The 57,671-nt window shown below is 61.8% G+C and carries 47 protein-coding genes; 27 read left to right on the top strand and 20 right to left on the bottom strand.

The features are described from left to right. The 17 genes from uppS to pdxY all read left to right on the top strand — a co-directional run bounded on the left by uppS (position 1) and on the right by pdxY (position 23,275). Entirely contained in the window at positions 1–777 is a 777-nt protein-coding gene (gene uppS, locus PG899_RS15135; RefSeq protein ID WP_011705097.1) for a polyprenyl diphosphate synthase, read from the top strand. Between the two features lie 26 nt (positions 778–803). Next, positions 804–1,661, top strand: coding sequence for a phosphatidate cytidylyltransferase (locus PG899_RS15130; RefSeq protein WP_005303453.1), 858 nt, complete (start codon positions 804–806; stop codon positions 1,659–1,661). A gap of 63 nt (positions 1,662–1,724) precedes the next feature. Beyond that, positions 1,725–2,918 (top strand): 1-deoxy-D-xylulose-5-phosphate reductoisomerase, encoded by a 1,194-nt coding sequence (gene ispC / locus PG899_RS15125; RefSeq protein ID WP_077096816.1) that lies wholly within the window; start codon positions 1,725–1,727, stop codon positions 2,916–2,918. Between the two features lie 82 nt (positions 2,919–3,000). Next, on the top strand, positions 3,001–4,353 hold the full coding sequence (gene rseP / locus PG899_RS15120) for a sigma E protease regulator RseP (RefSeq protein ID WP_016349871.1): 1,353 nt from the start codon (positions 3,001–3,003) through the stop codon (positions 4,351–4,353). Between the two features lie 34 nt (positions 4,354–4,387). Then, entirely contained in the window at positions 4,388–6,811 is a 2,424-nt protein-coding gene (gene bamA / locus PG899_RS15115; protein WP_270697462.1) for an outer membrane protein assembly factor BamA, read from the top strand. Positions 6,812–6,959: 148 nt separating this feature from the next. Next, positions 6,960–7,472 carry an OmpH family outer membrane protein gene (locus PG899_RS15110; protein WP_011705101.1) on the top strand — a complete coding sequence of 171 codons (513 nt, stop codon included), beginning with the start codon at positions 6,960–6,962 and terminating at the stop codon, positions 7,470–7,472. Between the two features lie 3 nt (positions 7,473–7,475). After that, the gene (gene lpxD, locus PG899_RS15105) at positions 7,476–8,495 is read left to right on the top strand and encodes a UDP-3-O-(3-hydroxymyristoyl)glucosamine N-acyltransferase (protein WP_011705102.1); all 1,020 of its coding nucleotides are present in this window, start codon (positions 7,476–7,478) and stop codon (positions 8,493–8,495) included. 24 nt (positions 8,496–8,519) lie between these two features. After that, positions 8,520–8,981: a 3-hydroxyacyl-ACP dehydratase FabZ gene (gene fabZ, locus PG899_RS15100; protein WP_010634777.1), complete on the top strand. Its 462-nt coding sequence runs from the start codon at positions 8,520–8,522 to the stop codon at positions 8,979–8,981. 5 nt (positions 8,982–8,986) lie between these two features. Further along, positions 8,987–9,778, top strand: a complete 792-nt coding sequence (gene lpxA / locus PG899_RS15095) for an acyl-ACP--UDP-N-acetylglucosamine O-acyltransferase (protein WP_011705103.1) — start codon at positions 8,987–8,989, stop codon at positions 9,776–9,778. Then, the gene (lpxB, locus tag PG899_RS15090; protein ID WP_011705104.1) at positions 9,771–10,910 is read left to right on the top strand and encodes a lipid-A-disaccharide synthase; all 1,140 of its coding nucleotides are present in this window, start codon (positions 9,771–9,773) and stop codon (positions 10,908–10,910) included. Before lpxA ends, lpxB begins: the two co-directional genes overlap by 8 nt. A gap of 75 nt (positions 10,911–10,985) precedes the next feature. Then, complete coding sequence (rnhB, locus tag PG899_RS15085) at positions 10,986–11,576, top strand: ribonuclease HII (RefSeq protein WP_039212964.1); 591 nt, start codon at positions 10,986–10,988, stop codon at positions 11,574–11,576. A gap of 38 nt (positions 11,577–11,614) precedes the next feature. Continuing rightward, on the top strand, positions 11,615–15,094 hold the full coding sequence (dnaE, locus tag PG899_RS15080; protein WP_077096823.1) for a DNA polymerase III subunit alpha: 3,480 nt from the start codon (positions 11,615–11,617) through the stop codon (positions 15,092–15,094). 16 nt (positions 15,095–15,110) lie between these two features. Next, positions 15,111–16,061 (top strand): acetyl-CoA carboxylase carboxyl transferase subunit alpha, encoded by a 951-nt coding sequence (accA, locus tag PG899_RS15075; protein WP_016349878.1) that lies wholly within the window; start codon positions 15,111–15,113, stop codon positions 16,059–16,061. Positions 16,062–16,465: 404 nt separating this feature from the next. Continuing rightward, entirely contained in the window at positions 16,466–17,986 is a 1,521-nt protein-coding gene (gene cadC, locus PG899_RS15070) for a lysine decarboxylation/transport transcriptional activator CadC (protein ID WP_077096812.1), read from the top strand. 805 nt (positions 17,987–18,791) lie between these two features. Next, on the top strand, positions 18,792–20,126 hold the full coding sequence (gene cadB, locus PG899_RS15065) for a cadaverine/lysine antiporter (protein WP_076361117.1): 1,335 nt from the start codon (positions 18,792–18,794) through the stop codon (positions 20,124–20,126). Between the two features lie 76 nt (positions 20,127–20,202). After that, positions 20,203–22,335 carry a lysine decarboxylase CadA gene (locus tag PG899_RS15060; protein ID WP_017408594.1) on the top strand — a complete coding sequence of 711 codons (2,133 nt, stop codon included), beginning with the start codon at positions 20,203–20,205 and terminating at the stop codon, positions 22,333–22,335. 73 nt (positions 22,336–22,408) lie between these two features. Continuing rightward, on the top strand, positions 22,409–23,275 hold the full coding sequence (pdxY, locus tag PG899_RS15055) for a pyridoxal kinase PdxY (protein ID WP_024946037.1): 867 nt from the start codon (positions 22,409–22,411) through the stop codon (positions 23,273–23,275). A 9-nt stretch (positions 23,276–23,284) separates the two neighbouring features. Here pdxY and PG899_RS15050 read toward each other — a convergent pair whose 3' ends face one another. Next, positions 23,285–24,706 (bottom strand): MATE family efflux transporter, encoded by a 1,422-nt coding sequence (locus tag PG899_RS15050; RefSeq protein ID WP_077096810.1) that lies wholly within the window; start codon positions 24,704–24,706, stop codon positions 23,285–23,287. Positions 24,707–24,812: 106 nt separating this feature from the next. Then, positions 24,813–25,721, bottom strand: a complete 909-nt coding sequence (locus PG899_RS15045) for a LysR substrate-binding domain-containing protein (RefSeq protein ID WP_077096808.1) — start codon at positions 25,719–25,721, stop codon at positions 24,813–24,815. A gap of 504 nt (positions 25,722–26,225) precedes the next feature. On the opposite strand from PG899_RS15045, the gene PG899_RS15040 reads away from it, so the two are divergent. Then, on the top strand, positions 26,226–27,521 hold the full coding sequence (locus tag PG899_RS15040) for an HAAAP family serine/threonine permease (RefSeq protein WP_179101462.1): 1,296 nt from the start codon (positions 26,226–26,228) through the stop codon (positions 27,519–27,521). A 67-nt stretch (positions 27,522–27,588) separates the two neighbouring features. Here PG899_RS15040 and PG899_RS15035 read toward each other — a convergent pair whose 3' ends face one another. After that, a complete protein-coding gene (locus tag PG899_RS15035; protein ID WP_077096806.1) occupies positions 27,589–28,629 on the bottom strand; it encodes an MBL fold metallo-hydrolase in 1,041 nt (346 codons plus the stop codon). A gap of 156 nt (positions 28,630–28,785) precedes the next feature. Here PG899_RS15035 and PG899_RS15030 point away from each other — a divergent pair, with 156 nt between their 5' ends. Both PG899_RS15030 and yjeH read left to right on the top strand, forming a co-directional pair. Further along, positions 28,786–29,676, top strand: a complete 891-nt coding sequence (locus PG899_RS15030) for a LysR family transcriptional regulator (RefSeq protein WP_077096804.1) — start codon at positions 28,786–28,788, stop codon at positions 29,674–29,676. Positions 29,677–29,812: 136 nt separating this feature from the next. Further along, a complete protein-coding gene (gene yjeH, locus PG899_RS15025; RefSeq protein WP_190283707.1) occupies positions 29,813–31,093 on the top strand; it encodes an L-methionine/branched-chain amino acid transporter in 1,281 nt (426 codons plus the stop codon). Positions 31,094–31,134: 41 nt separating this feature from the next. On the opposite strand, the gene PG899_RS15020 is transcribed toward yjeH, so the two are convergent. The 4 genes from PG899_RS15020 to PG899_RS15005 all read right to left on the bottom strand — a co-directional run bounded on the left by PG899_RS15020 (position 31,135) and on the right by PG899_RS15005 (position 36,435). Next, positions 31,135–31,674 carry a GNAT family N-acetyltransferase gene (locus PG899_RS15020; RefSeq protein ID WP_077096234.1) on the bottom strand — a complete coding sequence of 180 codons (540 nt, stop codon included), beginning with the start codon at positions 31,672–31,674 and terminating at the stop codon, positions 31,135–31,137. Positions 31,675–31,757: 83 nt separating this feature from the next. Next, positions 31,758–33,497 carry an ABC-F family ATP-binding cassette domain-containing protein gene (locus PG899_RS15015; protein ID WP_077096233.1) on the bottom strand — a complete coding sequence of 580 codons (1,740 nt, stop codon included), beginning with the start codon at positions 33,495–33,497 and terminating at the stop codon, positions 31,758–31,760. Between the two features lie 358 nt (positions 33,498–33,855). Next, positions 33,856–34,293, bottom strand: a complete 438-nt coding sequence (locus PG899_RS15010; protein WP_077096232.1) for a PliI family lysozyme inhibitor of I-type lysozyme — start codon at positions 34,291–34,293, stop codon at positions 33,856–33,858. 111 nt (positions 34,294–34,404) lie between these two features. Continuing rightward, positions 34,405–36,435 (bottom strand): M13 family metallopeptidase, encoded by a 2,031-nt coding sequence (locus tag PG899_RS15005; protein WP_179101409.1) that lies wholly within the window; start codon positions 36,433–36,435, stop codon positions 34,405–34,407. A 128-nt stretch (positions 36,436–36,563) separates the two neighbouring features. On the opposite strand from PG899_RS15005, the gene tilS reads away from it, so the two are divergent. Beyond that, positions 36,564–37,904 carry a tRNA lysidine(34) synthetase TilS gene (gene tilS / locus PG899_RS15000; RefSeq protein ID WP_190283705.1) on the top strand — a complete coding sequence of 447 codons (1,341 nt, stop codon included), beginning with the start codon at positions 36,564–36,566 and terminating at the stop codon, positions 37,902–37,904. Between the two features lie 75 nt (positions 37,905–37,979). Here the strand turns inward: tilS and PG899_RS14995 are convergent, their stop codons facing one another. Continuing rightward, positions 37,980–38,900 (bottom strand): GGDEF domain-containing protein, encoded by a 921-nt coding sequence (locus PG899_RS14995; RefSeq protein WP_029301567.1) that lies wholly within the window; start codon positions 38,898–38,900, stop codon positions 37,980–37,982. A 100-nt stretch (positions 38,901–39,000) separates the two neighbouring features. Here PG899_RS14995 and PG899_RS14990 point away from each other — a divergent pair, with 100 nt between their 5' ends. Further along, positions 39,001–40,953 carry a monovalent cation:proton antiporter family protein gene (locus PG899_RS14990; RefSeq protein WP_179101408.1) on the top strand — a complete coding sequence of 651 codons (1,953 nt, stop codon included), beginning with the start codon at positions 39,001–39,003 and terminating at the stop codon, positions 40,951–40,953. Positions 40,954–41,038: 85 nt separating this feature from the next. Here the strand turns inward: PG899_RS14990 and PG899_RS14985 are convergent, their stop codons facing one another. From PG899_RS14985 to PG899_RS14970, 4 genes are all read right to left on the bottom strand, one after another. Further along, positions 41,039–42,184, bottom strand: coding sequence for a patatin-like phospholipase family protein (locus tag PG899_RS14985; RefSeq protein ID WP_024946021.1), 1,146 nt, complete (start codon positions 42,182–42,184; stop codon positions 41,039–41,041). Positions 42,185–42,305: 121 nt separating this feature from the next. Next, positions 42,306–43,175, bottom strand: coding sequence for an alpha/beta hydrolase (locus tag PG899_RS14980; protein WP_179101407.1), 870 nt, complete (start codon positions 43,173–43,175; stop codon positions 42,306–42,308). A 71-nt stretch (positions 43,176–43,246) separates the two neighbouring features. After that, entirely contained in the window at positions 43,247–43,828 is a 582-nt protein-coding gene (locus tag PG899_RS14975; protein WP_077096230.1) for a TetR/AcrR family transcriptional regulator, read from the bottom strand. Between the two features lie 91 nt (positions 43,829–43,919). Then, positions 43,920–44,564: a response regulator transcription factor gene (locus PG899_RS14970; RefSeq protein ID WP_077096229.1), complete on the bottom strand. Its 645-nt coding sequence runs from the start codon at positions 44,562–44,564 to the stop codon at positions 43,920–43,922. A gap of 158 nt (positions 44,565–44,722) precedes the next feature. Between PG899_RS14970 and PG899_RS14965 the strand changes: the two genes are divergently transcribed. Further along, on the top strand, positions 44,723–45,349 hold the full coding sequence (locus tag PG899_RS14965; protein WP_060388782.1) for a glutathione S-transferase: 627 nt from the start codon (positions 44,723–44,725) through the stop codon (positions 45,347–45,349). Between the two features lie 93 nt (positions 45,350–45,442). On the opposite strand, the gene PG899_RS14960 is transcribed toward PG899_RS14965, so the two are convergent. The 5 genes from PG899_RS14960 to PG899_RS14940 form a co-directional block, all read right to left on the bottom strand. Further along, entirely contained in the window at positions 45,443–47,551 is a 2,109-nt protein-coding gene (locus PG899_RS14960) for an alpha-amylase (RefSeq protein WP_077096228.1), read from the bottom strand. Positions 47,552–47,758: 207 nt separating this feature from the next. Next, the gene (locus PG899_RS14955; protein WP_011705134.1) at positions 47,759–48,922 is read right to left on the bottom strand and encodes a membrane protein; all 1,164 of its coding nucleotides are present in this window, start codon (positions 48,920–48,922) and stop codon (positions 47,759–47,761) included. Next, positions 48,922–49,293 (bottom strand): GtrA family protein, encoded by a 372-nt coding sequence (locus PG899_RS14950; RefSeq protein ID WP_077096227.1) that lies wholly within the window; start codon positions 49,291–49,293, stop codon positions 48,922–48,924. Before PG899_RS14950 ends, PG899_RS14955 begins: the two co-directional genes overlap by 1 nt. Further along, positions 49,290–50,351 (bottom strand): glycosyltransferase family 2 protein, encoded by a 1,062-nt coding sequence (locus PG899_RS14945; RefSeq protein ID WP_029301561.1) that lies wholly within the window; start codon positions 50,349–50,351, stop codon positions 49,290–49,292. Before PG899_RS14945 ends, PG899_RS14950 begins: the two co-directional genes overlap by 4 nt. Positions 50,352–50,407: 56 nt before the next feature. Next, on the bottom strand, positions 50,408–50,953 hold the full coding sequence (locus tag PG899_RS14940) for a hypothetical protein (RefSeq protein WP_016349902.1): 546 nt from the start codon (positions 50,951–50,953) through the stop codon (positions 50,408–50,410). Between the two features lie 326 nt (positions 50,954–51,279). Here PG899_RS14940 and PG899_RS14935 point away from each other — a divergent pair, with 326 nt between their 5' ends. The 4 genes from PG899_RS14935 to PG899_RS14920 all read left to right on the top strand — a co-directional run bounded on the left by PG899_RS14935 (position 51,280) and on the right by PG899_RS14920 (position 54,656). Next, the gene (locus PG899_RS14935; protein ID WP_143238989.1) at positions 51,280–52,050 is read left to right on the top strand and encodes a substrate-binding periplasmic protein; all 771 of its coding nucleotides are present in this window, start codon (positions 51,280–51,282) and stop codon (positions 52,048–52,050) included. Between the two features lie 81 nt (positions 52,051–52,131). Next, positions 52,132–53,616: a L,D-transpeptidase family protein gene (locus PG899_RS14930; RefSeq protein ID WP_049048373.1), complete on the top strand. Its 1,485-nt coding sequence runs from the start codon at positions 52,132–52,134 to the stop codon at positions 53,614–53,616. 150 nt (positions 53,617–53,766) lie between these two features. Continuing rightward, entirely contained in the window at positions 53,767–54,312 is a 546-nt protein-coding gene (locus tag PG899_RS14925) for a DUF882 domain-containing protein (protein WP_029301559.1), read from the top strand. Between the two features lie 92 nt (positions 54,313–54,404). Continuing rightward, entirely contained in the window at positions 54,405–54,656 is a 252-nt protein-coding gene (locus tag PG899_RS14920; protein ID WP_005303367.1) for a hypothetical protein, read from the top strand. A 251-nt stretch (positions 54,657–54,907) separates the two neighbouring features. Here the strand turns inward: PG899_RS14920 and PG899_RS14915 are convergent, their stop codons facing one another. The 3 genes from PG899_RS14915 to PG899_RS14905 form a co-directional block, all read right to left on the bottom strand. After that, on the bottom strand, positions 54,908–55,234 hold the full coding sequence (locus PG899_RS14915) for a hypothetical protein (RefSeq protein WP_270697461.1): 327 nt from the start codon (positions 55,232–55,234) through the stop codon (positions 54,908–54,910). 239 nt (positions 55,235–55,473) lie between these two features. Continuing rightward, positions 55,474–56,163: a DUF2971 domain-containing protein gene (locus PG899_RS14910; RefSeq protein ID WP_270697460.1), complete on the bottom strand. Its 690-nt coding sequence runs from the start codon at positions 56,161–56,163 to the stop codon at positions 55,474–55,476. A gap of 11 nt (positions 56,164–56,174) precedes the next feature. Continuing rightward, entirely contained in the window at positions 56,175–57,590 is a 1,416-nt protein-coding gene (locus PG899_RS14905) for a 3'-5' exonuclease (RefSeq protein WP_270697459.1), read from the bottom strand. Positions 57,591–57,671 lie beyond the last annotated feature (81 nt).

Below are 57,671 nucleotides of genomic sequence, written 5' to 3'. Positions count from 1 at the left end.
ATGTCGCTTTTGGCAGCCGTAGGTGATTGCGCCAATTCGTCCTTGCCTCGTCACGTCGCCATCATCATGGACGGTAACGGACGCTGGGCCCAGAACCGTGGCAAGATGCGGGTCTATGGCCACAAGGCAGGTGTGAAGTCTGTTCGTGAAGCAGTAACCTTTGCTGCGCGAGCCAAAATAGAAGCGCTGACCCTGTTTGCGTTTTCCAGCGAGAACTGGCGTCGCCCGGAAGGGGAGGTCAGTGCCCTGATGGAGCTGTTCATGACGGTGCTGGGTCGTGAGGTCAAGAAACTGCACAGCAACGGTATCCGGCTCAAGGTGATCGGCGATACCGCCCGTTTCAGCGAGCGTCTGCAGGCCAAGATTGCCAAGGCAGAGGCGCTGACCGCCAACAATCAGGGGCTGACCCTCAATATCGCCGCCAATTATGGTGGCCAGTGGGACATCGCCCAGGCGGCCCGCAAGCTGGCCCGTGCCGTGGCGAGCGGGGAACTGGCTGCCGACCAGATAGATGAAGCCATGCTTGGCCGCGAGGTATGCATGGCCGACCTGCCGCCGGTGGATCTGCTGATCCGCACCGGGGGCGATCATCGCATCAGCAATTTTGTGTTATGGCAGCTCGCCTATGCCGAGCTCTATTTTACTCCGGTGCTGTGGCCTGATTTCAACGAGGCCGAGTTCAGCGAGGCCGTTGCCTCCTTTGTGGCCCGTGAGCGTCGTTTCGGCTGCACGGGTGAACAGATCCGGGAATTGATCGCCGAGCAACAGACCGGCTAACCCCCCTCCCAAGAGAGAGGCTTCTTTTGCTAAAACAACGAATTATTACCGCATTGCTACTGGTTCCCCTGGTGTTGGGGGCGCTGTTTTTTCTGCCGTTGAAATTCTTTGCCCTGTTGGCATCCCTGGTATTTCTGTTGGCCAGCCGCGAGTGGAGCGGCTTCGTCTCTGCCAAGCCGCAGCAGTGGCTGCCGCTGGTGTACTGCCTGCTGCTCGGGGCCAGCCTGTTCTGGCTGCCGGTGGAGCAGCTGTGGACTCCTCATCTGCATCCGCTGGTGATGGGCGTGCTCTGGACCGCCGTCAGCTGGTGGCTGCTGGGGCTGCTGCTGGTGTTGCGCTATCCCCAGAGCGCCAAGCTGTGGAAGGAGTCCATCTGGCTCAAGTCCCTGTTTGGCCTGGTGACCCTGGTCCCCTTCTTCTGGTCCCTGGTGGCCATCCGTGGTTACAACTTCTATCACGACCCCATGATGGGGGCCTGGATCCTGCTGTTCGTGATGGGACTGGTCTGGGCGGCAGATTCTGGCGCGTATTTTTTCGGCAAGGCGTTCGGCAAGCACAAGCTGGCGCCGGCCGTGAGCCCCGGCAAAACCATCGAAGGCATGTGTGGCGGCCTGTTTACCGCCAGCCTGCTGGCGGTCGGGGTGACCTGGTTCATGGGCTTTGTGCCCGCCAAGATGGCCATCGTGCTGTTCTGCTCCTTGCTGGCGGTGCTGGCATCGGTGCTGGGCGATCTCACCGAGAGCATGTTCAAGCGCGAAGCCGGCATCAAGGATTCAGGCACCCTGTTGCCCGGCCACGGTGGCATCCTCGATCGGATCGACAGCCTGACCGCCGCGCTGCCGGTGTTCCTGCTCAGCTATCTGCTGCTCAGCCAGGAGTTTTGATGCTCAGCCTGATGCGTTTGCCTGCGGCGGGCGCCATCCATTCGTCATACAGCGGGAGTTTTGATGCATAACCTGGTGATTCTGGGAGCCTCCGGCTCCATCGGTCAGAGTACGCTCAAGGTACTGCGGCACAATCCGGGGCGCTGGCAGGTGCTGGCGCTGACCGCGGCCCGCAGCGTGGAGGCCATGCTGCGCGACTGTCTCGAATTCTCTCCCCGCTTCGCCGTCATGGTGGACGAGGCCGCCGCCAGCGAGCTGGCCGCTCAACTCAAGACCCACGGCAGCGCGACTCGCGTCATGGCTGGCCAGGCCGCCCTGTGCGAAGTGGCCGCTCACCCCGATGCCCACAGCGTGATGGCAGCCATCGTCGGCGCCGCCGGGCTTGCGCCCACCATGGCTGCGGTGCGTGCCGGCAAGCGCATCCTGCTGGCCAACAAGGAGGCCCTGGTGATGTCCGGCGCTTTCTTCATGGAGGCGGTGCGCGAGCACGGGGCCGAGCTGCTGCCCATCGACAGCGAACACAACGCCATTTTCCAGTGCCTGCCCGAGGCCATCCAGCGCCAGCCGGGCTTTTGCGACCTGGCGGGAGCGGGCATCAGCAAGATCCTGCTGACCGGCTCCGGCGGCCCGTTCCGTTATACCGACATCGCTGAACTGGCCCGCGTCACCCCGGCTCAGGCCATCGCCCATCCCAACTGGTCCATGGGCGCCAAGATCTCGGTCGACTCCGCCACCATGATCAACAAGGGGCTGGAGTATATCGAGGCGCGCTGGCTGTTCAACGCGGCGCCCGAGCAGATCCAGGTGGTGATCCATCCCCAGTCGGTGATTCACTCCATGGTGCAGTACAAGGACGGCTCCGTGCTGGCCCAGCTCGGCAATCCGGACATGTGCACCCCCATCGCCCACGCGCTGGCCTATCCGGCTCGAATCGAGTCCGGTGTGGAACCTTTGGATTTCTTCAGTGTCGGAGAGTTCAGCTTTATCCGTCCCGACTATGAGCGCTATCCCTGCCTGCAGCTTGCCATGCATGCCTGTCAGCAGGGACAGGCCGCAACCACGGCCCTCAATGCCGCCAACGAGGAGGCCGTGGCGGCTTTCCTTGCAGAGCGGATCGGTTTTATGGATATTGCCAGAGTCAATGAGGCCACCATGCTCGCTCTGGGCGGCACGGCGGCCGGTTCGCTGGACGATTTGATTGCGCTGGATGGGGCGGCCCGTGCCCGTGCTCACAATTTGATTGAGGAGCTTAGCTGATGAGAGCTGTTTCGTGGCATTGTGCTGCCTTCACCCTGAATGTCGGAGACAGGACCATGCATGAAAGCGAGGTGATGGGCTGATGGGCGGTGTGTTGTGGAACATCGGTGCCTTTATCGTCGCCCTCGGGCTGCTGGTTGCGGTACATGAATTCGGCCACTTCTGGGTGGCCCGTCGCTGCGGCGTCAAGGTCGAACGTTTCTCCATCGGTTTCGGCAAGGCTATCTGGCGTCGGCTCGGCAAGGATGGCACCGAGTACGTGCTGGCCCTGATCCCCCTCGGCGGTTACGTCAAGATGCTGGACGGCCGGGTGGACGAGCTCAAACCCGGTGACGAGCAGTACGCTTTCAATCACAAGAGTGTCTGGGCGCGGATGGCCATCGTGGCAGCCGGCCCCATGGCCAACTTCGTGTTTGCCCTGTTCGCCCTCTGGCTGATGTTCATGATCGGCGTACCCGCCGTCAAACCCGTGGTGGGCGAGGTGCGTCCAGCCTCCATCGTGGCGGCGGCCGGGGTGGAACCCGGCATGGAGATCGTCGGCGTCGGCGGCGAGGAGACCGGTGACTGGGAGAGCGTGACCTATGCCCTCATCAGCCACCTTGGCGATGACTCCGTCCAGCTCAAGCTCAAGGCGGCCAACACCAGCTATGCGGTGGACAAGACCCTGCAGCTGGCCGGCTGGAAGTTTGACCCCGACAAGGAGTCTCCCATCGGCAGCCTGGGCATAGTGCCGCTCGGTGGCAAGGTGCTGCCGGTGGTCGATGCGGTGGTGGCCGCGAGCGCCAGCGAGAAGGCCGGCGTTCAGGCGGGTGATCGCATCAAGCGGGTAGGGGAGCAGGAGATCACCGAGTGGGCCCAGTTTGTCCACCAGGTGCAGCAGTCGCCCCAGCAGCCGCTTGAGGTGACCGTGGAGCGGGCGGGCAGCGAGCTGACCCTGACCCTGACGCCGGATGCCAAGAAGGTGCGGGGCCAGCTGGTCGGTTTTGTCGGCCTGTCGCCGCAACTGGTTCCATTACCGGATGAGTATCGGATTCTGTTACAGTATGGGCCTTTGCAAGCCCTGTGGCAGGGTGCCCAGAAGACCTGGAGCCTGACCACCCTGACCTTCGACATGATCGGCAAGCTGATCGGTGGCATCGTCTCGCTGGACAACCTGAGCGGCCCCATCTCCATTGCCAAGGGCGCGGGCAGCAGTGCCGACTACGGTCTGGTCTACTTTCTCGGCTTTCTGGCGCTGATCAGCGTCAACCTGGGGATCATCAACCTGTTCCCCCTGCCGGTGCTGGACGGTGGCCATCTGGTCTACTTCCTCATCGAGGCAGTCACCGGCAAGCCGGTATCAGAAAAAATTCAGGAAGTGGGTTTCCGGATTGGCGCCGCCATTCTGATGTTACTGATGGGTATTGCGCTGTTTAATGATTTCGCTCGCCTCTGAGGCCAGAGCATCAACAAGGACACATAAGAACAAAATGGCTGTTAAAAAAGCATTGGTGTTGAGTTGCCTGCTGGGTGCCAGTTTCCTGGCCCAGGCGGCCCCTGCCTCTTTTGTGGTGCAAGATATTCAGGTTGAAGGTCTGCAGCGGGTGACCCTGGGTGCCGCCCTGCTGAACCTGCCGATCCGGGTGGGCGATTCCGTCGATTCCGTGACGCTGGCCAACGCCATCAAGAAGCTCTATGCCTCCGGCAACTTCGAGGACGTCAAGGTCTACCGCGACGGCCAGGTGCTGCAAGTGGCGGTCAAAGAGCGGCCGACCATCTCCAGCATCGAGTTCTCCGGCAACAAGGATATCAAGGAAGAGCAGCTGACCCAGAGCCTGGAGTCCTCCGGCATCCGGGTGGGTGATCCGCTGGATCGCACCGTGCTGAGCTCCCTCGAGAAGGGGCTGGAAGATTTCTACTACGGCGTGGGCAAGTACTCCGCCAAGGTCAAGGCCATCGTCACCCCGCTGCCGCGCAACCGGGTCGACCTCAAGTTCACCTTTGTGGAAGGGGAAGCGGCCAAGATCCAGCAGATCAACATCGTCGGCAACAACGTGTTCCCGGAAGAGAAACTGCTGGCCCAGCTCTCCCTCAAGGACGACGTGCCCTGGTGGAACTTCACCGGTGACCAGCGCTACCAGAAGCAGAAGCTGGCCGGCGACATCGAAACCCTGCGCTCCTACTACATGGACCGCGGCTACATCCGCTTTACCCAGAAGTCGACCCAGGTCTCCATGACCCCGGACAAGAAAGGGGTCTACGTCACCCTCAACGTCAAGGAAGGGGATCAATACAAGGTGTCCGGCATCCAGCTCAAGGGCGATCTGATTGATCGCGGCGGCGAGATGAAGGGGCTCATCCCCATCGAGACCGGCAGCATCTACTCCGCCAGCCAGGTGACCCACACCGAAGAGGTGCTCTCCAAGTTCCTCGGTCGCTACGGCTACGCCTACCCGAAAGTGGTCACCTTCCCGCAGGTCAACGACCAGACCAAGGAAGTGGAGCTCATCGTCAACATCGAGCCGGGCCCCCGCGTCTATGTGCGCAACATCAACTTCACCGGCAACGTCACCACCAAGGACGAAGTGCTGCGCCGCGAGATGCGTCAGATGGAGGGCACCTGGCTCTCTTCCGACAGCGTCGAGCAGTCCAAGACCCGTCTCAACCGCCTCGGCTTCTTCGAAACCGCCGAAGTGGACACCAAGCGGGTGCCGGGCAGCGATGACCAGGTCGATCTGGACTTCAAGGTCAAGGAGCAGCCGGCCGGTTCCATCAACGCCGGTGTCGGCTACGGTACCGAATCTGGCCTGAGTCTGCAGGCGGGCCTGCAGCAGGACAACTTCATGGGGACCGGCAAGAAGATCGGCATCTCCGCCAGTACCAACAAGTACTCCAAGAGCGTCGACCTCAGCTACAACGATCCCTACTTCACCGTGGACGGGGTTAGCCTGGGCGGTCGTCTCTACTACAACCAGTTCAGTGCGGCTGACGCCAACATCGTGGACTACGAGAACACCACCATCGGCTTCCGCCTCTCCAGTGGTTTCCCGGTCAACGAGAACAACCGTCTCGACTTCAGCCTCGGGGTCGAAAACAACAAACTGTCCCAGCCCAACCCCTATCTGCAGGTGGATGAGTTCTGGAAGGTGTACAGCGAGAACAAGGATGGCGACAACCGCATGGTGTTCAACACCGTCGACGTCACCGCCGGCTGGACCCGTTCCACCCTCAACAAGGGCCAGTTCCCGACCGCCGGCGACCGTCAGCGGGTCAACGCCAAGGTGACCGTGCCGGGCATGGATCTGCAGTACTTCAAGCTCAACGCCGAAGACGCGCACTACTTCCCGTTCGATGCGGATCACAAGTGGGTGCTGATGGCCAAGGCGCGTGCCTCCTACGGCAACGGCTACGGCAGCAACGGCAGCTATGACCACGTATTGCCGTTCTTCGAGAACTACTTCGCCGGTGGTTTCGACACCCTGCGTGGCTTCAAGAGCAATACTGTGGGTCCGAAGGCGCTCTACTACTACAACCTGAGCGGCAACGACGTCATCCAGGGCACCGATAGCTCGGTGGGCGGCAACGCCCTGGCGGTCGCCTCCCTCGAGATGATAGTGCCGACGCCGTTTGCGTCCGAGACCTATCAGCCGCAACTGCGGACCAGCTTCTTCATCGATGCCGGTTCCGTGTGGGATACCACCTTCGACTATGACCAGTACCGCAACCGTTGCTTCAGCGGCTGCAACTATCTGGCCGACTATTCGGATCCGACCAACTACCGCGCCTCGGCCGGTCTGTCGCTGCAGTGGCTCTCCCCGATGGGCCCGCTGGTGTTCGCGATTGCCCGTCCGCTCAAGCAGTACGAGGGCGACCGGACCGAGTTCTTCTCATTCAACATCGGCCGTACCTTCTAAGGACGGACTCTGCCCCCACCCAGCGGTGGGGGTATTCAATGATGGGACGCGCAGCTTGCGTGCCTCACCAGGTAACAAGTCGGTCCGGGTACCACTTGCATAATCAGGTAAATCAGGTAGCCCTCACATGAGGGAACAAGGAGTAAGTGTGAATAAAGCGTTGAAAGTAGCTGGTTTGAGTTTTGCACTGATGGCTGCCGGCATGGGCTCCGCCTTGGCCGAGACCAAGATCGCCGTGGTCGACATGGGCGAAGTATTCCAAAAGCTGCCCCAGCGTGAAGCAGTCTCCAAGAAGCTGAAAGGCGAATTCGAGCCGCGCATGCGTGAGCTGCAGAAGCTGGAATCCGACGGTCAGAAACTGGTCGAGAAGTTCAAGAAGGACGAAGCCTTCATGAGCGCCGAGCAGAAGAAGCAGAACCAGGAGAAGCTGGCCAAGCTGCAGATGGAGTTCAACCAGAAGCGTCAGGCGTTTGAACAGGACAACGGTCGCCGTCAGTCCGAAGAGCGCAACAAGATCCTGACCAAGGTGCAGGCTGCCATCGATTCCATCGCCAAGAGCAATGGTTACGATCTGGTGCTGGAGCGCAATGCCGCCCCGTACGCCGCCAGCAAGCTGGACATCTCTGCCCAGGTTATTTCTCAGGTAAGCAAGAGCAACTAATTGATGGCATTCACTCTCGCACAGCTGGCCCAGCAACTGGGGGCCCAGGTCCATGGCGACGGAACCCTGGAAATCCGCAAGGTAGCGACACTGGAAAAGGCCGGGGAGGGGGATATCACCTTCCTGTCCAATAAAAAGTACCGGCATTATCTGGAGCAGAGCAAGGCGACCGCCGTGCTCATCACAGAAGCGGATCTGCCATTTTGTCCCACCAATGCCCTGGTGCTCAAAGACCCCTATGTGGGCTTTGCCCGGGTAGCCCAACTGCTGGACACCACCCCGCAGCCGGCCACGGATATCCATCCGAGCGCCGTCATCGCGGCGGACGTGCAACTGGGCGAGAGAGTGGCCATCGGGGCCAATGCGGTGATCGAATCCGGCGTAGTGCTGGGGGATGATGTGCGCATCGGTCCGGGCTGTTTCGTTGGCAAGAATACCCGACTGGGAGCTCGCTCCCGGTTGTGGGCCAACGTCACCCTGTATCACAACATCACCATGGGCACCGACTGTCTGGTTCAATCCGGCACAGTGATCGGCGCCGATGGGTTCGGTTATGCCAACGAGCGCGGCGAGTGGATCAAGATCCCCCAGCTCGGCGGCGTGACCATCGGCAACCGGGTCGAGATCGGTGCCTGCACCACCATCGACCGCGGCGCGCTGGAAGATACCCGCATCGCTGACAACGTCATCATCGACAACCAGTGCCAGATCGCCCACAACGTCGAGATCGGCTACGGCACCGCCGTGGCGGGCTCCACCGTGATGGCAGGTAGTCTCAAGGTCGGCAAATACTGTATCATTGGCGGCGCCTCCGTCTTTAACGGGCATATGGAGATCTGCGACCAGGCCACCGTTACCGGCATGGCCATGGTGATGCGACCCATTACCGAGCCCGGTGTCTACTCTTCCGGCATCCCCCTGCAAACCAATAAAGAGTGGCGCAAGACCGCCGCCCGGGTGATGCGTATCGAAGAGATGCACAAGCGGTTGAGCAAGCTTGAGAAGAAGCTGGACCAAGAATAATCACGATTGGTATAGGGTACTGTTTTGACTACTGAAAAGAAGAGCCTGGGTATCCAGGAAATAATGGATCTGCTGCCCCACCGTTATCCGTTCCTGATGGTGGACAAGGTGGAAAACTACGAGATCAGCGATGAGCGCAAGACTTTGCGTGCCATCAAGAACGTCTCGTTCAACGAGCCGATCTTTCAGGGCCACTTCCCGGCCAAGCCGGTGTTCCCCGGCGTGCTGATCCTGGAAGCCATGGCACAGGCCACCGGTATCCTGGCGTTTACCATGGTGGGCAAGCCGTCTCCCAACGAACTCTATTACTTTGCCTCAATCGACAACGCTCGTTTCAAGCGTCCGGTGGGCCCCGGCGATCAGCTGGTGCTTGACGTGGAATTCCTGAAAGAGCGTCGCGGTATCGCCAAGTTCACCGGTGTGGCCACGGTCAACGGTGAAGTGGTCTGTACCGCCGAGCTGATGTGCGCCAAACGCGAGGTTTAACACACGTGATCGACCAGACTGCCATCATTCACGATACTGCCGTCGTCCATGAGTCTGCCGTCATCGGTAAAGGGGTTGAAATCGGCCCCTTTTCTGTCATCGGTGCCGAGGTGGAAATCGGCGACAACACCTGGGTCAGCTCCCATGTGGTGATCAAGGGCCCGACCAAGATTGGTCGCGGCAACAAGATCTTCCAGCACACCTCCATCGGTGAGGATTGCCAGGACAAGAAGTACGCCGGCGAGCGCACCTTCCTCGAGATCGGCGACAACAACGTCTTTCGCGAGAACTGCACCGTGCACCGCGGCACCATCCAGGATCAGTCCCTGACCAGGATCGGCAGCGGCAACCTGTTCATGGTCAACGTCCACGTTGCCCACGACTGCATCATCGGTGACAACTGCATCTTCGCCAACAACGCGACCCTGGCGGGCCACGTGGTGATCGGCGATTTCGTGATCTTCGGCGGTCTCTCCGCGATCCACCAGTTCGGCCGCGTCGGCTCCCACGCCTTCGTCGGTGGCTGCGCCGCCCTCAACAAGGATGTGCCGCCCTACGTGATGGCCGCCGGCAACTACGCCAAGCCGTTCGGGGTCAACTCCGAGGGGCTGCGTCGCCGTGGTTATACGCCTGAGGCCATCTCCGCCGTCAAGCGCGCCTACAAAGAGATCTTCCGCTCCGGCAAGACCATCGAAGAGGTGCTGCCGGTGCTGACTGAGATGGCGCAAGCCGAGCCGGCCATCCAGCTCTACGTGGATTTCCTCAAAGACAACGAGCGCGGGATCATCCGTGCCTGATCCCGTTCGCATCGGTATCGTCGCCGGAGAGGTTTCCGGCGACATTCTGGCTGCCGGCCTGGTGCGCGAGCTACAGGCCCGCTACCCGGACGCGCAGTTCGAAGGGATCGCCGGGCCGCGCATGCAGGCCCTCGGCGTGAAGGCGCTGTTCGAGATGGAAGAGCTTTCCGTCATGGGGATCACCGAGGTGCTGGGCCGTCTGCCGCGCATTCTCAAGGTCCGCCGCGAACTGCTGCGCCACTTCATCGCCAATCCGCCCGACATCTTTATCGGGGTGGATGCACCGGATTTCAATATCGGGGTGGAGCTCAAACTGCGCCGCGCCGGTATCAAGACGGTTCACTACGTCAGCCCCTCGGTGTGGGCCTGGCGCCAGAACCGCATTCACAAGATCAAGGCCGCCACCGACATGGTGCTCGCCTTCCTGCCGTTCGAGAAAGCCTTCTACGACCGCTTCGATGCCCCTTGCCGCTTCGTCGGCCACACCATGGCGGACGACATTCCGCTGGTGCCGGATCAGGCCGCGGTACGCAGAACCCTCGGCATCGACGCCAACCGGCGCTGGCTGGCGGTGCTGCCGGGCAGCCGCAGTGCCGAGGTGGGCTTTATGTCGCCCCTGTTTCTCGAGGCCTGCAAGCACCTGACGGTGCGCTATCCGGATCTCGGTTTCATCGTGCCGCTGGTCAACCAGAAGCGGCGCGAGCAGTTCCTGGCCATCAAGGCCGAGCTGGCACCGGATCTCGACATGGTGCTGCTGGAAGGGCAGGGCCGCGAGGCGATGATCGCCGCCGACGTGGTGATGCTGGCCTCCGGCACCGCGGCGCTTGAAGCCATGCTGGTGAAAAAGCCGATGGTGGTGGGCTACAAGCTCAAACCGTTCAGCTACTGGCTGGCCCAGCGGCTGGTGAAGACCGAATTTGTCTCCCTGCCCAACCTGCTGGCCGGTCGCATGCTGGTGCCCGAGCTGATCCAGCACGAGTGCACCCCGGAGAATCTGGTGGTCGAGGTGAGCAAGTTCTTCGAGCACGACAACAGCGCGCTGGTGAATACCTTCACCGAGCTCCATCAGCTCATCCGCTGCAACGCGGATCAGCAGGCGGCCGAAGCGGTGGCCGAGCTGCTCGGCAGATAACTTCCGGGCGGCCGCAGGGGCTGCGCCAACGTGACGCCAGGCCCTGCGGGGCCTGTTTTGATTCAAGGCTACAAGATGATGATCGATATTCCTGACGACAGGCTGGTTGCCGGTGTGGACGAAGTGGGCCGTGGCCCGCTGGTGGGTGACGTGGTCACCGCCGCGGTGATTCTTGACCCGGCCAATCCCATCATCGGGCTGAACGACTCCAAGAAGCTCTCCGAGAAGAAGCGCCTCGCCCTGTTTGACGAGATCAAACAGAAGGCGCTGGCCTGGTCGGTTGGCCGTGCCAGCCCGGCGGAGATCGACGAGCTCAACATCCTGCACGCCACCATGCTGGCGATGCAGCGCGCCGTGGCGGGGCTCTCCATCGCGCCCGAGCTGGTCTTCATCGACGGCAACCGCTGCCCAAGTTTGCCGATGGAGGCTCGCGCCGTGGTCAAGGGCGACAGCCTGGTGGCAGCCATCAGCGCCGCCTCGATCCTGGCCAAGGTGACCCGTGATGCGGAGATGACCGAGCTGGACAGCCGTCATCCCGAGTACGGTTTCGCCCGCCACAAGGGCTATCCGACCGCGGAGCACCTCGCCATCCTGGCCGAGCGCGGTCCGCTGCCCGAATATCGCAAAAGTTTCAAACCGGTGCGTCGCGCACTGGGGATCGAATAGACCATGCACTTTAGTCCGAGCAACGAGAGGGGATGACGATGGCTGAACCCCGTTTTATCCACCTGCGGGTCCACTCCGACTTCTCCATGGTCGACGGCCTGCAGAAGATCAATCCCATCGTCGGTGCGGCGGCGGCCAACAACATGCCGGCGCTGGCGCTGACCGACCAGATGAACATGTGCGGCCTGGTGCGCTTCTACGGCGCCGCCCACGGCAAGGGCGTCAAGCCCATCGTCGGGGCCGACTTCTGGGTGCAGAGTGACGAGCTCGGCGACGAGCAGTTCCGCCTCACCCTGCTCGCCATGGACAACGACGGTTACCAGAACATCACCTTGCTCATCTCCCGCGGCTATCAGCGCGGTCACGTGCAGGGGCGCCCGGTCATCGACAAGGCCTGGCTGGCCGAACACGCCAAGGGGGTGATCGTGCTCTCCGGCGGGCGCGAGGGGGACGTGGGCAAGTTCCTGCTCAAGGGCAACCGCCAGATGACCGAGCAGTGTCTCGCCTTCTATCAGACCCACTTCCCCGACGCCTATTATCTGGAGCTGCTGCGCACCGGCCGCCCCGATGAAGAGGTCTACCTGCACATGGCGGTGGCGGTTGCCACCGAGTTCGCGCTGCCGGTGGTGGCCACCAATGAGGTGGTATTCCTCACCGCCGATGACTTCGACGCCCACGAGATTCGGGTCGCCATCCACGACGGCTATACCCTGATGGACAAGCGCCGGCCGCGTCGCTACAGCCCGCAGCAGTATCTGCGCAGCCAGGAGGAGATGGCGGAGCTGTTTGCCGACATCCCCGAGGCGCTGGAGAACACGGTGGAGATCGCCAAGCGCTGCAACGTGACGGTGCGCCTCGGTGAATACTTCCTGCCCAACTTCCCGACCGGTGACATGACCACCGAAGACTTCCTGGTCATGAAGTCGAAAGAGGGGCTGGAGGAGCGGCTGGAATTCCTGTTCCCGGATCCGGCGGTGCGGGCCGAGCGCCGTCCCGAGTACGATGAGCGGCTCGACATCGAGCTCAAAGTGATCAACCAGATGGGCTTCCCGGGTTACTTCCTCATCGTGATGGAGTTTATCCAGTGGTCCAAGGACAACGGCATCCCCGTTGGCCCGGGCCGGGGCTCGGGGGCGGGTTCCCTGGTGGCCTACGCCCTCAAGATCACCGACCTCGATCCGCTGGAATTTGACCTGCTGTTCGAACGTTTCCTGAACCCCGAGCGGGTATCCATGCCCGACTTCGACGTCGACTTCTGCATGGACCGGCGCGACGAGGTGATCGACCACGTCTCCGAGATGTACGGCCGGGAAGCGGTATCGCAGATCATCACCTTCGGCAGCATGGCGGCCAAGGCGGTGGTGCGGGACGTGGGCCGGGTGCTGGGCCACGCCTACGGCTTCGTCGATCGCATCTCGAAACTCATTCCGCCGGATCCGGGCATGACGCTCGCCAAGGCGTTCGAGGCCGAACCCAAGCTGCCCGAGCTCTACGAGCAGGATGAGGAGGTCAAGGACCTCATCGACATGGCGCGCCGGCTGGAAGGGGTGGTGCGCAACGCCGGCAAGCACGCCGGTGGCGTGGTGATCGCGCCCACCAAGATCACCGACTTCGCGCCGCTCTACTGCGATGACGAAGGCCATCACCCGGTCACCCAGTTCGACAAGAACGACGTGGAGTACGCCGGGCTGGTGAAGTTCGACTTCCTCGGCCTGCGCACGCTCACCATCATCGACTGGGCGCTCGGCATGATAAACCCGCGCCTTGCCAAAGAGGGCAAGCCGCCGGTCGACATCGCCGCCATCCCCATCGACGACAAGCGCTCGTTCGATCTGCTGCAGCGCTACGAGACCACCGCGGTATTCCAGCTGGAATCCCGCGGCATGAAGGATCTCATCAAGCGGCTGCAGCCTGACTGCTTCGAAGACATGATCGCTCTGGTGGCGTTGTTCCGCCCGGGCCCGCTGCAGTCCGGCATGGTGGACAACTTCATCGAGCGCAAGCACGGCAAGGAGGCTATCTCCTATCCGGACGAGAAGTGGCAGCACGAGAGTCTGCAACCGATCCTCGAGCCCACCTACGGCATCATCCTCTATCAGGAGCAGGTGATGCAGATTGCCCAGACCCTGGCGGGATATACGCTGGGTGGCGCGGACATGCTGCGCCGGGCGATGGGCAAGAAAAAACCCGAAGAGATGGCCAAGCAACGGGCCGGCTTCGAGGAGGGCGCGGTAAAGAACGGCGTCGACGGCGAGCTGGCGATGAAGATCTTCGATCTGGTGGAGAAGTTTGCGGGCTACGGCTTCAACAAATCCCACTCCGCCGCCTATGCGCTGGTCTCCTACCAGACCCTCTGGCTCAAGACCCACTTCCCGGCGGAGTTCATGGCGGCGGTAATGACCGCCGACATGGACAACACCGACAAGATAGTGACCCTGGTGGACGAGTGCCAGCGGATGGGGCTGACCGTGATCCCGCCGGACGTGAACACCGGTCGCTATCGCTTCAGCGTCAACGAAGATGGCCACATCGTCTACGGCATCGGCGCGGTGAAGGGGGTGGGGGAAGGCCCCATCGATGCGATTCTGGAAGCGCGGGATCGGGACGGGCCGTTCCGCGATCTGTTCGATTTCTGCAACCGGGTCGACATCAAGAAGCTCAACAAGCGGGTGATGGAGAAGCTCATCCTCTCCGGCGCCATGGATCGGCTCGGCCCCCACCGCGCCGCCCTGATGGCGACCCTGGAGGAGGCGATGCGCGCCGCCGAGCAGCACGCCAAGGCGCAGGCGGTGGGTCAGGTCGACATGTTCGGCGTGCTCACCGAAGAGATAGACGACGTCAAGAAGGCGTTCGCCAACGTACCGCACTGGCCTGACAAGGTGTGGCTGGAAGGGGAGCGCGAGACCCTCGGGCTCTACCTCACCGGTCACCCCATCAACCAGTACAGCGGCGAGCTGCGTCGTTATACCTCGGGTCGTCTGTGCGATCTGCACCCCACCTCCCGCGATACCGTGACCACGGCCGCCGGCTTGGTGATTGCGGCGCGCAGCATGGTGACCAAGCGTGGCAACAAGATGGGGATCTTCACCCTGGACGACCGTTCCGGTCGCCTCGATGTGACCCTGTTCAGTGAAGCGCTGGAAAAGTATGAAGAATTGATGCAAAAAGACCGTATTTTGGTGGTTTCTGGACAGGTCAGCTTTGATGACTTCTCCGGTGGCCTTAAAATGTCGGCCCGTGAATTACTGGATATCAACGATGCGAGAGAGCGTTTTGCCAGGGCGATCCGCATCTCTCTCGATGAACAGCAGATTGATGATCGTTTTTTCCCGCGTTTGTGCGAGATTTTGGAACCCGCCCGTGCCGGAGTCTGTCCGGTTCAGGTAAACTATCGTCGCCCCGGCTCCCGGGTGCGATTGACGCTCGGTACCGAGTGGCGGGTGACGCCCACCGATCAACTGATAGATGACTTGCGCGTCCTGCTTGGACGAGAGCGGGTTGAATTGGTTTTTGATTAGAGGATCTATAGTCCCTATGAGTCTTTTTCTGGATTTTGAACAGCCGATCGCCGAGTTGCAGGCGCAGATTGACGAACTCCGTCATGTGAGTGAAGGCAATCACGCCGTGGATCTTAAAGAAGAGATCCGTCGGCTGGAGAAGAAAAACGAAGAGCTGACCAAGAAGATCTTCGGCGATCTGGGGGCCTGGCAGGTATCCCAGATGGCGCGTCATCCCCAGCGCCCCTATACCCTCGACTACATCGAGCACATCTTCACCGACTTCGACGAGCTGGCCGGCGATCGCGCCTATGCCGATGACAAGGCCATCGTCGGAGGCATCGCCCGTCTCGACGGCGAGCCGGTGATGGTCATCGGTCACCAGAAGGGGCGCGAGACCAAGGAGAAGATCAAGCGCAACTTCGGCATGCCGCGCCCGGAAGGGTATCGCAAGGCCCTGCGCCTGATGGAGATGGCCGAGCGTTTCAAGATGCCGATCATCACCTTCATCGACACCCCGGGTGCTTACCCTGGCGTCGGTGCCGAGGAGCGCGGCCAGTCCGAGGCGATTGCCCGCAACCTGAAAGTCATGGCCGGTCTGACCGTGCCGGTGGTCTGCACCGTGATCGGTGAAGGCGGCTCCGGCGGCGCCCTGGCCATCGGCGTCGGCGATCGCGTCAACATGCTGCAGTACTCCACCTACTCGGTCATCTCGCCGGAAGGGTGCGCCTCCATCCTGTGGAAGAGCGCCGACAAGGCGCCGGTCGCGGCCGACGCCATGGGCATCACCGCCCAGCGGCTGAAAGAGCTGAAACTCATCGACAACATCGTCGAGGAGCCGCTCGGTGGCGCCCACCGCAATGTGGAAAAGATGGCCAAGCGCCTGAAAGACCGCATTCAGCAGGATCTGAACGCCCTGCGCCCGCTCGAGACCGAGCAGCTGCTGGAGCAGCGTTACCAGCGCCTGCTGGGCTACGGCTACTGCTAAGCCCGCTTCGGTATCGCACCATGCTGGAAGGCCCCCGCTCTGCGGGGGCCTTCTTTTTCTGGGCGAGAGTTTGGGCGAAAGCGGGGCAGTGAAAAATCCTGTTCATATGGATACCTGTTGGCACGATGTTTGCCAAAACCACCCTGTTGGATCAATTCAACTGCGATTTGTAGCCAAAAAAAGTGGGATCCCGCTCCCGTTTTGCTTAAAGTGATTGTTTCCGATCGACCCGATCGGCATGCCCGCAAGGACGCTCTGCGGACGTAAACAGGTCAGCCCGGCCTGATTCACAGGAATGTTCACCTTCCCGGCGGCCCAGTCTTGTGCAGCACCCTGCTGCGTCCAGCCGCCCCGGTGTTACGTCACTCTCATCGTGCATCGTCTCCATCTGCAGCGAGTGAATCATGAGCGAATCAGTTTTTGAGATCCATGACTGGACCCTGAGCGTCGACGACAACATGCTGTGTCGTCCCGACCGCGAGGTCTACCTCGAGCCCCGGCTAGTCAATCTGTTGCGCTTCCTGGCCAGTAACGCCGGCACGGTATTTGGGCGTGACTGCCTGATCAACGAGGTGTGGGACGGCGCCGAAGTCACCGATCAGGTGGTGACCCAGTCCATCTTCGAGCTGCGCAAGATCCTCAAAGACGGTCGCAACGATGCCGCCGACTACATAGTCACCGTGCCCAAGCGCGGCTACAAGCTGGTGGCGCCGGTGAGGCCGCTGCAAGTGGTGTCGGTGGTGATGGCGCCAGCTGGCAACGAAGTCCAGAGCGATTTGAGCCCGCCGCTGGCAGAGGAGGACGTGGAGGCCGTGGTCACCGCGGCCCCCTTCCCGGCCGGCCCATTGACCCGGGCCATCTCGAGCCACGCCCAGGATGGCCGCAGCCGCTGGAAGATGATCGGCTTCGATGTTTTCGTCGCGGTGATCCTGGTCTCCATCGTCAGCCTGCTCAGCTATCAGCACGCCAGCCCCCAGGTGCACTCCATGCTGGATCCCGACCTGCTGGTATTTCGCTTTCACTCCGGCATGGATGGCAGCAACGAGAACGTGCGCCTGGCCGACGGCATCACCCGCGCCCTGATGGGGGAGGTGGCCGCCGCCACGCCGCTGCGGGTGCAGTATGGTGCCAACACCCTGATGGGGGGCATCCTGCCCGGCAAGGAGCTGAGCGTACGGGTCTCCCGCCAGCCGGGGGGCACCTATCTCGATCTGGAGTACCGCAACATCAACACCAACCGGGTGCTGTTCAGCCACCAGTACCAGCTCAGCCGTCACAACGTGCACGGGGTGTTGCAGGCGAGCAGCCAGGATCTGCTGCGCGCCCTCGATCAGCCGGACGTGCTGCCCGGCATGGGCTGGCCGACGGATGACGGGGCGCTGATGGCCATGATGGAGGCGCACTACTACATCAACAGCCAGGACCCGGTGGCCCTCAAACGCGGCGTCGAGCTGCTCGACAAGTCGCTGGCCAGTCAGCCGGATCAGCCGCTGCTGCTGGCGGAGCGTTATCTGGCCGGGGAAGCGCTGGCGACCCTGACGGGGACTTCCCAGAGCGAGCGCCTGCAGGGCATAGGTGCCCATCTGGCCAGCGTGGTACGGGAGCAGGCCGCCCTGCCGGCCCGGGTCTGGGAGGCCCTCACCCTGCAGGCGATCCTGAACGGACAGCAGCAGGAGGCTACCCGTCTGCTGGCCGAGGCCGCCAGCCGGGGCCGCTCCGTGCTCTATCACATTCTGCGTGGCAAGCTGGCCGAGCTGGATGGCCGCCCCGAGGCGGCGGGGGATGCCTACAGCCAGGCCTTCCTGATGGAGGCGACCGAGCAGACCTATCTGCTCTGCCAGCAGCTCGGTTTTTACAGCAACATGGAAACCCTCACCCCGGCCCTGTTCAATGCCCTTGGTCAGAGCAAGGTGAAGCTGTTCTGATTCCCGCCGGGGCCATCCCGGCCCTGTCGTCAAGGCGGCGCTCCCCGCCGGTTGCCTGAGGGGCGCCGGCGGGCGCGCCGTCTGACCTTCTCTCAGCCGTATCCATCCCCATCCCAGGTTTGCCCCGTGCAGGCATGAGCCATGGTTGCCGCCATCCTTGGCACCAGCATCGAACTGTCTCTCTGTCTCCCCGCCGAACCTCCGAACCTCCGAACCTCCGAACCTCCGAACCAGCCGAGCTGGCGCCGGTGTGTACCGTGCTGCAGGCACTCAAGGTGCCCGATCTCAGCCTTGATATTGTCTTGAGTTGTCTTGAGCCAGGAGCGCGGTGTAGTTGTGGTCACCAGCCGGTGCCTGTTGCGGCGGCCGAGCACAGGTATAGCGCTGCCGGCCGAAAGAAATAGCGCGCTCACGGTCGACGGGGTGCAAAAACACCCAGCAAAAGGGCTGTGCGAACCCGTCTGCCGGGTATGGCCGGACTCGCTGGGTCATGAATGACGCGCTTTATGCTGCGGCGTCCCTCAGAAAAATATCAAGGCGTGTCGACTGGCGCTTATCGGCCCCATCAAGGGGGGCGGCCGATATCAAGGTTTTATCAAGGTGCTTGATGGCGCATCAGCCAGCCGATTGTTTTTAAAGTGTTTTTATCGATTTAGGCCACCTGCTCGAAAAAGTTCACTCATGTTTTTATCCCTTAGCTGGTCTTTATGTTTTCCGGGGCCGAGGAGCCTAGTCTGTGGCCATTGGTTGGCGGGAGGCTCCGCCAAGCGTGTGTTTGATGCCTTAATATCGACCCGGAGATTTTATGTCCCTAGATACGAGCAAGAAGATCGGCCTTGTCGCCTGTACAGGTGTGGTGGCCGGCAACATGATGGGGAGCGGTATTGCACTGCTGCCCTCGGCCCTGGCCACCATAGGTTCCATCTCTGTGTTCAGCTGGGCCATCTGCCTGGTCGGCGCCATGGGGTTGGCCTTCGTGTTTGCCCGCCTAGCCACCAAGAACCCGCAAGAGGGTGGTCCCATCGCCTATGCTGGCGAGATCTCCCCGGTGTTCGGTTTCCAGACCGGTGTGCTTTATTACCACGCCAACTGGATCGGTAACCTGGCCATCGCCATTACCGGCGTCTCCTACCTCTCCGTCTTCTTCCCCATTCTCAACAGCCCAATCCCGGCCGCCGTGGCCACCATCGCCGCCGTCTGGATCTTCACCTTCGTCAACCTGCTTGGCGGCAGTTGGGTGAGCCGGCTCTGTACCCTGGGTCTGGTGCTGATCCTGTTGCCGGTAGTGGGTACCGCCGTGATGGGCTGGGGTCATTTTGATGCCACCGTCTACAGCCAGAACTGGAACACCACCAGCGGCAGCGACCTGCATGCGGTCATCAGCGCCGTGCTGATCTGCCTCTGGTCCTTCGTGGGCGTTGAGTCCGCCGCCGTCTCTTCCGGCATGGTGAAGAACCCCAAGCGCACCGTACCGCTCGCCACCATGCTGGGCACCGGTATCGCTGGCGTCATCTACATCCTCTCCACCCAGGTGATCAGCGGCATGTTCCCGGCCGGTGAAGTGGCTGCCTCCGGCGCCCCGTTTGCCATGGCCTCTTCCGCCATCTTCGGCAGCTGGTCTGCGCCGTTCGTTTCCGCCTTCACCGCCCTGGCCTGCTTCACCTCGCTGGGTTCCTGGATGATGCTGGTGGGCGAGGCGGGCAAGCGTGCCGCCCACGACGGCAACTTCCCGAAAATCTATGGCGAAGTGGACAAGAACGGCGTCGCCAAGAAGGGTCTGATCCTGGGCTCCCTCAAGATGACTGCGCTGATGGTCGGCCTGACCGCCTTCACCTCCCAGTCCGCCCACGCTGCCGATCTCTTCAACGTGCTGACCACAGATGCGGTGCTGCTGACCATGCTGCCCTACTTCTACTCCAGCATTAACCTGATCCGTTTTGAAGGCATGACCTCCCGCAGCATCGGCGCCATGATCTTCTCCGGTGTCGCCTGCGTGTTCTGCCTGGTGGCCCTGATGGGTGCCAAGGGTTCCAACCTCACCGCTACTTTCGTGGTGTCGCTCATCATCCTGATGTTCTACGCCAAGAAACAGGGTCTGCGTCAGCACGACGCCCTGCTCAAAGAGCAGACCAGCCACTAATTCCGTTTTCCTTTTCCGAGCGCTCTTCACTCACCATCCCTGATGGAGAGCGCCCCATCACGTGTGGAGCATTACGATGAACATCATTGCCATCCTCAACCACCTGGGCGTTTTCTTCAAAGAAGAACCCATTCGCCAGCTGCAAGCCTCCCTAGAGCGCAAGGGTTTCGAGGTCGTCTATCCGGTCGACGTGGCCGACCTGCTGAAACTGATTGAGAAGAACCCCCGCGTCTGCGGCGCCATCTTCGACTGGGACAAATACTCCCTGGGCCTGTGCAAGGAGATCCACGATCGCAACGAGAAGCTGCCGATCTTCGCCTTCGCCAACGACCAGTCCACCCTGGACATTCACCTGACCGACCTGCGTCTGAACGTGCACTTCTTCGAGTACCGTCTCGGCATGGCTGACGACATCGCCCTCAAGATGGGTCAGGCCACTCAGGAGTATCAGGACGCCATCCTGCCGCCGTTCACCAAGGCGCTGTTCAAATACGTGGAAGAGGGTAAATACACCTTCTGTACTCCGGGTCACATGGGCGGTACCGCCTTCCAGATGAGCCCGGCCGGCAGCATCTTCTATGACTTCTACGGCCCGAACGCGTTCAAGGCCGACGTCTCCATCTCCATGCCGGAGCTGGGCTCCCTGCTGGACCACTCAGGTCCGCACAAGGAAGCCGAGGAGTACATCGCCCGTACTTTCAACGCCGATCGCTCCTACATCGTCACCAACGGCACCTCCACCGCCAACAAGATCGTCGGCATGTACTCGGCGCCGGCCGGCAGCACTGTGCTGGTGGATCGCAACTGCCACAAGTCGCTCACTCACCTGATGATGATGAACGACGTGACCCCGCTCTACTTCCGTCCGACCCGCAACGCCTACGGCATCCTGGGCGGCATCCCGCAGAGCGAATTCAGCCGCGAGACCATCGCCGCCAAGGTCGCCGCCACCCCGGGTGCCCAGGCGCCGCGCTACGCCGTGATCACCAACTCCACCTATGACGGCCTGCTCTACAATACCGGCTTCATCAAGGAGGCGCTGGACACCCCTTACATCCACTTCGACAGTGCCTGGGTGCCCTACACCAACTTCAGCCCGATCTATGAAGGCAAGTGCGGCATGAGCGGTGAGGCGATGCCGGGCAAGGTGTTCTACGAAACCCAGTCCACCCACAAGCTGCTGGCGGCCTTCTCCCAGGCCTCGATGATCCACATCAAGGGCGACGTGGAGGAAGAGACCTTCAACGAAGCCTTCATGATGCACACCTCCACCTCGCCGCAGTACGGCATCGTGGCCTCCACCGAGATCTCCGCCGCCATGATGCGTGGCAACACCGGCAAGCGGCTGATCAAGGACTCCATCGATCGCGCCATCTCCTTCCGCAAAGAGATCAAGCGCCTGCGTGAGCAGAGTGAAGGCTGGTTCTTCGACGTATGGCAGCCGGATGACATCGACACCGTCGAGTGCTGGAAGCTGGATCCGAAGGATGACTGGCACGGCTTCAAGGACATCGACGACAACCACATGTACCTGGATCCCATCAAGGTCACCCTGCTGACCCCGGGCATGGGCCGCAATGGTCAGCTGCTGGACAACGGCATCCCGGCCTCCCTGGTCTCCAAGTTCCTGGACGAGCGCGGCATCGTGGTGGAGAAGACCGGCCCCTACAACCTGCTGTTCCTGTTCTCCATCGGTATCGATCAGTCCAAGGCGATGCAGCTGCTGCGCGCCCTGACCGAGTTCAAGCGCGGTTACGATCTGAACCTGACCATCAAGAGCATACTGCCGAGCCTCTATCGCGAAGACCCGAGCTTCTACGAAGGGATGCGCATCCAGGAGCTGGCGCAGCGCATTCACGAGCTGACCAGCAAGTACCGCCTGCCGGAGCTGATGTTCAAGGCGTTCGACGTGCTGCCGGAGATGAAGATGACCCCGCACGCCGCCTGGCAGCAGGAGCTGGCCGGCAACGTGGTCGAAGTGCCGCTGCGCGACATGGTGGACCGCATCAGCGCCAACATGATCCTGCCGTACCCGCCGGGAGTACCGCTGGTGCTGCCGGGCGAGATGGTGACCCAGGATTCTCTGCCGGTGCTCGAGTTCCTCGAGATGCTGTGCGAGATCGGGGCCCACTACCCGGGCTTCGAGACCGACATCCACGGCCTCTATCGTCAGGCCGATGGCAGCTACACCGTCAAGGTGCTGCGCTAAGCGAGAGTGACAACAACGGGCCGCAAGGCCCGTTTTTCCCATCTGGGTTCATCCATTTTTTTTGCGAGTCAGCATGAAGCGAGTTCTCTCCATCCAGTCCCACGTGGTGTTCGGCTGCGCCGGCAACAGCGCCGCCGTGTTTCCCATGCGTCGCATGGGGCTGGAGGTGTGGCCCGTCAACACGGTGCAATTTTCCAACCATACCCAGTACAGCGCAGGCTGGCAGGGGATGGTGATGCCAAACGGCCATATCCGCCAGTTGATGGCGGGGCTGGCCGACATCGGCGTACTGGGGCAGTGCGATGCGATCCTGAGCGGTTATCTCGGCTCGGCCGAGCAGGGGGAGGAGATCCTGGCGGCGGTGGCTCACCTCAAGGCACTCAATCCGAATGCCCGCTATTTTTGCGACCCCGTGATGGGGCATCCCGACAAGGGGTGCATAGTCGCGCCCGGCGTCGCCGATTTTCTGAAAAACCGGGCGCTGGCCTGCGCCGACCTGCTGGCCCCCAATCTGCTGGAGCTGGAGCAGCTGACCGGCCGCGAGATCTGCAATCTGAGCGAGGCGCTGGCGGCTTGCCAGCAACTGCGTGAAGGGGGCGTCGAGCTGGTGATGGTCAAGCATCTGGGCCGCGCCGGCTTGAGCCTGGACCGGTTCGAGATGCTGCTGGTGTGCGAAGAGGGGGCGTTTCATATCTCGCGCCCCCTCTATGAGTTTCAGCGTCAGCCCATCGGGGTGGGGGATCTGCTGAGTGCCACCATGCTGGCCAACCTGCTGGCGGGCTTCACGCCGGTGGCGGCGTTCGAGCGCACCAATGCCAGTGTGGATGCGGTGCTGGCCCAGACCTGGCTGGCGGGCGCCTACGAGCTGCAGCTGGTGGCCGCCCAGCAGGCGATGGTCGAGCCCGAGATCCGCACCTGTGCCCGCCGGCTGCCGGCCTGATGGCGGCGCTTAACCGGCGCGTCTGGCCAGTTGCACTTGTTGGCGCGCGCTAAGCGGTTTGCGATTGGGCCGGCTCAGCGGGGCACAGGCCAGCTTGAGACGGCGCCATTCCCGCCACAGCAGCCAGCACAGCGGCAGGGTCAGCAACACCACGGTAGTGGGCTGGGCCAGCAGCACGCCGTCCCGGCCCCACCAGAGCGGCAGCATGAAGATCAGCGGCAGCAGCAGCAGGGTCTTGGCGGCCGAGATGAGCAGCGCCTGGCGGGTACGGGCCATGGACTGCAGCAGCACGATGCCGAACATGATGATCCCCTCCAGCGGAATGGCGCCGAGGTTGAGAGTCAGGCTGCTGATGGCGGCCGCGAGCAGCTCGCCATCCTGATCGCCGGTGTAGAGCATGGCCACCTGGCGCGGTAGCAGCTGGATCAGCAGCCAGACCGCCAGACCGTAGACGAGCGTGATCTTGAGCCCCATCTCCATCAGGAACTTGAGGTCACGATGACGTTTGGCGCCGGCCGCCTGACTGACCAGCGGCTGGATGCCGAAGGCCAGCCCCTGCAGGATGACGATGAACACCGCCTCGGTGTAACCGGCCACGGTGAAGCCGGCCAGATCCTTGACCGAACCGTGCACCATCAGCTGGCTGTTGTGCAGCAGCAGCAGCAGGCCGAGGTTGAACTGGGCGATCAGGCTCGGCAGGCCGGTGAACAGTAGGTTCGGCATGGCCGGGAAGTCGGGCACCAGGTGGCGCCACTCTATGCGCAGCTTGGCATAGCGGGTAAAGAAATACCCCAGCCCGAGCAGGCTGACGACCCCTTCGGAGATGAGGGTGGCCTGCGCCGTACCGATCAGACCCAGCCCCAGCCGGCCCACCATGATGTAGTTGAGGATGATGTTGAGGATGGCGCCGCTGCTCACCAGCAGCATGGCGAGACGGGGGCGGCCGTCATTGCGCAGCAGATAGGGCACCGCCAGGTTGCAGGCCAGCAGCAGGGTGCCGCCGCCGATCCAGTAGAGGTAGTCGCTGGCCTGTTGCCAGGTATCGGTACCCTGTTCAATGCCCAGTGCCAGCAGGATGTCGACGTGCCAGTAGTGCAGCAGCAGCGGCGCCACGGCGCCCAGCAGCCCCAGCAGCCAGAGCGCATTGACCAGCGCCTGGCGGGCCAGGCCGAAATTCCTGGCACCTTGCTGGAAGGAGATGGCGGTGGCCGCCCCCATGCTGATCATGGCGGCGAGACCGATCAGCACCATGATGACCGGGTAGACCAGGTTGATGCCGGCGAGGCCGGCGGCCCCCACGTAGTGACCGACGAAGATGCCATCGACCAGGTAGTAGGCGCCGGATACCAGCATGGCCATGATGGAGGGGAGGGCATAGCCCCAGAAACGGCGGGTCATCGCCCGCTGGCGCAGAGTGAAGTAGGCAGACATATCTGTTCTCTTGGGGAGTTCGATTATCGAGCAGATAGTCTAGATTAATATTTTTTTATCGATAATCCGGTTTCTACTTGATGAATTGATGAGCCAAATTCATCAATCAGCGTGACTGGTAGTGTCCCTTGAGCATGTCGATGAGGGCGCGCAGCCCGTTGCCCAGCTGATGGCGACTGGGATAGAAGAGCGAGAAACCGACGAAGGTGGGGCACCAGGGCTCCAGCACGCTTACCAGGGTGCCCTCGGCCAGCTGCCTGCTCACCTCCTCTTCCAGACAGTAGGCCAGCCCCAGTCCCGCCTCGGCGGCCCCCAGGTAGAGGGCCGGCGTGCTGGTGGTGAGCGGCCCGGTCACTTCGATCTCCAGCATGGAGCCCTCCTCGCCGGCAAAGGCCCAGCGATAGTGATGGGAGGGGGTGAGCCGATAGCCGATGCAGGCGTGCCGGGTCAATTCGCGCGGGTGCTGCGGGGTGCCGTGCTCGGCCAGATAGGCGGGGGCGGCCACCACCAGATAGCGCTGGGGCGGGCCGAGCGGTACCCCGATCATCTCCTTGGGCAGCAGATCCCCATAAAAGAGGGCGGCGTCATAGCCATCTTCGATGAGACGCGGCATCAACTCCTGCTCCACCACCTCCACCTGCATGCGCGGGTAACGCACCATGTAATCGATCAGCACCGGGGCCAGCAACTCATCGATGGCGCCGCGCGGTGCGCTGATCTTCAGCCTTCCTACCGGTTCGTCGCAGTGACGGGCCAGTTCACCCAGTGCACTCTCCAGATGGCTCAAGGTTGGCAGCAACTGGGTCAGCAGGCGCTGACCCGCATCTGTGGGGACCACGGCGCGGGTACTGCGATTGAGCAGGCGCACCCCCAAACGGGTCTCCAGCCCTTTCAGGCTGTGGCTCAGGGCGGAGGCAGACACGCCGAGTTCGAGAGCGGCCTTGCTGAAACTCTGGTGGCGGGCGACGGCGGCAAACACCGCCAGTTCGGCGAGATCGGTACGGGTGATGGCCATATTAATTCAGCGAAAAAATGTTGAGCAACAGGGTACGTCAGCGGACGGCGAGGCACAACCTGAGCAAGAAATGGGCGAATGTAAGCAATTTGTTGTACCTACAAGGATATAGATACGGGTGAAACTACCTCTATTTGTTAACGGCTGTTCACAAAATTGGGCTCGTAACGTGATCTCTGACGCCAGAAAGGCGATTCCAGTCAAACTTTGGTTGATTAATTCAAAAAAACACTGTGATCGCTAAGGGGATTTAATTAGAGTCAGCGCATCGGAACAAAAGCGTGTTAGCGAGTTGTAAAGTCTGACGCGTTTGTGGCCCTCGGGCCTATGACCCGCCGGCTTGTTTGTTGCAATTTGGTTGTTACATGGAGTGATGACCAGCTTGCCGGGCCGACGGGATGAGAATAACAGGGATGGACTGCAGGAGTTCCAGGGAGATGGAACAGGGCATTGCGCCCGGTTGACTAGAAATTTTCTATTTTCCTTGATGACAGGAACACCCCTATGTCTGACATGAACATTGCAGTAGAAGGCAGCTTAGCCAGTAATGCGTCTTCCCGTGGCATCAACAAGGCCGATGTGGTCTGGATGCTGGGTCTGTACGGTACCGCCATCGGTGCCGGTGTACTCTTCCTGCCGATCAACGCCGGTGTAGGTGGTCTGTGGCCGCTGGTTGCCATGCTGGTCCTGGCCCTGCCGCTGACCTTCTTCGCACACCGTGGCCTGACCCGCTTCGTGCTGTCCGGTTCCACCCGTGATGGCGACATCACCGAGGTAGTGGAAGAGCACTTCGGCAAGACCGCAGGCAAGTTCATCACCCTGCTCTACTTCTTTGCCATCTACCCGATCGTACTGATGTACTCGGTAGCCATCACCAACACCGTCGAGAGCTTGATCGTTCACCAGCTGGGCATGACTGCGCCTCCCCGTGCCATCCTGTCACTGGCGCTGATCCTGGGTCTGATGGCGGTTGTTCGTCTGGGCGGCCAGGTTATCGTCAAAGCGATGAGCGTGCTGGTATTCCCGTTCGTGATCACCCTGATGGGTCTGGCGTTCTACCTGATCCCGCACTGGAACGGTGCCATCATCACTGAAGCTCCGGCGCTGGGTGACGCCTTCAACGGCGACTTCATCAAGACCCTGTGGCTGGCCATCCCGGTCATGGTGTTCTCCTTCAACCACTCTCCGATCATCTCCTCCTTCGCGGTGGACAACAAGGGTCGCTACGGTGAAGGTGCCGAGAAGAAGTGCAGCAACATCCTGCTGGGCGCCCACGTCATGATGGTGATGACCGTGATGTTCTTCGTATTCAGCTGCGTACTGAGCCTCTCCCCGGCTGACCTGGCTGCTGCCAAGGAACAGAACATCTCCATTCTGTCCTACCTGGCCAACCACTTCGACAACCCGGTTATCGCCACCGTGGCTCCGCTGATCGCCATGGTCGCCATCAGCAAGTCCTTCCTGGGTCACTACCTGGGTGCACAAGAGGGCATGAACGGTCTGATGGCCAAGGCGCTGCGTGAGAAAGGCAAGAACGTTGACGTCAAGCAACTGAACAAAGTGACCGCAGTGTTCATGATCCTGACCACCTGGGCCATCGCCACCATCAACCCGAGCATCCTCGGCATGATTGAAGACCTGGGCGGCCCTATCATCGCGATGCTGCTGTTCCTGATGCCGATGTACGCCATCACCAAGGTGCCGGCCATGCGCAAATACGCTGGCAACATCAGCAACGTGTTCGTGACCATCATCGGCCTGATCGCCATGTCCGGTATCATCTACAAGCTGATTGCCTGATAACACGGGTTACCCGCTTGAATGAAAAAGCCGCCTCGCAAGAGGCGGCTTTTTTTATGGCCGGGATTCAGGGCTGGGCGTTGTCGATGTTCTCCGCCTGCCAGAGGGCGTAGCCCTTGCCGGAGGCGGTGGTGGGCAGGTCAATCTGCATCAGGTCATTGCCGATGACGAAGGGGCCGGAGTAGCTTGCGCGCAGGCTCTGCGCCAGATCCTTCACTCCGAGCTGGCCGTTGAGGCCGATATGGCTGAACACGGTCAGCGCCGGTTTGGCTTCGTTCATTACCCTGGCTGCCTGCTCGGGAGAGGCGAGGTGGCCGGCGATGGCCCGGTAGCCCGGGTTGGCCTTCATGCGGGCGGCGGAGGTCATGGAGACGCAGTGCACCAGCAGATCGGCCCCCTTGGCCTCTTTCACCACCTGCGGGCTGTAGCGGGTATCGCCGGAGAGCACCACGCTGTGGCCGTGGTAGTCGATGCGATAGCCAAACGAGGGCTTGATGTTGACCCCGTGATCGTTGTCAAAGGCGGTCACCTTGACCCCATCCCGGTCGTAGACCACCCCGGCGGTCACCTCGTGACTGTTGATCTTCACTCCGTCCAGCGGCGTCCCCTCATCCTTGACCCGGGTGGCGATGTCGGTGGCGTAGGCCTGCTGCAGGCCGCTCGCGAGGGCATCGGTGCCCTTGGGCCCGTAAAGCTCCATCGGCGTGTGACGCTGGCCGTAGGCGGGTTGCAGCCAGCCGGTCAGCCAGAGATCCGCCAGCCCGTTGGTGTGATCCGAGTGGAAGTGGGTGAGGAAGAAGGCGTTGACCCGGCCGATGGGGATATGCAGCTGCCACAAGCGGGTGGCGGAGTTGCGGCCAAAGTCGAACACCAGCTTCTGGTTGCCCGCTTCGACCAGGGTGCTGTAACCGCCGCGGCTGATCTGGGGCACCGGGGTGCCGGTGCCAAGCAGGCTGACCCGGAAGATATCGGGCTGGGCTTGAGTCGTGGTCAGGGTGGCGCTGACGGGGGCGTTCTGCTGCGGGTTGATAAAGCTGCTCTCGGCAGCCTGGCTGACACCGGTGGCCAGCAGACCGACCAGCAGGGCGGCCAGATAGGTACTTTTCATGGATGTATGTCCTGATGGGTGAGGTTGCTGATCACTATATTGGTAACCAAAAGTGCGATAAATTGGCTAAAAACCATTTCTTACTAAACTTTTGGTTGTGAATGTGGGCCGCTTGCTGCGGGCCAAATGGCCCCGGAGCGGGGCAAAGGAGGGGTTGTGGACCGATTGACCAGCATGCGTATCTTCACCCGGGTGGTGGATCTCGGTTCCTACAGCGCGGTGGCAAACGAGCAGGGGATCAGCGCCCAGATGGTGGGCAAGCATGTGCAGGGGCTGGAGCAGTGGCTGGGGGGCAAGCTGTTTCACAAAACCACCCGCCAGCAGACCCTGACCGAGCTGGGCCAGCTGTTTCTGGCTCGCTGCCAGCGAGTGCTGGAGGAGCTGGCGCTGACCGAGTCGCTGACCCAGCACCTGCTGGCCGAGCCAGCCGGGCGGCTGCGCATCGCCGCTCCCTTAAGCTTTGGCCACCACCGGCTGGTGCCGCTGCTGCCTGCCTTTCTCGACCGCTATCCCAAGCTGGAGGTGGATCTGCAGCTTACCCCGCGCTGGGTCGATCTGGTGGAGGAGGGGTTCGACGCCGCCATCCGTACCCTGCGTCCGCAGGATGAGGCGCTCATTGCCCGTCCGCTGCTGACCCAGTACTACCGCCTCTGCGCCGCACCTGATTACCTCAATCGCCACGGCGTGCCGCGCCATCCTGCCGATCTTGCTCGCCACCAGTGTCTGCACGGCAACTGGGGCGAGCACGAGCGCTGGCAGTTTGTTGGCGAGGATGGCCAGAGCGAGGAGGTACGGGTGGCCTCGCGCCTGCGTATCAACCACTGGCCGGCGCTGCTGACGGCAGCGCTGGCAGGGGCTGGCATCAGCTTGCAGCCCGCCGATCAGGTGCAAGGCCATATCGCTGCGGGGCGGCTGCTGCCCCTGCTCGATACCTACCGCATTCCGGACAAGACCCTCCACGTCATCTACCCGGCGGCGCGCCGGCAGGTACTCAAGATCACCCTGCTGGGGGATTTTCTGGCCGAGGCGCTGCGCCACCGCAGCTGATCTCGACTCACCCGCGAGCCTTCCGGCCTGAATAAAGCACTGCATATTCTTGCCATCCTGCTTAACCATCGTGCTTAACAAAGGGGCGAGGGAGGCCTAACATGGCGGGATGTTTTTCTAGTCGGGACAAAAGGATATGTCTGGGTTGAAAAAGGATCTCGGGCTCTGGCAGGGAATGGGGCTGCTCGCCACCTCGCTGCTGGGCACCGGGATCTTCGTGGTGCCGGCGACCGCCGCCTCGCTGGCGGGTGGGGCCTCGCTGTGGGCCTGGCTGCTGCTGATTGCGCTGGTACTGCCGATTGCCTTTACCTTCGCTCGTCTCGGCCGCCGCTACCCTCACGCCGGCGGCGCGCCGCACCTCATCGGCCTCGCCTTTGGCAACGGCGCCGAGCGCTTCTCCGCCTTCCTGTTTCTGGCGGTGTTGCCGGTGGGCTTGCCCGCCGCCCTGATGATCGCTGCCGGCTTCTGGCACGCCCTGTTCGACCTAGGGGAGTGGACCCTGTGGGGCATCCAGCTGCTCACCCTGCTCGGGGTATTTTTGCTGGGGCTGCGCGGGGCGCGCTCCTCCGGCAACCTGCAGTTGCTGATCGCGCTCGCCATTTTGGGGCTCACCCTGCTCATCTGGTTCAAGGGGGATATCAGCTGGCGCGACGCCGCCCGGCCGCTGCCGACGACGGACGAGTGGCCCGCCATGGCCACCGCGCTGGCGGTGATGTTCTGGTGTTTCGTCGGGCTCGAGGCCTTCGCCCACATGGGGGAGGAGTTCAAGCGACCGGAGCGGGACTATCCGCTGGCCCTGCTCGGCGGCGTGCTGCTGGCGGGGCTCATCTACTGGGTGCACTCGCTGGTGGTGCTCAAATACGGCCTCTACGGCGATGAGGCGACCAACGCCACCGCCATTCCGGCCCTGCTCTCGCTGCTGTTCGGCCCCACCGCCAAGTGGCTGGTGGCGGTGCTCGGCTATCTCTCCTGCTTTGCCAGCATCAACATCTACCTGCAGGGGTTTGCCCGGCTGATCTGGAGCATGGCGCGCGAAGGCAAGCTGCCGGTCTCGCTGGCCCGCCTCACCGCCCGCGGCGCGCCGCTGCGGGCCTTGAGTCTGGTGCTCGTTATCTGTCTGGTCTGCATCACCCTGATCATCTGGTTGCGACTGCCCCTCGATGAGCTGATCCGCTACGCCAACGGCAACTTCGTGCTGGTCTACCTGCTCTGCATGGCGGCGGGTTGGCGCCTGCTCGGCGGGGTGGGCAAGGGGCTGGCGGGGGTGAGCGTGCTGCTCTGTGCCCTGGTGCTGGTGGCGCTCGCCTCCCAAGTGCTCTATGCCGTGGTGCTCAGTCTGGGGTATGGCTGCTTCTCGTTGTGGCGGCGCAGACGCCGCCGCTCGGCACCAGATGAGGGTGTCTGCGCCATCAAGTAACCCGAAAAAAAGCCCCGCAGTGCGGGGCTTTTTGTTGCGGGTCACAGGCTGGAGGGCAGGTCGCTGCGCAAGATGGCGTAGTGGCGCAGGGAGATGAAGCCATCCCCCTTGCGCTCGCACTCTCGCGCTGTGCCCTCGTAGTGAAAGCCCGCCCGCTCCAGCAGGCGGGCGGAGGGGAGGTTGGGTTCCTCCACCACCGCCAGCAACCGGTGCAGCTCGCTGGTGCGATAAGTGAGCGGCAGCCACAGCCGCAGCGCCGCGCTCATCACCCCCTTGCCCCAATGCTCGGGATAGAGCCAGTAGCCCAGCTCGGCCCGCCGGTGAGTCGGGTCGGCATCGTTGTAACCGATGGCGCCGAGCGGTTCGCCCGTGTGGCGGTCGCGAATGAGGTGCCAGGCGCCGCGGCCGGTGCTGGTCAGCTCGGCATACCAGGCCATCTGGGCCTGGCACGCCGTCAGGCTGTCGTAGCTGACGCCGTAGTAGGCGACGACCCGCGGATCGGAGAGGCCGCGATAGATGTGGGGCAGATCGGCGTCGCTGACCGGATCCAGCCTGATGTGGGGTTGTTGCGTTGATGTCATGGTGGCTCCTTGCGGCCAGCCGGAGTTGGCCGCGAGTGGTGAGTCAAACAGGGATGGCTGGCAAAGCCGGTTGATGGCTCTGCTCATGATCCGACCAGCCCGAGCTGGTCGGTGAGCCTGGCCAGCTCGTCACGCCACTGCTGCTGCAGGCGCGGGGTCTGGTGCCTGGGCTTGCGGGCCAGATCGGCGGCGAGCAGGGCATCGAGTTCATACCAGCGTGCCAGCAGCGCCTCTTCGTCATCCGCCGGGCCGGCCGAGGCCTGCCCCATGGCGGGGGCGGCCAGGCTTGCCTTGTCGGCTGCCGGCGAGGGCGCATCGCCGAGCAGCTCGGCATAGGCCCGCTCGGCGCTGTGAGCCTCCTGGATACGGCCGTCTCTGATCAACCAGAAGCGGTTGCAACTGCGCTCGATCAACTCCCGGTCGTGGGAGACCAGCAGCACGCCGCCCGGGAAGGCGGCAATCGCCTCGGCCAGCTGCTCCTTGCCCGCCAGATCCAGGTGGTTGGTGGGCTCGTCGAGCCAGAGCATGTGGTGGCTGCCGAGCGACAGGGCGAGAAACAGCAGTCGTGCCCGCTCGCCGCCGCTCAAGGTGTGCACCTGCTGGCCGTGGCGGACATAGGGGAAGCCCGCCCGGATCAGCGCCTGACGCCGGGTGGTCTCCGGCAGAGGGGCCAGCGGGTAGAGGGCGTCGCTCAGGGTGGCGTCGTCAGCCAGCTGCTGCAGGGACTGATCGTAATAGGCGATGCTGGCGCCGGGGTGGCAGTACCAGCCCGCCTGCGGGCTCTGCACGGCCAGTTCGCGCCAGCACTGGCGCAGCAGGGAGGACTTGCCGGTGCCGTTGGCACCGAGCAGGGCGACCCTGTCTCCTGCCCGCAGCCAGAGTCCTTCGGCGTGCAGCAGCGGCGGCAATGCTGGCGCCGGTGCCACGTCGAGGGCCTCCAGCCGCAGCAGGGTGTCGGCAGGCAGGCTCAGTCCGCGCAGCTCGAGCCGCCAGGGGGCCAGCGCCGCCACCTGGCTCTGCTCCTCCTGCAGGCGGGCGATGCGTTTTTCCATGGACTTGGCCTGGCGCACCAGCTTCTCGTTGTCATGCTCCCGCCCCCAGATGGCGAGGCGTTTGCTGCTGGCGCTCAGGCGGTCGATCTCCTTTTGCTCGTCGGCCCGGCGCAGGCGGGCCTGCTCATCTTCGGCGGCCAGCGCCGCCCGCGCCTGGCTGCAGGGCAGGGCGAAGCGGTGCAACTGGCCATCACGCAGGATCAGGGTCTGCTCGGTGACCCGGTCCAGCAGGCGACCATCGTGGGAGACCAGCACGAAGGCGCCGCGCCAGCCCAGCAGAAACTGCTCGAGCCAGAGCAGGGCGGGCAGATCCAGGTGGTTGCTGGGCTCATCGAGCAGCAGCAGGTTGGGTTGGCGCAGCAGGGCACGGCCTATCTGCAGCCGGCTGTGCTGACCGCCGCTCAGCGCACTGACCGGCAGCGCGGCCTGGGCCTCCAGCTGCAGCTCGGCCAGCAGCTTGTCCACCTGCCACTCGGCGCTCGGGTCGTTGCCCAGCGCATCCAGCAGCACGGCGCGGGTGCTGAGGGTTGAAAGCCTGGCCGGCAGTTGCTGGGCCACGAACTCGCAGCGGCAGGCTGCGGCCTGTATGACCCGGCCGGCCTGGGGCGTGCGCTCGCCCGCCAGCAGTGCCAGCAATGTGCTCTTGCCGCAGCCGTTGGCACCGACAAGGCCAAGCCGGTCGCCCGCGCGGATGCCGAGTTCGAGGTGGTCAAATAATGGAAGGTGCCCCGCACTCATCTGCAGGGAATGGGTACTCATCAGGGTTGTCATGCTCTTGCTCTCTTAAATCGCGGGATCGAAAATCCCTGTCATCAGGAGCGCTGGCGACAACGGCAGAGTCGAGAAAGGTCTCGGTATGGAAGGGAGTCGGCTTTGCTCGAACCCGCTATCGCAGCGCGATGGTATGCAGGCAAGAGCACGCGAATGTGCCGAACAGGCGAGCCGAGAACATCGGACACGCTTGGATAACCATTTTTTACCTCCTTGTGTTTCGTTATGGCACGGTGCGGCGATTATAAGCGCAGAAAAAATAACCGTCTATCCATGGCGGTGCCCTGCGGGTGAGGCGGGAAGGCGCTTTGTCAGCGGCGGGACAAAAAACGCCCCGCAGTGCGGGGCGATGGGGATGTCAGTCGCGCGGGGTCTTGAGCGCCTGGATCATATCTTCATTGGGGGCCAGCCCCTCCACGTGATTGAAGCTGTCCAGCCCCTCCTGCGGGTTGATGGTGAAGGCGTCGGCGCTCAGGTAGCTGCCGCTGCCGGCACTCTCGACCACGACGATGAGCTCGGGCTGCTTGTCGCCGTTGAGATCCAGCAGCTTGAGCTCCTTGATGCTGCCATCGCGCGGCAGCACCTTGCCGTCGATGAACTGATCCAGCGGGAACTGGGGGTTGGCGCCGGAGTAGAGGCGCACATCGTAGCTGCCGGTGGAGGCCGGTTCGCCGCGCCCTTCGCTGACGGTCACTACCTGGCCTGAGGGGAGCGTCAGCTGTTTGAAGAACCCGTCCGCCGCCTGGCTGGCGAGGGGCAGGGTGAGCAGGCCGAGTGTCATGAGCAAGGCTTTCATCGGTTTGACCCTTGTTACTGCGGCGGCGGTTGCCCGCCACCTGTGTCACTGTGCGAACCGACCGGGCAATCCCCGCCGGTTCGCGTCATCCGCCCCTCATCGGGGCGGTCATTACCAGATCTTGACCCGTTTGGCCGGGTCCAGATAGAGCTTGTCACCCGGCTGGATCTTGAACGCCTCGTAGAAGGCGGGGATGTTCGGTACCACGCCGTTGACCCGGTATTCCGGCGGTGAGTGGGGATCCGAGGCGAGCAGCATCTGCATCAGCTCGGGGCGATACATGCCTTTCCATACCTGGGCCCAGCCGAGGAAGAAGCGCTGCTCGCCGGTGAAGCCGTCCAGCACCGGGGCCTCCTTGCCATCCAGCGACAGCAGGTAGGCCTTGTGGGCGATGGTGAGGCCGCCCAGATCGCCGATGTTCTCCCCCAGGGTGAACTGGCCGTTGACGAACTGCCCCTTGATGGGCTCGAAGCGGTTGTACTGGGCCACCAACCGGCTGGTGCGGAAGCGAAACTCCTTGAGATCCTGGGGCGTCCACCAGTCGCGCATCACGCCGTCACCGTCGGATTTGGCGCCCTGATCATCAAAACCGTGACCCATCTCGTGGCCGATCACCCCGCCGATGGCGCCGTAGTTGACCGCGTCATCCGCCGTCATGTCGAAGAAGGGGGGCTGCAGGATGGCGGCCGGGAAGACGATCTCGTTGTTGCTCGGGTTGTAGTAGGCGTTCACCGTCTGCGGCGACATGTGCCACTCGTCCCTGTCTACCGGTTTGCCGAGGCGCGCCAGGTTGTCGGCGTATTCGAAGGCGCGGGCCCGCTGCAGGTTGCCCACCAGATCGTCGGCACGGATCGCGATGGCGCTGTAATCCTTCCACTTGTCCGGGTAGCCGATCTTGGGGCGGAACTTGGCAAGCTTGGCCTGGGCCTGGGCCTTGGTGGCCGGCGACATCCAGTCCAGCTCCTCGATGCTCTGGCCGTAGGCGGTGCGCAGGTTCTCCACCAGCTGCTCCATGCGGGCCTTGGCCTCTGGCGGGAAGTAGCGCTCCACGTAGAGCTTGCCTACCGCCTCGCCCAGATGATCGTCCAGCACGCCGAGGGCCCGCTCCCAGGGGGCGCGCTGCTTGGGCGTGCCGCTCAGGGTAGTGCCGAAGAAGGCGAAGTTCTGGGCATCGGTCTGGCTGTCGAGGTAGGGGGCATAATCGGTGATGAGATGCCACTTGAGGTAAGCTTGCCAATCGCCGACCGGGGTCTGCTGCATCACCTCGTTCAGGGCCGCGAGATAGGTGGGCTGGCCGATGATGAGGCTGCTCTGGCCGGCGAGGCCGGCCTGGGTCAGGTAGGCATTCCAGTCGATGGCGGGGGTGAGGCGTTTGAGCTCGCTCTGGGGCCCCTTGTTGTAGTTCTTCTCCCGATCCCGCAGGGTGACGTTGTCCCACTGGATCCGGGCGAGTTTGCTCTCGAGGGCCAGGATGCGTTTGGCCTTGGCCCCCGCATCCGCCTCGCCGAAGCGGGCCAGCATGGTGGCGATGTGCTGTTCGTATTTCTGGCGCAGCGCCTGGCTGGCGGCATCCGTCTTGAGGTAGTAATCCCGATCCGGCAGACCGAGCCCGGCCTGGTAGAGGTAGACCGCATAGCTGTCCGGCGCCTTGGCGTCGGCATCGACCCAGAAACCGAACGGGGCACCGCCGCCGTTGCGACCGCTCTGGGCGAAGGCCCGGGCCAGATCCTGCGGCGTGCGGATCTGCTCGATCTCGCTCAGCATCGGCATCAGCGGCGCCGTGCCCTTGGCGTTGCGGGTTGTTTGATCCAGATAGCTCTGGTAAAGGTCGTGGATCTGCTGGGCCGGTGTGCCGGCGGCGGCCTTGCCGTCCAGCCCTTCTACCAGCACTCGCACGTCCGCCAGGGATTTGTCGCGCAGCATGTAGAAGGCGCCGTCGGCGGGTCTGTCGTCCGGGATCTTGGCGGTGGAGAGCCAGTGGCCGTTCACGTAGCGAAAGAAGTCGTCACCGGGTTTGACGCTGGTGTCCATGTTGGCCAGCGCGAGGCCGGAGTGTTTGTCTGCGCCGTCCGGGGCCTGACTGCAGCCGGCCAGCAGGGCCAGCCCGACGAGGGCGGCCAGTATGCTTTTTTTGTTGTTCATTATGTTGGATTCCAATTCGGGTTATGCGGCTTCCTTGCCCACGCAGGGAGCGTCTCACTCTAGCAGCCGGGTTAGCGCTTGATAAGCCCGAGTCTGCTAAGATCGGCCTGGTCGTATTGGGGAAGCCTATGATTTCTCGTATTTATTCTCGTTTTTGTCAGACTCTGCCCGCGCCGGAAGGTTCCCGTGGTCTGCTGGTGGCCTTCAGCGGCGGGCTCGACTCCACCGTGCTGCTGGTGCTGGCGGCCCGTTTTGCCCACGCCCACGGCCTTGCCCTGCGCGCCCTGCACGTTCATCACGGCTTGAGCCCAAATGCTGATGAGTGGGTGGCCCACTGCGAAACTGTGTGTCAGCAACTGGCGGTGCCGCTGCTGGTCGAGCGGGTGCAACTGCAGCGGGATAGTGGCGACAGCCTGGAGGCGCAGGCGCGGGAGGCCCGCTATCTGCGCCTCGCCGCTCAGCTGGGGGAGGGGGAGTGGCTGCTAACCGCCCACCATCAGGACGATCAGCTGGAGACCCTGCTGCTGGCGCTCAAGCGCGGCGCCGGCCTGCGCGGGCTGGCGGGCATGGTGCCGAGCCAGCCCTTTGCCGGTGGCCATCTGCTGCGCCCCTTGCTCGAGGTGAGCCGGGCCGAGCTGGCCGAGGTGGCGGCCAGCCTCCCCTATGGCTGGGTGGAGGATGAGAGCAACCAGGATGAGAGTTATGACCGCAACTTCCTGCGCCAACGGCTCATTCCCCAGCTCAAGGCCCGCTGGCCCGCCATGGCCCAGACGGCGGCACGCAGCATGGCGCTGTGCGCCGAGCAGGAGGCGCTGCTGGAGGAGCTGGCAGAGGCCGACTGGCGGTTGGCGGCGGCAGGAGAGGCGCTGCAGATCGCGCCGCTGCTGGCCTTGTCAGCTACCCGGCGCAACAACCTGCTGCGTTACTGGATCCGCCGCCAGGGGGGCGAGATGCCCTCCCGCGAGCAGCTCGGTCTGCTCTGGCAGGAGGTGGCGCTGGCACGGGAAGACGCCAATCCCCAGCTCAACTGGGGCACGCAGAGCTGCCGCCGCTTTCAGGGCCGGCTTCATCTGGTGCGACCCGGGCTGCAGCCTCGCCACGAGCAGCTGACATTGGCCGTGGGGGAGACGCTGATCCTGCCGGACGGGCTGGGGGAGGTGCGCTTGCTGCCGCGAGTGGAAGGGGAGGGGCTGCGGCTGCCAAGGGCGGACGAGCCGCTGTCGGTGCGCTTCGGGGTGGTCGCCGGCAGCATGCTCAAGCCGGTAGGACGTGGCGGCAGCCGGCGCCTCAAGAAGTTGCTGCAGGAGTACGGGGTTCCCTCCTGGCAGCGCGGCCGCATTCCCATCCTCTATTACGGCGAGCAGGTGGCGGCGGTGGGCGAGCTGTTCCTCTGTGACGGATTCATGACGCAGGGCGCCGGTCTGGCCTGGCACTGGCTGCCGGCGGCGGCCAGTCAGCCCCCGGCGTGACGCTCTCCTTCACCAACGCGGATAACGCACAAGGCCGGCATATGCCGGCCTTGTCGTCTTCAGGGGGTGACCGGTTCAGTCCAGCAGGCCGGCCTTGCCCGCCTTCTTGCGGGCATAGAGGTGGGCATCGGCGGCCTCGTACAGGCTGTGCACGTCCACCCCGGACTGCCAGCTGGCGGCTCCCAGGCTGCAGCCGACCGAGAAGGTGCTGAGCTCCTTGTGGATCATCAGCATGTGCTGCAGGCGCAGCCAGACCGGGCGCCAGGCCTCGGGTTCGGCGGGTTGCAGCAGCAGGGCGAACTCGTCGCCGCCGAGGCGAAACGCCTGATCCGTGCTGCGGATGCAGTGGGTCAGCAGCTGGGCGAAGCGGCTCAATACCAGATCGCCGACCGGATGACCCCAGGTGTCGTTGATCTGCTTGAAGTTGTCGAGATCCAGCAGCACCAGTACCAGGCCGTGGGATTCCCGGCTGTGCTGCTCCACCGCCCGGCCGATGGCTTCGTCGAAGTAGGAGCGGTTGCCGAGTCCGGTCAGGTGATCGAGCCTGACCTGCAGCTCCAGCTGTGACAGGCGCAGGTAGAGGGGCAGGGGCAGGCAGAGCAGCTGGTGATACTGCTGCAGGATCCGCTGCTGGCTGCCGCTCAGGGCATGTTCCAGGGTGTAGTGCAACTGACCGATCAGCTGACCATGCTGGCCGCGTAGCTCGAACGGGTAGCTGTGCAGGGTCAGGCTGGCCTGGGGCGGATGCTGGATCAGGGTATGCGGCTGGCCGCAGTCGAAGTGCAGGCTGTGGATCCGGACAATTCTTGCCGCACGATCGGCAAAGGTTGCCAGCAGGCTGCCGAGGTCCATCTGCACCAACAACAACTCGAGCAACTGGTTGCGATCCTGACTGGCCAGCGGCGTGAGCCGCTCCATCTGGCGAACCCACTGCTCGATGCCATGTCCCAGACCATTCAATGATGATGTGTTTTCCACGGTACAGCCCTCAAACAACCTACTTCCTGACACTTACCTGCAATCCTTGTGCCCAAAATATGTTCGATGCGAACAAGAGTGGCTGGCTAGGCTTAAGTAGATAAAAAGGGAGGAAATATTGTACGCAGATGTGTTGATCCTGCTGCTTGCCGCCGTCTTGTTGGTGGCGATTTTCCGGCGCCTCGGCCAGCCGGTGATCCTCGCTTACCTGCTTGCCGGGGTACTGCTCGGTCCCTATGGCGTCGCCGTGATCACCGGCCAGGCGATCATGCAGACCATCGCCGAGCTCGGCATCGTCTTTCTGATGTTCTCGCTCGGCCTCGAATTCTCGCTGCCCCGCCTCATCGCCATGCGCCGGCTGGTGATCGGGGTGGGTGGGCTGCAGGTGCTGCTCACATCATTGCTGTTTTTCGCCATCGCCTGGTGGTGGGGCTTGAGCCTGCCCCAGGCGCTGGTGGTGTCTGGCACCCTGGCGCTCTCGTCCACTGCCGTGGTGATCAAGCAGCTGGGGGAGCAGAAGCAGCTGCACACCCGCCGCGCCCAGCTCGGGGTGAGCGTGCTGCTGTTTCAGGATCTGGCGGTGGTGCCGCTGCTGGTGATGATCCCCATCCTGGCCAGGCCCGAGATCCAGGGCAGCGCCCTGCTGGCGGAGATCGCCTGGGCCACCCTCAAGGGACTGTTTGCCCTGCTGAGTCTGCTGGCGGTGGGCAAATGGCTGTTGCCGCTGCTGTTTCACGAGGTGGCGCGGGCCCGCTCCGACGAACTGTTCGTGCTGAGCGCCCTGCTGGTGGCGCTGCTGGCGGCCTCGCTGACCCAGTGGATGGGACTCTCCATGGCGCTGGGGGCCTTTCTGGCGGGCATGATGCTGGGGGAGTCCCACTATCGCCATCAACTGGAAGTGGACATCCGGCCGTTTCGGGACGTGCTGATGGGGCTCTTCTTCATCACCATCGGCATGACCATGGACTGGCAGCGGGTGGCGCAGGACTGGTGGCTGGTGGCCACCAGCGTGCTCTGCCTGATCCTGTTCAAGTCCCTGCTGGTGCTGCTGGCCGGCCGGCTGATGGGGGAGCGCAAGCGCGATGCCATGGCGGCGGGGATCATGCTGAGCCAGGTGGGGGAGTTCGGTTTCGTGCTGCTGGCGCTGGCCAACCACCACGGTCTGCTCGACCATCGGCTGGTCTCCCTGCTCATCGGCATCGGCGTCACCTCCATCGCCATGACGCCATGGCTGGTGCTGCAGGCCCATCATCTGGCCCGCTCCCTCACCGATCCGGCCCTGCTCACCCGCTCCGAGGTGGCCCAGTCGGGCCTGAGCAAGAGCCAGCACGTGATCATCGCGGGCTTTGGTCGGGCCGGCCAGACCTGCGCCCGCTTTCTCAAGCAGGAGGAGATCCCCTTCCTGGCGCTGGATCTCGATCCGGAGCGGGTGAGCGAGGCCAAGTCGGCGGGGGAGCAGGTGGCGTTCGGCGATGCCAGCCGCCGCGACATCCTGCTGGCCGCCGGCCTGCTGCGGGCCAGGCTGGTGATCATCACCTTTGACGATCACAAGCGGGTGGAGGCCATGCTGGCGCTGATCAGGGAGCTGGCGGGGGAGGTGAAGGTGCTGGTGCGCACCCGGGATGACAGTTTTCTGGAGGCGTTCAAGCGGGCGGGCGCCTTCGAGGTGATCCCCGAATCCCAGGAGGGGGCCCTGATGCTGGTCTCCCACCTGCTGCTCAACTGCGACATCCCCATCGGCAGGGTGATCCGGCGCATGGAGCACGAGCGCAGCAGCCAGTACCGCTTTCTGCACGGTTTCTACTGGGGGGATCAAAGCGCCGGCAATCTGGAGACGGACCAGCTGCTCGAACGGCTGCACCCCGTGCTGCTGCACGAGCAGGCCTGGGCGGTGGGGCGCAGCGTGCAGGCCCTGGCGCTGGAGACGGTGCGGATCAAGGAGGTACAGCGCGGCGAGCTTAGACTGGAGCCCAAGCCTGATCTGGTGCTGGTGGCAGGGGATCGGCTGGTGCTGTTCGGCAATGGGGTGGCGGTGGAGCAGGCGGAGCAGCGCCTGCTGGAGGGGCGTTAGCCCTCCCTTAATGTGTATTCATCCATGCCGAAGGTGAGTGAGCCGCTTGCTGGTGGGCGTGCCGGCCCACCCTCAAGGGCCCATTTCAGGCTTCGACCGGTACCATCTCCTCTATCCCCAGAAACGCTTCGACCCGCCGGCGCTCGTTCAGGGTGTCCAGGTAGCCCAGCTTGATCAGCTGCTGGCAGTAGCCGGGATAGAACATCAGGAAACTGGCCAGGCTGCTGGTCTCGTCCCCCGTCACCCCCAGTACCCGCAGCAGGCGGCGCAGGTGCACCGGCAGCTTGCGCAGATAGGCCAGTGCCAGCAGATCGAGATCCTGGCTCGGCTTGAGCACGCAGGTCTCCACCCGTTTGAGTTTCAACCGGTTGCGCTCCCGCTCCGGGATGAGATCCAGGGTCTGGTTGATGCGCCACAACCGCTCCAGATCCGAGTTGAGGGTGTCGGTGAAGACGGTGTCCAGCAGGTGGCTGGCGATGTTGGAGCTGGTCAGGTGGCCATGGTGGAAGGTGGGCGCCGTGTGCGCCGGCGGATCCAGGGTGATCAGCAGGATCCGCTCCGCCCCCAGGTGGATGGCGGGGCTGAGCGGGCTCAACTGATGGATGGAGCCGTCGCCGTAGAACTTGTCGCCGATGTGGGTGGCCGGGAAGACGAACGGCAGCGCCGAGGAGGCGAGCAGGTGATCCGAGGTGAGCAGGGTGCGCAGCCCGCGCCGTCTGGCCCGCTCCCACGGCAGGTGCTCGGCTCGCCCCTGAAAGAAGGTGGTGGAGAGGCCGTCGTCGTAGTCGGAGGCGGTGATGGCCAGCGCCTCCAGACTGCCGTAGAGGATGTTGTCATCGATGCGGTGATAGTCGATGAGCTGATCCAGCAGGCGGCGCAGCGGCGCGTTGTCGAACAGGTGAAAGGCGTGGTTGGTGTGGGGGTTGATGAGCCCTGCCGAGCCCTCATACATCAGCCGCCACAACAGGCGCCCTGGGTGAAAGTCAAAGATGTGGTGGGTCTCGAAGCGGCGCCAGACCCACTCCAGCTTGCGCACTCCCAGATGAAAGCAGGAGGCGTAGCAGGCCAGCGCGGTGACATTGATGGCGCCGGCCGAGGTGCCGCACAGGATGGGAAACGGAATGCCGAGATTGCGGGGATAGAACTCGGCGATCGCCTTGAGGGCGCCGACCTGATAGGCGGCGCGGGCACCACCACCGGTCAACAGAAGAGCTGTGTTGGGTTTGGCCATGATACTGCGCCTTATGCATGCCACTGGGGGTGTTGCCACCGAGCAATTTAACTATAAGACGCTGTATCAAATATAAAAACAGGCCTGCCAACCATTTTTTGCAGGCCCTTTTTGAGGCTGTTCAGTTGGCGTGGCGAGCGGCGCTCAGCTGATCGAACGCGGCGAATGCGGGGGCACTGGCGAGGATGCGGCCGTGGCCGAGGCCGCGGGTGCTCACCAGCCGGGTGCGGCCATCCTGAGTGGCGCGCTGGGAATCGCCGTGCGGGGCGAAGCGGTCCTCCTCGTCGTGCACTATGATGGCGGGCCCCGTGCGGCCGGCGAGCCGCCCCAGCGGGTCGACCGTGCTCAAGGGGTGCTGGTACTCCTGCTCAATCTCCTTGACCACCGCATCGAACAGCCGGATGGAGTAGCCGGAGCGCGCCACCATGCCGTAGAGCTGGGGCACGTAGTCGAGCACCGGCGAGATGAGCAGCAGCGGCAGGGCATCCAGCTCGCGTCGGCGGCTGGAGAGGGTGACGGCGCCCCCCATGCTGTGGGCGATGACGCCCTGCAGCGGACCGCACTCGGCCGTCATCTTTTCCACCAGTTCGTCGAAGGCGCGCACGAAGCGGGGCAGGTGGCCGGTATGGCCGGCGCTGTGGCCGTGGGCCGGGTGATCGTAGGCAATGGCCGTGAAGCCCTGGGCGGCGATGTGGCTCATCAGCGGGTAGAACTGGCCAGCGCTGCCTGACCAGCCGTGCATCAGCAGCCAGACCGGCCCCTGGCCGAGCCGGTAGCTCATCAGGGTGCCTTCGCTGGTGTGCACGGCCTGTTTGACCAGTCCGGCCGGCGCCGTGTCATCCCGCTGGTTGCGCTGGGGGGTGAGCAGCAGCTTGCTGGCGGTGCGCTTGGCATGAGCGGGGGCCAGGGTGTGATGCAAGCGGGTGCCAAGGCCAAGCAACCATTTGCTCGGGCTGAAGCGGCGGGTGTTGAAGTAGATCTTGCTGCTCATGGTCATCCTGTGGTTTTTATGTGCGAACGGTCGTGCTTTTTTGTCGGTTTTAAAAAAGAGAGGTCAATCCATCAGCACCAGCCATCCAGCAACAACTCCACTTCTGGCCAGAAGTGGCGGGCCGGATCCTGACACAGATCGAGGGCATTGAACACCTGATCCGCCAGATAGAGGCCATAGAGGCGATAGACGGCGCGCCAGGGATCCATGTCGCTGCGCCACTCGCCCTCGCTCTGTCCCTGCACCACCTGACGGGCCAGGTAGTCGAGCCAGAAGCGCACCAGCTGGCGGGCGGCCTGCTGCACCTCCCCCTCCTGGGCCGAGGTCCAGGCGTCGAGGAACATGCAGCGGCCGGCGAAGCACTGGTTCCAGGCCAGCCAGGCCTGCAGCAGGGCCGTCAGCTTCGCTCGCTGGCTGCCGTGCTGTTGCTGGCGCACCGGCTGGATCACCCGCTCCCGGAACACCTCGGCGGCGTACTCCAGCACGGCGATCTGCAGGTTGTCGCGGGACTGGAAGTGGGCGAACAGGCCGCTTTTCGACATCTCGCAGGCGCTGGCAAGGGAGCCGATGGTGAGGCTCTCCAGCCCCTGCTGGCTCGCCTGCTCGAACGCAGTCTGCAAAATGTTGTCGCGGGTCAGCCGGCCCTTGCTCATCGCACTCTCCTTCATTGACCGGAGCAGCATAAAGTACGACCGTGCTATTTGTCGAGCGGCGAATCGGCTTGCAAGAGGGAATGAGGCGGGTTTAGTCGTCCTTGATATCCATCTGCTGCAGGGCGATGACCGCCTGGGTGCGGTTCTTGACGCCCAGTTTGCGGAAAATGGCAGTGATGTGGGCCTTGATGGTGGCCTCGGAGACGTTGAGCTCCCAGGCGATCTGCTTGTTGAGGCTGCCGTCGCGCAGCATCACCAGCACCTTGTACTGCTGGGGGGTGAGGCTGGCCAGCTTGCTGGCAAAATCGGTGCCCTCACAGGGCTCGGGGTGGAGCGAGATGCCGGCCGGCACCCAGTTGTCACCCCCGATCACCGTATTGAGGGCGTTGACCAGCTCTTTCATCGGCGCCGATTTGGGGATGAAGCCGAGCGCGCCAAGGCGCAGCACCTGCTGGATGATGGCGGGCTCTTCCGAAGCCGATACCACCACGATAGGCAGGTCGGGATACTGGCCGCGCAGGTGGGCGAGACCGGAGAAGCCGTTGGCCCCCGGCATCTTGAGATCGAGCAGCAGCAGGTCGACTTCCGGGTGCTCACCCAGCAGGTGGGCCAGGCTGTCGATGGAGTCCGCTTCCAGCAGCTGGGCATCGTCGATGGCCATGTGCACCGCTTGATAGAGGGCGCCCCGAAACAGGGGGTGGTCATCTGCGATGACGATGGTAAATTGGCTGTCCATTGCTCACATTGTTGCTAACTGATTGTTTTGGAAAATCAAACTAGCACCGCTCCCGGAGAGGGTCAAACCTGCCGGCGCGCAAATGTGAAGCGGCCGTCGGATGTCGTGCCATTGGGGCAGATGGGATGGTCATGAACAACCCATGCAGGAGGCAATAGATGGGATCTCTGGTATTGACGGTGGGCACCGGCTCCACCTGGGCGATGCGGGCGGCGCTGGTGCTGGCCATGAGCGGGCTGGAGTGGCAGGAGCAGGTGTTCGACCTGGAGGATGCCAAGGAGCTGCAGCGGCTCAAGCGGCTGGCCCCCGCCGGCCTGGTGCCCTGGCTCGATCATGACGGTGTGCGGATACACGACTCGCTGGCCATCGCCGAGTACCTGCACGAGCTCTGCCCCGCGCGCCGGCTCTATCCCGAAGCGCGAGCCGAGCGGGCGCTGGCCCGCAGTCTCTGCGCCGAGTTGCACGCCGGTTTTCGCCAAATCCGTACCCTGCTGCCCTTCTTCCTCGGTGCCCCGACCCGTAGCGAACCGCCGGTGGAAGCCATTGGCGAGCTGGCCCGGCTGCAGACCATCTGGTCCCAGGCGCGGGGGCCATTCTATTTTGGCGAGGCGGGGATCCTCGATGCCTTCTATGCGGTGATGGCCTACCGGCTGGCGAGCTACGGCATCCAGCTGCCGGGGCAGGCGGGTGCCTATCAGCAGGCGCTGCTGGCTTGGCCGCTGTGGCAGCAGACCCTGGTCAAGGCGCGTCTGCAGTGGCCGGCGGCCGCTCATCAGCCGCAGTGAACCCGCGGGCATAACCGCTGTAAACAGCTTGTGTAAACAGAGAGGGGAGCCACTGGCTCCCCTCTCTGTTTGGGTTTGATTCCTTAAGCTGGATTACGGCTGGCGGCCGGCGAACACCACCACCACCTTGTCATCTCCCTTCTCCCGCACAAAGGCATAGGGGCTGTCGGCCAGTTTCTTGTGGCTGCCCGCCGCCACGGCCGGGTGGGCGGCGCGGAACTGGCCGAGCCGCTGCCAGTGCTTGACCAGCTCGGCCTTCTCGCCGCTGGCCAGCTCCTGCCAGTTCATGTCGGAACGCAGCGCCTGATCGAACACGCCGCCATCTTTGGCGAGCCCGCGGCCGGACTCATCGCCGTAGTAGATCTGGATGCCGCCCGGCAGCAGCATGAAGCTGCTGGCGACCCGGCGCTGCAACGGCACGTCCTGATAGTCGCCGAAGAACAGCTTGGTGTCGTGGGAGCTGATGTAGCTCAGCACGTTGAACTCGGGATCCTGATTGATGCGGCTGGCGTAGCTGGCATAGGTGGGCTCGGCGCTGGCCAGACACTGGGCCTGGGGCAGGGCGAACTCGCGCTGGTAGTCGAAGTTGATCAGCGAATCGAAGCCGTGTCGGTACCAGAAATCCTTGGCAACCCCGTGATCCCACACCTCACCCACCATGTAGAAGGGGAGGTCGTCGAGCTTCTTGGCCGAGTTGGCTGCCTTCCACTCCTTGAGTGCGGCAGTGCCCGCCTGTTTTAGCTTTGCCCACACCTCGGGCTCCAGATGCTTGACGGTGTCGGCCCGAAAACCGTCGATGCCAAAGCGGCGCACCCAGTCGGTGTGCCAGGTGATGAGATAGTCGCTCACGGTAGCGTTGGGCAGCGGCTTGGCTTTGGTATCTTTTTTCGCCGTCAGCAGCGGCGGCAGCCCCACCGGCTTGGTTGATTCGGTGAGGAAGTCCGGCAGCCCCGCCACCGAGCCGGTGACGTCGTCGGTGCCGGGCTGCGGGTAGCCGGGCAGGCCAGCCCGCACCCAGTCACCGCTCCACCACTGGTCCCACTTCGGCGACTGGTAGTCGATGAACTGGTTGTAGCCATGCCAGTTGAGGCCGCCGCTCGGGCGCCACTGGTTCCAGCGGGCCGGCAGTTTGCCGGTGTTCTGGGTGAGGTCGGTGAGCCCCAGATCTTGCAGGTCGGCGAGGGTGGCGTAGCCGGCGTGGTTCATCACCACGTCGAGGATGATGCGCATGCCGCGCTTGTGGGCCTCGTCCACCAGGGTCTTGAGGCTCTCCTCGTCGCCGTAGTTGGGATCTATCTTGGTGAAGTCGAGCGCCCAGTAGCCGTGATAGGCGTAGAAGGGGAAGTTGCCCTGCTCGCCACCGCCGATGAAGCCGTGCACCTGCTCCACCATGGGGGTGATCCAGATGGCGTTGATGCCAAGCTGCTTGATGTAGTCGAGCTTGGCAGTCAACCCCTTGAAGTCGCCGCCGTGCCAGGTGGCCACTTCATCCTGACCGTCCTTTTGGCGCCCGAAGCTGTGGTCGTTGGCGGGATCGCCGTTGTTGAAGCGGTCGGTCAGCAGGAAATAGACGCTCGCCTGATCCCAGCTGAAGGGGGCCGCGGTGGCCGCCTTGACTGGCTCGAGCAGCAGCAGGCCGCCGCTCTCTTTACTCGGCGTCAGGGTCAGCTTGCCGCCCTTGACCACCCCTTGCTGGCCGGAGTAGGCGTCCCGCAGCTGGGTGCCGTCGGGCCAGACGCCTTTCAGGGATACGGTAACCGGGCCGCCATCCCAGCTGATGCAGGGCTCCGCTGGCGGCTGGCGTTTGAACTCACTCTTCTTGGTGGCTCGCAGCACCTTGAGGCTGGGAGTATCCGGGTTGAAGGTGAACTGATAATCCCCCGCCAGCATCACCCGCAGGTTGAAGTGCTGCCCCTTGCTGCACTTGTCCATGGGCTGGGCGGTGCCGAAGGGGAGCGGTTTGACCTCGCTCGGGCCGAAGCTGGTGCCGCAGCTGTTGCCTGCGTCGCTGATGCGGATCTGGTGGCTCCCCTTGGTGAGCGGATGGGTCATCTGCACCGCCCCCTTGTCCAGCGTCAGCGGCGCGCCGACCGGCTGGTCATCCACGTAGAGGCGTACCTCGGCGGCCATGGCCTGATGGAGGAAGAGGGGGCTGGCCAGCAGGGCGAGCCAGAGGGAAGAAACCGAGAGAGTGCGACGCATAAGCCATTCCTTGCTGGGGTTAAGCGGACCAGATTGCCGTCAATGGGGCTCATTCTAGGAGGCATGAGGGCGGGCTTGGACAGGCAAACCGTCGATTTGTGACATCAGTTCAAATGGTTACGTTTTCAAGAATGGAAAAGTGTGAGCGGGGTGTCGCGCCCATAAAAAAGCCGGTCGATAGACCGGCTTGTTGCATTACCACTTTCGTCACACGGTGAAGAACTTGAAGTTGACGAAGGCCACCGCGATGAAGGAGGCCACCATGCCGCTCAGGCAGAGCACGGCCGGGCGAATGGCCGGCCAGCGATGAGTCAGCAGGATGATCGCCAGCATGGTCGGATAGAGGCCGAACATGTAGCGCGGCATGGCGTTGAGCCCTGTCATCAGCGGAATGGTGCAGCAGATGAACATCAGGGTCGCCTCGGCCCAGCGCTTCTGGCTGAACAGATAGAGGTTCAGAGCCCAGCCAAACATCACCATGATGGAGAGGTAGGATTTACGTCCGCCCAGCTCGAAGCCGCTCAGCCACCAGTCCAGCGGGCTGTCCATGTAACGGCCCCAGGCCACCTGGATGTGCTTGAACGCCAGCGCGTCACCGGTGAGGTGATAGAGGTAGAACATGTAGGCGAACAGGCCGAGCGGGATCATCCAGAGGGTGAACACCACCTTGAAGGCGCGCTCGGTAAAGCGGAAGAACTCGCGCCAGCCGTAGGCCTGCAGCGCCAGGATCAGCACCGGGAACACCATCATCACCCCCAGGTTGCGGGTGGCGGAGATGAACACGCCGAGCAGCGCCACCATCAGCCACTGCTGGCGATAGGCGAACAGGAACATCCCCAGCATCAGCGCCATGAACATCGACTCGGTATAGCCGGAGACAAAGTAGGCGGAGAAGGGGGAGAAGGCGAGCAGCCAGACGCCGAAGCGGGCGGTGTCGTCACCCAGCTTGAGCTGACGCAGCACCAGCAGCATCAACGGCAGGCTGATGAAGAACGCCAGGTTGGCCACCAGCATCAGGCCGATCAGACTCTCGACGTTGAGCAGGTTGGAGATGGTGCCTGAGATCATCGGGTAGAGCGGCATGAAGGCCCAGTTGGCCGCATTGCCCTTGCTCAGCCAGCGCGGGTAGAGATCGTAGCCGTTCTCGATGATGCGCTGGAACCAGACGCAGTCGAACTGGCAATAGGCCTGCAGCGGGCCTATGTCGGGGGAGCCGTAGAGCTGCACGCCGAAATAGCCCATGCCGTAGAGGGCGGCCCGGCTCAGCACGAAGGCGGCGATGATCATCAGCCAGTCACGGCTGCTGATGGCCAGTGACGGGCGATAGGGGCCCGCATTGTCAGGGGTGATGGAGGTAGTCATGTCATTCATCAGGCAAATACCCAGATCCTGGAGAGGAGGTAGGTGAGCACGGTGACCGTCAGGGTGGCGATCACCACCGGCAACAGACCGGAAAGACCCGCAAACAGCAGACCGCTCAATATCAGGTTACGCACCGCCAGCGAGAAGAGGGCAACCAGCAAGAACTTGCTGGCGGCACCCTGCTTCTGGAAGGTGATGTAACGGTGACCGAAGAAGGAGAACCAGAAGGCGATGGCAAAGGCCAGCGTCGTCACCAGGTGCTCCGAGATGGTGGGCCAGGTGTGAAACAGGGTGATGGAGGTGCCCAGATCGACGAGGGTGGCCCCCCCGCCGACAAACCCGAAACGTACCAGCCGCCAGAATTCCTCGCGGGAGATCATTGAGACGCCTGCTCCTGCTGGTCATCAGCGGCTTTCGCAGCAGCAGCCTTCTTGCCGGCGCTCTTCTTGCTGCCGGTGGCGGCGTCCTGCTTCGGCTCTTCATCCTGCTTGGCATACTGGCCGTACACCCCTTCGATGAGGTAGACAGGGCGCTGCTTCACTTCCACGAACATGCGGCCGATGTACTCACCGATGATACCGAGCGACAGCAGCTGGATACCGCCGAGGAACAGCACCACCGACATCAGGGAGGCGTAACCCGGCACGTCGATGCCGAAGAAGACCACCTGAGTGACGATCTTGAGAATGTAGAGGAAGGCGACGAAGGAGACGCCGACGCCGACGTAGCTCCATACCCGCAGCGGCCAGCTGGAGAAGCTCATCAGGCCGTCGAGGGCGAAGTTCCACAGCTTCCAGTAGTTGAATTTGGTCTCGCCGGCGTGGCGGGCGGGGCGCTCGTAGGGCACGCCGACGGCACGGAAACCGGCCCAGGCGAACAGCCCCTTCATGAAGCGGTTGCGCTCCGGCAGCTGCTTGATCGCCTCGACCACCTTGCGGTCGATCAGGCGGAAGTCGCCGGCGTTCTCCGGCAGCTTGGTGCTGGTGGAGAGGGCGTTGAAGAAGCGGTAGAAGCCACCGGCGGTGAGGCGTTTCATCGGGGTGTCGGCGCTGCGATCCACGCGGATGCCGTAGACGGTGTCGTAGTCGCCGGTCTGCCACAGCTTGACGAATTCGAGAATGAGCGCGGGCGGATCCTGCAGATCCACGTCCATCGGCACCACGGCATCACCCTTGGCGTGATGCAGGCCGGCGGTCATGGCTGCTTCCTTGCCGAAGTTGCGGGCCAGGTTGACCAGGGTGACGCGTGGGTCGCGGGCGATGGCCTGCTCGACGACTTCACGGGTGCGGTCGCGGCTGCCGTCGTTGACGAATACAATTTCCAGCTGATCCTTGAGCGGCGCCAGTTCGTTATCTATCGCGTTGATGAAGGCATCTATGCTCTCTTCCTCGTTGTAAACGGGAACGATCAGAGAGAGTCGAAAATCGGCATGCGACATGAAAACTTCCTTATTTGGAAAATTATTTTATAAAACAGCGTATTGGAGAATACGTCTTATTGGGCGACGGTCAAGCGCACCGACTGGACATTGAGCGGCGTCGGGGCGGAGAGCGCCAGAAAGTTGGGACGCTTGGGGTCCGAGGTCAGCGACTCGCCCGGCAGGCTGAGACGGATCTCGTTGATGCCGGCCTTGGCCAGCTTGACGGTGGTGGTGAAATCGTGGCCCAGTGCCACCTTGAGCAGAGCACCGGCCTGCGGGCTGTTGACCCGGGCCTGGATGGTCAGCTGTTCCGGCTGTGCCTGTTGCTTGGGCAGCACGAAGTAGAGGCCACCCTGGCCGCTCAGTTCGGTGCCGTCCGCGCTCGGTTTCTTGGCCCAGCCTTCGCTGGAGAGGAAACGGCTCGGCTTGGTCAGATTGAGCTCGTTGCCAGGCTGATAGGTCATGCTGGAGTTGTGCTCCCAGAAGCGGGTCTTGCCTTCCAGGTAATAGAGCTTGTAGGCCAGGCTCACGTTGGGGTGGGCGGCCAGGTAAAGGGTATAAAGGTAGAAACCACTCAGCGCCATGATGGCGGTCAGAAAACCAAACTTTTTGTACGTCATATCACTCTCTGCGCCTCACGGTTTGTAGGCTGATTTCGCGCATATGCTAATCCAATTGCAAAAAAAGCATAGTGGATCACAAAAATATATTTGGTCACATATTAACCCCTTTTCGGCCGGTGTTCCAAATGTTGCTGTTCCCGTATTTTACCTGCCCTGGCGAGCCGGAGATCCGGCGCAGGCCGGGGGCATTTCAGGCCCGGCTCCGACAAGCATAAATGAGGGCACCGCTCACGCGGTCGGGAGCCTGCATCGCTGTGGCAGGATCTGTCGCCATTTTGCCTAGGCCGATTTATGATGGCGTATCACGCAGTCAAGGATGACCCATGAAGCTGAAACTCTGCTGCTGGATGCTCTGCTTGCTGGCGCCGCTGGCCTCGGCAAACAGTCTGTGTCCCTCGCCCTTGCGGGTCGGTTTTGACAACTGGCCGCCTTATCACTATTACGCCGCCACGGCGGCCGGGCAGAAGGAGCTGCGGGGCTTTGCTGTCGAGGCGCTCACCGCCATGCTCAAGCGGCTCGACTGCAAGGCCAGCTATGTGGAGATGCCCTGGAAGCGAGTGCTGCACGGTCTGTCGCTGGGCTCGGTCGACATCGCCATGGAGGCCTATTTCAATGAGGACCGCGCCCGCTATGCCTGGTTCTCCGATGCCTACAATCCGGGCCGCAGCGCGCTCTGGATCCGCAAGTCATCCTCCTACCCCGAAACCGATCTGGCCAGCTGGCTGGCCAGCGGCCATACCCTGGGCATCACCAAGGACTACTACTATGGGGCCGAGATCAGCGAGTTGCTGCGCCGTTATGCCGCCCAGGTGAGCGTGGTCAATGACGAGCAAAACTATGGCAAGCTGGTGCTGGGGCGCATCGACGGCTTTCTCGGCGATGTGCTGGCCACCCCCTGGGGCCTGAAGGAGGAGGGGCTGAGCGATCTGATCGTCCCCCACACCATGGCCGTATATGAAGCGCCGACCTTCTTCATGTTCAGCAAGAAGCGGCTGTCACCCGAATTTGTCAGTGCGTTCAATCGCGAACTGGCTGAATTTAAAGCAACAAATGAGTATGACATTATCTGGCGGCGCTACGCGCCCACCAGCTAGTAAAGTCGCGGGCATTCACGCATCATGAGCGCCTTGACCGCCGGGTCTGACAGGCTGAAGTGAACCGATCTTGAGGTAAGCATGGGGAAGAAGTATTGGCTGGCATTGGCAAACCTGATCTGGCTGGGCTGCTGGCCGGCGGCCATGGTACAGGCCAGCGAGGGCCAGGTGGTGGTAAGCAATGCTGCGATGCAGCACGACTGGTATCAGAACAGCACCGCGGAGCAAGCCAGGCGTGAGCTGGAGCTGCAACTGCAGGAAGCCGTGCTGGCCCAGTTGCACCCGGATTTTTACACGCTCTGGAAGAAGCTGCAGGCCAAGCCGGCGGATCAGCGTGGCGCCCTCTATGACGAGGCGTTCGGCAAGCTGGCCCGGTTCCAGCAGGCGTGGCGGGCCATGGATCTGGTCTCCCGCGAGCAGATGCAGACCCTCAAGCTCAACCTCAACAAGCCGCTGGCCCACGAGCCGGCCGGCGACAACCTGCTGGAGCAGGTCAGGCAGCTCAGACCCCAGGTCGCGGAATATGACGCGGTGCGCGAGGAAGTGCGCAAGCTGCTGGCGCTGCCCATGGCCAAGAAGTGGCCGACCCTGACCATGCCGACCCTGCGGGCCGGTGAAGTCTCCCCGGAGCTGGGCCAGATCCGCTCCATCCTCAACGAGCTGGGCGACACTGCCCCGCGCCATGATGACGCCACCTACGACGCCGAGACCCTGCAGGCCGTCAAACAGTTCCAGCGCCGCCACGGCCTGACCGCCGACGGCATCATAGGCCGGCAGACCCGCAGCTGGCTCAATACCGGGCCCGAGGTGCGCGCCAGCCTGCTGCTGCGCAACCTGTGGCGCCGCGATCTGGTGGATCAGCTCTCCGGCGCCCGCTACGTGCTGGTCAACATCCCCGACTATCGGCTGAGCGTGGTGGAATCCGGTAACGAGGTATTCACCAGCCGGGTGATCGTGGGCAAGGAGCAGCGGGCGACCCCGATCCTTGCCAGCGAGATCCGCTCCATCGTGCTGAACCCGGCCTGGCACGTGCCGCGCTCCATCCTGAGCAAGGACATTCTGCCTAAGCTGGGACGGGATCCCGCCTACCTCAATCGCGAGCAGTTCGAGGTGATCGACGGCGAGGGCAATCCGGTACAGTTCACCGAAGAGGGCTGGCAGCAGGCGCTGGCGTCCGGCTTCCCCTACCGGCTGCGGCAAAAGCCGGGCGATCACAACGCACTGGGCCGCTACAAGTTCTATCTGCCCAACAACGAGGCCATCTACCTGCACTCCACCCCGCGCAAGGCGCTGTTCGAGCAGGGCGCGCGTGCCTTCAGCTCAGGTTGCATCCGGGTGGAGCATGCCGACGATCTGGCCGAGCTGCTGCTGGCGGACTCCCGCTATCAACCGGACAAGGTGGCCAGCATCCTGAAAGAGACCCAGACCAAGTGGCTGCCACTGACCACCCCGATCCCGGTGTTCACCGTCTACTGGAGCAGCTGGATCGACGAGGATGGACGTCAGCAACTGCGCAACGACATCTATGGATTTGATCGAGTCAGCTACCAGAGTCGCTTGCTGTGATCCTCGCCACAGAGTGAAAAGCCCGGCCTGCGCCGGGCTTTTTCATGGCCCCTTGCGGTTTGACAGCGGCCGGCGCGGCGGGTAGTTTCAAGCGCCTGTATCAAATTCATTCAACGGTTTCACCTCAACATAGCGATGGACGGACAAGGGATGCTTGATCAAGAGATAAGCCGACGTCGCCTGCTGCTGGGTGCCGGTTGCCTGCTGGGGGGCTCGCTGTTGTCCTTCCCCGCCACGGCGAGCCGCAGTACGGCAGGACGTGAACTCAGTTTCTTCAATCTCAATACCGGCGAGCGGGTACGCGCCAGCTATTGGGAAGACGGCCGCTACCTGAAAGACGGGCTGGCCGAGCTCAACCACATCTTTCGCGACTACCGTCGCAACGAAGTGTTCAACATCGACCGCAAGCTGTTCGACCAGCTCTACCTGCTGCAGCACAAGCTGGGTCGCCACGGCGAAATCCAGCTCATCTCGGGCTATCGCTCCCCCGTGACCAATCGCCAGAAGCGCAGCCGCAGCCGCGCCGTGGCCAAGCACAGCTACCATACCCTGGGGCAGGCGGTGGATGTGCGCATTCCCGGAGTTCAGCTGGCGCACCTGCGCAAGGCGGCGCTCCATCTCAAGGTGGGCGGCGTCGGTTACTACCCGAGCGACAACTTCGTTCACCTCGACACCGGGCCGGTGCGCAGCTGGTAACGGCCGGCTGCGGGCCACAGCTGCCCGGCGGGTGACTGGCCAGCGGGGTGGCCGAGCTGGTAGGCTCTGGACACCATGCAGAGGAGAACCAGATGAAACATATTTTGCTTGGCGGGCTGATTGCCCTGCTGCTGACCGGTTGCGGCAAGCTCAACCGTGAAAACTACGACAAGCTCAAGATGGGGATCAGCTACGCCGAGGCGAGCAGCATCCTCGGCAAGGCCGAGCGTTGTGACGATGCACTGGGGACCACCAGCTGCATCTGGGGTGACGAGGGCAAGAACATCAAGATCCGTTTCATCGCCGACAAGGCGACCTTCTTCAGCTCGGAAGGGATCAACTGAGGCAGCCACAGCCCGGTTGCCCATATAAAAAAGCGCCTTCCTGGAGTATATAGTGAAAACTATGTATCTTGTCTAGTGAGTGAGTGAACCCCACGCCACTACTGGCTTTGCTGTAAGCACAGAATCGTACATGCTATGTATTATGGTGTGTACGATTTTTTTATGCCATCACTAGGCTAGCTATCCAAGGCTGACGTATCAGCGCCTTTAGGTGTTTCATTCAGTGGGGAGATTAGTCATCCTGGTCAACATCAGCCTAGGTCGGAGAGCAATCGCCTCATTTCGTCTTCTGGGTTGTACTGCTTGCAGGGCTCGGCTTGCTTCAATGCGTGGTTTACTTTTCTGGTCATCCCATGCAGTGAAGTGTCGAAATCCTGCTGGCATTGGTTCAGGGCTTTCTCGATTGCGATCTGCGCATGGAACAGCTCCCTACCCTGTAGATGGTCAGTAGCTTTTTTGACGGCACCTCGGTACATAGTGTCGAGGGTATCCTCGCTTTTAGCGCGTTTGAATCGGGTGAGCATGTTTTCATAGCTAAAGAACACAGTGTTATCTATGTCGATGATTTTTTCTTTCATACCGCGCTTCTGACTCAGTTAGGTGAAAAGTGCATGAGGGCTGTGATCCAGGTTCGTGCGAGAACATTTTACTAAAATGCAGTTGACATAGAAAGGCACCAAAAGACCACCCCCGCAGTCAACTTGCAATCAATCTCTACCCCCAGGGCGGCCAAAACTGCCCCTCGGACAATAACGCACCGCGACAATATACTCATGCTCCCGCTCTGGGTGGGGGCCAAAGAGTCCAGCAGGCAGACTCATGTGATGTGGACTTTAAAGCTATTTCTATTTGCCTTTGCATAGCTTATTTTATGTTCAATACCTAACGCCCATAGAACTTGAAGCAATTTAACATGGTCATCACTGCCTATTTTTTCGCCAATAATGACCCTGACTAATGAATCAGGATCATATGGCTTTTCACCAGAACATTTGGCAATAAAACGAAACTCTTGTTCATCTTTAAAAGAAGAAGGTTTGTTAAAAAAACACACATCATAGATGCGCTGTAAGTTTTGGAATTTAAATTCGACGCCAGGAAGATTTTCTAATCCCCATGATTCGTTTATCAAGTTGTCGCTGGACAGCAATGGCCCATGTGTTTGATAATTTACACGGTGAAATTTTTCAACATCATCTTCAATGCCATCTATGAATTTATCGGAATCAAACACTAGGCAAAAACCTTTAAGGGCATTACCATAGTGAGCCCACATAAATGGTGATTCTTCAATTGAAGAGTGTTCTCCTGACGCCATAGAAAGAATTCCTGTATTTTTCAGTTCTGAAATATCTGGGATATAAAAATCAGGAGGAATATGATCGAGCAGACGAAACATACCTTCTGTCGGGTCGTTCAATTTGATCGGTGTTGAAAAGTACAAACGATAGTAAGCCAGTGCTTTTATTGAATAATCATTTACGGTTTGAAATTTATAAAGTTTCATGAATATATCACCTAATCTTTGAACAGATAAACATCAACCTTTGTATTAAATTTATTGTCATCAAGAATTAGCACTTCCGCTCGATAGCCCTGCACTAACAAACCAAAGACTCTCGTCCAAGCTTGTGTGAGATTAAGTAACCTACCATAGTCTTCACCAAATTTATTTTTGAAAACAATATCCATAAGATTAAAACTATCAAGGTCTTTTATCGGATCAAGGTAAAGAGTATCGCCCATCGAATACTTACACTGATACAGCTCGGCATCCGTTTTAAAATGATTATTTCCCAAGTAACGGCGGTTATAGTTGTACTCTTTAAATACCAACCTTAGCTTTCCATTTTTTGCAGCTTTGGCACTTAATAACTGCTCACGCAACGTTTTTGTGTATTTTTCTCGCTCCTGCTCAAGCTCGCTCTTTAATTCTGACTCACTAATAAAATTGACGAGTATTAGAGGTAACCCCTCATCAGTATCTTGGAGTACAAATTCAGCGCTAGCCCATTGCGAAAGTTCACGTTTCAACTTATCACCGATTTCAGCAACTTTTCCTACGCCACCACTCGTATGGGGTCGATAAAGTGCTTGTCTTTGTTCGTCTTTCGATATCCAAAAAGGAATTGATTTGTTTCGTTCACAATGAGTCAAGTTGTAAAAATTAATATCAAAAAACGAAGGCAACCATTCACTAGGATTAGCTATCAGTAATTGTCGAAACTTGATATATAAATCCATCAGCATGTTCGTGTCATTAACAGCGGAATGTGCAGGTAAAAGTGTGGTTTCAAACTGAGTGCAGGCATCTACCAAAGATATCGATTTGAAACGCTTCAACTTTGAACGAATGGCATCCATTAAGCAAATGCTATTATTTTCTATCTGCCTGTATTTTTCTGTTAGCAAAGGATTTTTTGAACTAATTCTCATTGCTTTGCAATCGAATGCGACATTATAAGAAATCAACTTTTTCCCACTCAGCAGAGAGAGTATATTTTCCTCCTCTTGTTCATATCTAGGTGCATCAATCAAATCAATCTCAGATATTTTATGAACTTGATATGCTTTGTCGCTGATTTGTTTATATGGCTTAAAGCGTTTATGATAAACAATCCCATCTACGGAGCGTAAACACAACTCGATAATTTCTGGTTCATTAAGGCTTGTTGTTTCAGTATCGATAAATATGCAATCAACAAGTGGAGCATCTATGATAAGAGACTGGTGACAATTAATAGCAGATGTATAAGTTAGTTCTGATTCTATTGAAAGTGGCATCTTCTGCCGAGGTGAAACAACTCTTGCTGATGAACCTTCAAATGGACTTGAAACTGAGGCGGGCTTTGATGATTCCTTATCTGTCGTCATTCCGGTGTCATCATTGATAGCAGGTGTATTAGTTAGCTCAATTCCAATTGAAAGTGGCATTCTTTGGTAATCCCCCCATTTTTAGGGGCATTCAAAAGTAGAGGTCATGCGGCCTGTGCCAGACGCTGTTTCGGCGTGTAG

The sequence above is a fragment of the Aeromonas sp. QDB39 genome (assembly GCF_027707585.1).
GTDB lineage: Bacteria > Pseudomonadota > Gammaproteobacteria > Enterobacterales > Aeromonadaceae > Aeromonas > Aeromonas hydrophila.
The sequence above is the reverse complement of the archived record's forward strand: the minus strand, read 5'-3'. Positions and strand labels throughout refer to the sequence as shown.

Excerpts from the sequence above, each read along its gene's own strand:
- uppS (WP_011705097.1), top strand. The coding sequence starts at position 1 with ATGTCGCTTTTGGCAGCCGTAGGTGATTGCGCCAATTCGTCCTTGCCT.
- ispC (WP_077096816.1), top strand. The coding sequence starts at position 1,725 with ATGCATAACCTGGTGATTCTGGGAGCCTCCGGCTCCATCGGTCAGAGT.
- rseP (WP_016349871.1), top strand. The coding sequence starts at position 3,001 with ATGGGCGGTGTGTTGTGGAACATCGGTGCCTTTATCGTCGCCCTCGGG.
- bamA (WP_270697462.1), top strand. The coding sequence starts at position 4,388 with ATGGCTGTTAAAAAAGCATTGGTGTTGAGTTGCCTGCTGGGTGCCAGT.
- lpxD (WP_011705102.1), top strand. The coding sequence starts at position 7,476 with ATGGCATTCACTCTCGCACAGCTGGCCCAGCAACTGGGGGCCCAGGTC.
- rnhB (WP_039212964.1), top strand. The coding sequence starts at position 10,986 with ATGATGATCGATATTCCTGACGACAGGCTGGTTGCCGGTGTGGACGAA.
- dnaE (WP_077096823.1), top strand. The coding sequence starts at position 11,615 with ATGGCTGAACCCCGTTTTATCCACCTGCGGGTCCACTCCGACTTCTCC.
- accA (WP_016349878.1), top strand. The coding sequence starts at position 15,111 with ATGAGTCTTTTTCTGGATTTTGAACAGCCGATCGCCGAGTTGCAGGCG.
- cadC (WP_077096812.1), top strand. The coding sequence starts at position 16,466 with ATGAGCGAATCAGTTTTTGAGATCCATGACTGGACCCTGAGCGTCGAC.
- cadB (WP_076361117.1), top strand. The coding sequence starts at position 18,792 with ATGTCCCTAGATACGAGCAAGAAGATCGGCCTTGTCGCCTGTACAGGT.
- PG899_RS15060 (WP_017408594.1), top strand. The coding sequence starts at position 20,203 with ATGAACATCATTGCCATCCTCAACCACCTGGGCGTTTTCTTCAAAGAA.
- pdxY (WP_024946037.1), top strand. The coding sequence starts at position 22,409 with ATGAAGCGAGTTCTCTCCATCCAGTCCCACGTGGTGTTCGGCTGCGCC.
- PG899_RS15050 (WP_077096810.1), bottom strand. The coding sequence starts at position 24,706 with ATGTCTGCCTACTTCACTCTGCGCCAGCGGGCGATGACCCGCCGTTTC.
- PG899_RS15045 (WP_077096808.1), bottom strand. The coding sequence starts at position 25,721 with ATGGCCATCACCCGTACCGATCTCGCCGAACTGGCGGTGTTTGCCGCC.
- PG899_RS15040 (WP_179101462.1), top strand. The coding sequence starts at position 26,226 with ATGTCTGACATGAACATTGCAGTAGAAGGCAGCTTAGCCAGTAATGCG.
- PG899_RS15035 (WP_077096806.1), bottom strand. The coding sequence starts at position 28,629 with ATGAAAAGTACCTATCTGGCCGCCCTGCTGGTCGGTCTGCTGGCCACC.
- yjeH (WP_190283707.1), top strand. The coding sequence starts at position 29,813 with ATGTCTGGGTTGAAAAAGGATCTCGGGCTCTGGCAGGGAATGGGGCTG.
- PG899_RS15020 (WP_077096234.1), bottom strand. The coding sequence starts at position 31,674 with ATGACATCAACGCAACAACCCCACATCAGGCTGGATCCGGTCAGCGAC.
- PG899_RS15015 (WP_077096233.1), bottom strand. The coding sequence starts at position 33,497 with ATGACAACCCTGATGAGTACCCATTCCCTGCAGATGAGTGCGGGGCAC.
- PG899_RS15010 (WP_077096232.1), bottom strand. The coding sequence starts at position 34,293 with ATGAAAGCCTTGCTCATGACACTCGGCCTGCTCACCCTGCCCCTCGCC.
- PG899_RS15005 (WP_179101409.1), bottom strand. The coding sequence starts at position 36,435 with ATGAACAACAAAAAAAGCATACTGGCCGCCCTCGTCGGGCTGGCCCTG.
- tilS (WP_190283705.1), top strand. The coding sequence starts at position 36,564 with ATGATTTCTCGTATTTATTCTCGTTTTTGTCAGACTCTGCCCGCGCCG.
- PG899_RS14985 (WP_024946021.1), bottom strand. The coding sequence starts at position 42,184 with ATGGCCAAACCCAACACAGCTCTTCTGTTGACCGGTGGTGGTGCCCGC.
- PG899_RS14980 (WP_179101407.1), bottom strand. The coding sequence starts at position 43,175 with ATGAGCAGCAAGATCTACTTCAACACCCGCCGCTTCAGCCCGAGCAAA.
- PG899_RS14975 (WP_077096230.1), bottom strand. The coding sequence starts at position 43,828 with ATGAGCAAGGGCCGGCTGACCCGCGACAACATTTTGCAGACTGCGTTC.
- PG899_RS14970 (WP_077096229.1), bottom strand. The coding sequence starts at position 44,564 with ATGGACAGCCAATTTACCATCGTCATCGCAGATGACCACCCCCTGTTT.
- PG899_RS14965 (WP_060388782.1), top strand. The coding sequence starts at position 44,723 with ATGGGATCTCTGGTATTGACGGTGGGCACCGGCTCCACCTGGGCGATG.
- PG899_RS14960 (WP_077096228.1), bottom strand. The coding sequence starts at position 47,551 with ATGCGTCGCACTCTCTCGGTTTCTTCCCTCTGGCTCGCCCTGCTGGCC.
- PG899_RS14955 (WP_011705134.1), bottom strand. The coding sequence starts at position 48,922 with ATGAATGACATGACTACCTCCATCACCCCTGACAATGCGGGCCCCTAT.
- PG899_RS14950 (WP_077096227.1), bottom strand. The coding sequence starts at position 49,293 with ATGATCTCCCGCGAGGAATTCTGGCGGCTGGTACGTTTCGGGTTTGTC.
- PG899_RS14945 (WP_029301561.1), bottom strand. The coding sequence starts at position 50,351 with ATGTCGCATGCCGATTTTCGACTCTCTCTGATCGTTCCCGTTTACAAC.
- PG899_RS14940 (WP_016349902.1), bottom strand. The coding sequence starts at position 50,953 with ATGACGTACAAAAAGTTTGGTTTTCTGACCGCCATCATGGCGCTGAGT.
- PG899_RS14935 (WP_143238989.1), top strand. The coding sequence starts at position 51,280 with ATGAAGCTGAAACTCTGCTGCTGGATGCTCTGCTTGCTGGCGCCGCTG.
- PG899_RS14930 (WP_049048373.1), top strand. The coding sequence starts at position 52,132 with ATGGGGAAGAAGTATTGGCTGGCATTGGCAAACCTGATCTGGCTGGGC.
- PG899_RS14925 (WP_029301559.1), top strand. The coding sequence starts at position 53,767 with ATGCTTGATCAAGAGATAAGCCGACGTCGCCTGCTGCTGGGTGCCGGT.
- PG899_RS14920 (WP_005303367.1), top strand. The coding sequence starts at position 54,405 with ATGAAACATATTTTGCTTGGCGGGCTGATTGCCCTGCTGCTGACCGGT.
- PG899_RS14915 (WP_270697461.1), bottom strand. The coding sequence starts at position 55,234 with ATGAAAGAAAAAATCATCGACATAGATAACACTGTGTTCTTTAGCTAT.
- PG899_RS14910 (WP_270697460.1), bottom strand. The coding sequence starts at position 56,163 with ATGAAACTTTATAAATTTCAAACCGTAAATGATTATTCAATAAAAGCA.
- PG899_RS14905 (WP_270697459.1), bottom strand. The coding sequence starts at position 57,590 with ATGCCACTTTCAATTGGAATTGAGCTAACTAATACACCTGCTATCAAT.